Genomic DNA, 43,259 nt, shown 5'->3' with positions numbered 1-43,259 from the left:
GCCCCGAACTGCCGGATTCGGGGCCGCCGCGCCACGTCCGGGCCCGGCGGTGCGCGCAGGGCTCACAGGCCGTTGACCCGGGCCCGCCCCGCGGACCCCAGCGGCTGCACCGCCGCGCCCACCGCCCGTACGGTGCCGTGCGCCCGCGAGCGCAGCAGCCGGGCCCGGGCCATCAGCCGCCGGCTGCGCAGGGCCAGCTCCAGTTCGAAGCGGCTGTGCGGCTCGCGCATCGCGGGCCCGAAGAGCTTCTCGATCTGGCGCAGGCGGTAGCGGACGGTCTGCGGGTGCACGTTGAGCGTGCGGGCGGCCTCCGGTGCCCCGCCGCTCTCCAGCCAGGCCAGCAGCGTCACTTCCAGGCGTTCGCTCTGCCGCGGGGTGAGGTCGTCCAGCGGTCGCAGCCACCGTGCCGACAGGGCCCGGGCCAGGGACTCGTCCTGCAGCACGATCAGGTCGGAGAGGTGGTCGTCGACGAACGTGACGCGGCCGCCCGGGCCGGACACCGTGCCCGCGAGGCCCAGCAGCCGCCGCGCCCAGCGCAGGGACGCCGCGGCTTCGGCGACCGGCACGGAGTGGCCCACGACGGCCGGCCGGCCGCCCAGCGCCGCCTCCAGGGCGGCGTCCAGCGCGGGCCGGGACCGCGGGCCGGGGTCGGGGATCAGCAGGCACAGGTCGGCCTCGACCGTGCCCGGCAGGCCCTGGCCGAGCGCCGCGGCCAGCTGGGAGGTCAGCTGCGGGGACGGCTGCGGTGCGAGCTGGGGCGCGGACGGCACGTCGCCGGGGGCCGCGAGGACGACCGCCCGCACCCGGCGGGGCAGCGGCCAGCCGGCCTGGCCCGCGAGTTCGGCCAGTACGCCGGAGGGGACGGACCGGTCGTCGGCGAGGGCGGCGAAGAGGGCCTGGCGCGCGCGGGTGCCGGGCATGGCGGTGACGACGCGGGCGGGTTTTCGCCTCGGCTGCGGTATGCGCCCCGCGGCGGCCTCGGGCCCCAGCCCCAGCGTCAGCAGCAGCGCCTGCTCGACGGCGGTCCGCGTCGCTTCCGGACCGATGCGCTGCGCGGCCGCCGAGAACGCCGGCGCGCTGCGCTGGAGTTCCTCGGCCAGCCGGGCGGCGACCTCGGGGAGTTCCCTTCTCACGGCCCGGGTCCACTCACCGCGCGGCCGCGACCAGATGCGGTTCAGGATTTCGCACATCGTCTACCTCCGGACTTCCGTTCCGGGCGCGAGGGCCGGGAAACCGGAAAATTCCGGCCGGGGCCCTCTCGCCTGAGTGGGCATCATCAGCAGTCGGCGGCCGTCAGGGGGACAGCCGTACGGGAATTTGTCACAGCGCGATAAACCTTATGAAGATCCTGCGGAGATGGACGATGCTTCTGCACATTCGGCCGCCGGGCTTCCCGTGGCCGGCCGGTCACACCGCGTGAATTCAACAAGGGCCCTCCCGGCGGATATCGCCGATGCGAGGGATTTCCGGATTTCTCAGGAACACGGGCGGTCGCCGGAAGATACGGAGACGGCCCGTCGGAGACCCGTATGCACATGTCGCGAATGCAAACACTTCCCCGACCCCGGGCCACCAGGGCGCGGGCCCGAGCGTCAAGGGCACGGGCCCGGCCGCAGCTGCGGCCCTCGGCGCGCCCCGCCCTCCCCGCGGCGATCCTGCTGCTCCTCGCCGTCGCCGCGCGGGCCGGGGTGGCCGAACGGACGCAGGAGTTCCTCGACTTCGGCGCGGGGGTCCTCGCGCTCGTCTCGCTCACCTCCACCGTGCTGTGGGGGCTGGCCGCAACCGACCGGCGGCTGCTGGGCTCGGCCCACCGACTCCTCGCCCAGGGCGTGCACCGCGGGCTGGCCGTGGCCGGGCTCGGCTTTCTCGCCCTGCACATCTGGGTGAAGGTTGCCGAGGACCGTACCAGTACCGCGGCCGCGGCCGTTCCGTTCGCGGACAACACGCAACCTCTGCTCATCGGCCTGGGCACGATGGCGGGTTACCTGTTCGTCGCCGTCGCGGTCAGCGGGGCGGTCCGCAGCGCGTTCAGCAGCGTCGGCAGCTCGCTGCAGTGGCGGGCCCTGCACATGACGGCCTACCCCGCCTGGGGCGCGGCCCTGGTGCACGGACTGCACTCGGGCCGCCCCGCGGCCGGCTGGGCCACCGCGGCCTACGCCCTGTGCCTGGCGGGAGTGGCGGGCGCCCTGGCCCTGCGCCTGCGCTCGCGGCTGCGCGAGGAACGCGCCGAACGCGCGGACCGCGGAAGCCGTGAGAGCCGGGGAGGGGCAGCGTGAACGGGACCGTGCCCGCGCTGGCCACCGTCGGACCGCCCAGGCTCCTGGCGGGCCTGGACGAGACGGCGTGGATGGACCGCGAGACGCACCTGGCCGTCCACGGCCCGGCCCCCGACCTGGACGTGGAGGAACTCGCCGGGCTCGCCGAGGGGATCGGCCTGCGCGGCCGGGGCGGCGCGGGCTTCCTGTTCGCCCGCAAGCTCCGCGCCGTCGCCGCGGCCCAGCGCCGCAAGGGCTCCTCGGCTTCCGTCGTCGTCAACGGCAGCGAGGGCGAGCCGGGCTGTCTGAAGGACACCGCCCTGCTGCTCTACGCCCCGCACCTGGTCCTCGACGGCGCCGTGCTCGCCGCGAAGGCGCTCGGCGCCCAGCGCGTGGCCGTCGGCGTGACGCGCCCCGACGTCGAGCGGTCGCTGAGGCGCGCCATCGCCGAACGCGGGACCTCCGGCCCGCGGGCCGACGTGACCCTGCTGCCCGAACGCTTCGTCACCGGCGAGAGCTCCGCGCTCGTCCGCGGCATCGACGGCGGCCCCGCACTGCCCTCCGGCCGCAGGATCCGCACCAGCGAGAGCGGGCTCGGCGGCTCCCCCACCCTGCTCTCCAACACCGAGACCTTCGCCCAGCTGGCCACCGCGGCACGGCTCGGGGCCACGGACTACGGCGCGTGCGGGCTGCCCACCGAGCCCGGCACCGTCATGCTGACCGTCGCCGGCACCCACGTCGTCGAGACCCCGACCGGCGTGCCCCTGACGTACATCCTCGACCTGTGCCGGACGGCGCCGGGCCAGGGCGTCCTGGTCGGCGGCTACCACGGCAGCTGGCTGCCGGCACAGGCGGCGCGGTCGGCCACCGTCTCCCGCGACTCGCTCGCCGCGGCCGGCGGCGTCCTGGGCGCCGGAGCCGTGCTGCCGCTGCCGGAGACGACCTGCCCGGTGGGCGAAGTGATCCGCACGGCCCGGTGGCTGGCGTCCCAGTCGGCCGGCCAGTGCGGGCCCTGCGCGCTCGGCCTGCCCTCCCTCGCGGACGCCCTGGCCGACGTGGCCGACGGCGGCGGGCAGCGCGCCCTGGACGCGGCCCGCGCGAGGATGTCCGCCGTGGAGCGGCGCGGCGCGTGCGCCCACCCCGACGGCACCGCCCGCTTCGTGGCGTCCGCGCTGACGGTCTTCCACGACGAGTTCGCCGCCCACGCCCTCGGGCACGGCTGCGCCCGCCCCACCCTCGGGGCCCTGCCGCTGCCCGAGGGGCAGGGCCTGCACACGTCCGTGTCGCCGGCCCGTGCCGACGGCTCCGCGGCGCCGCCCGCCGAGCAGCTGCTCGTGGACTGGACGCTGTGCCGCGGGCACGGGTTGTGCGCGGACCTGCTCCCCGGGCTGCTGCGGCTCGGCGCGGACGGCTACCCCGAACGGGCCGTGATGCCCCTGCCCGCGCGGATGCGCGGCCGGGCCCTGCGGGCGGTGCGGCGCTGCCCCGCCCTCGCCCTGCGCATCGCGACCGCCGGCTGAGCGCTTTTCTGTCACCGGATGACAAATTCCCGGCCCCGCTGAGCGTACGGCTCCCCCGCTCCGTATCCCCCCTGCAACGGCGGTCCTCCGCCGGAACACGAACAAAGGACGGTTCATGAACAAGCTGCGTCACGCCTCTCTCGCGGGAGCGGCGATCACGGTCATGATGCTCACCGCGGCCTGCGGCGGCGGTGGTTCGTCCACGAAGGACGACTACGGCAAGGCCCCCGCCGGGAGCTCCTCCAAGATCGGCGAGGGGTACGGGGCCGGCGGCTACGGCTCCGGCGGCTCCTCGCAAACGCAGGCGAAGAACGCCCCCGCCAAGGAGATGACGGTGCGCGAGGCACCCGGGATCGGCTCCGTCGTCGCCGACAGCGCGGGCATGACCCTCTACCGCTTCGACAAGGACACGGCGAAGCCGCCCGCCTCCATGTGCGACGGCGACTGCGCGAAGGCCTGGCCGCCGGTGCCCGCGGGCGACGCGACCGCCGCGTCCGGGATCGGGGCCACCGTCGGGGAGGTCGAGCGCGCCGACGGCACCAAGCAGCTCACGCTCGCGGGCTGGCCCGTCTACCGCTACGCCAAGGACACCGCGCCCGGCGACACCAAGGGGCAGGGCGTGGGCGGCACGTGGAGCGCCTTCGCCCCCGACGGCAAGAAGGCGGGCGCGAAGCAGGAGGAGAAGCCCGCGGAGAAGCCGGAGGAGAAGCCGGAGGACAAGGGGAAGGGCGAGGGGAAGGGCGAGGCGGACGAGAAGCCCGCCGCCGCGGGCGTGTCCGTCTCCGACAACCCCGCCCTCGGCAAGATCCTCGTGGACGGGCAGGGCCGGACCCTGTACCGGTTCGCCAAGGACAGCGCCTGGCCCATGAAGTTCGCGTGCACCGGCACGTGCCTGGAGACGTGGAAGCCCGCGAAGCCCGTGGAGAAGAGCGCGGTGCGCGGCGTGCCCGAGAAGCTGATCACGACCGTCACCCGGCCGGACGGGACGCAGCAGCTGGCGGTCGACTGCTGGCCGGTCTACTGGTTCACGGGTGACAAGAAACCCGGCGACACCGCGGGACAGGGCAAGCAGGGCCTGTGGTTCGCCGTGAACGACCAGGGCAAGAAGGTCACCTCGGCCCCTGCGGCCTGACGCGGGGACAGGCCGGCCCCGGGGCCGGCCTGTCCGGCCCGCACCCTTACCCACCCTCTCGGCACCATAGTCACCCATTTACTCCTTCCGGGTGTACGGGCCCGGAAGTCGCTCTTCTTCCCGCCTCGCGCGCAGGACGCTCTCCCCGTAACCACTCCCTGAGCACATCCGGAGGAAAGATGTCTGCGTTCCGCGCCCGGGCGTCCCTCGTTCTCGCCGCTGCGGCCGCCCTGTGCCTGCCGTTCGCCTCACCGGCCGGCGCCGCCTCGGCCCCGGCCTGCCCCGGAGGGTCCGTCTGCTTCTACAGCGGCGAGAACTTCCACGGCAAGGCCTGGGAGTGGACCGCCAACAGCGGCTACCGCGACCTGCCCCCGTCCCTGCACGACCACGTCGGTTCCTTCGTCGCCTCCACCGACGCCTGCTTCATCGCCTACCAGCCGACCGAGAAGCGCCTGACCCACAACGGCGACTGGCGCTCCGCCTACGCCAAGGACTTCGGCGGCCGGATGGACGGGGTGGCGCCGGGCCACTGCTGACCGGCCCCGCTCCGGGCGGGGCCGGTCACCCGCCGCCCGTCAGCGCCACAGCCACGGGCCGAGGAACTCGGCCGCGGCCGGCAGGGTGCCGCTCAGCAGGGCGCCGGCGATCTGCAGGCAGTGGGCGCGCGCGAACCGGCGGGCGCCGCTGCGCTTCCGCGGCGCCGGGAACAGGCGTCGCCGGGACCGGCGCGGGCGGAGGAAGCGCGGTGGCCGGGGGATGCGAGGTGGTCGGGGCATGGTGCTCCTTCGGTCCGGGTGATGGCACGGCAGTGCCCTGCGGCCCGCACGGGTCCGCAGGGCACGGGCGGCGGAGTTCAGCAGCGGTGGCAGAGGAGTTCGTCGCGTTCGGCCGGGGAGGCGTCGTCGAGGTAGCCCTCGGGGATGGGCACCTGCCCGTGCCCCGAGCCGGTGTTGACCTCGCGGATGTGCTCGCTGACGGCCGGCGGCCAGGAGGCGGTCGCCGGGGCCCCGGCGTCGGGCCGCTCCCAGTCCTCGTCGCACAGGAAGCCGCCGGCGTTCAGCTCGCGGTAGCAGTGGACGGCCTCACCGGGCCGGTCGCGCAGCAGCCCCTCCAGGAAGAGGCAGTAGGCGCTGGTGGCGTCGTCGGCGCCCGCGGCGTACCGCCACCAGAACCGCGCCCCGGCCTCGCAGCCGTTGAGGTAGAGCAGGCATCCCAGGCCACGGGCGCCCACGGGGTCGGTCGGGCGCTCGGCCTCCGCGAACTCCGCCAGCCGCTCGGCCGCACCGGGCGCCTGGGCGACCTGGCTGCACAGCTCCTTCAGGTCGCGGCGCAGGCGCCGCTTGAGCTTCCACAGCGAGGCGAGGGCCTCGTCGTCGACGGACTGCAGGAGCAGGTCGGCCAGCTCCGGCGAGGTGGGCACCAGCCAGTCGTGGGCCGGGCTGCGGGCGGCGAGGGCGCGGCGGCGCTCCACCTGCTCGATCCGGGCCCGCAGCAGGCGGTCGTCCTCGGCGCGCTGCTCGCTGCTGTAAGCGGGGGTGCGGATCTGCGTCCCGCGCAGGATGTCGTCGATCATCCGTGTTGGCCTTTCTCGTGAGCGGGCGGTTCGTCGGCGGGAGCGTCGAGGAGCGCGGCCAGGGCGCTGCGGCCGGCGGCCAGGTGGGAGCGGACGGTGGAGGCGGCAAGGCCCGTGATGTCGGCGATCTCCTCGGGGGTGTAGCCGAGGAAGTAGTGCAGGGAGATGCAGCGGTTCTGCCGCTCGGAGAGCCGGGCCACGGCCCGGTGCACCTCCATGCGCGCGGTGATCTGGTCGACCTCCTCGCTGGGGATGCCGGCGATGGGCTTGACCGTGGGTTCGAAGGCGAGACCGACCGGAACGCAGGGACGGCGGTCGCGTTTTCGGAGTATGTCGGCCACGACGTCGCGGAGGATCTTGAAGGCGAAGGCGTCGGTGCTGGCGCTGGCCAGCGCGTCGTCCCAGCGCAGGTAGAGCTTGAAGAAGGCCTCGTTCGCCGCCTCACGGGCGTCCTCCATCGAATACAGCTTGACGTAGGACCAGTTCACATAGGCGCCCCGTTTGCGCAGGACGAAGGACTCGTACACCACCGAGTGCTGATCCTTGGCGGCCGTGCCCAGCACGGCGTGCCGGGCGCTCACGCCGGCCCCCGCACGTGGTGCTGTTCTGTGCGCCGTGCGAGGGTCGCCCCCCTGCGGCGTCCTGGCGGCGCCGTGCCGTCGAACATCACGTTTCCCTGTTCTCTTTCCCGAAGTGGTCCAGGCCTGCTGCCCCCCAACGACCCGGGAGAGCATCACGCGCTCTCACTTCTCAATGCCGTCCCGGAGGCCCCGTGCGTCCAGTCCTTCGCATAAAAACCTTGACGGAACGTAACTTCGCCCGTGCGAACGGTGTTCGGTCCGTCATGCGGTCCGGGCGGCGGCGCCCCGGGCCAGCTGGCGCAGGGCGCCGAGGGCGGCGGGCGGGAAGGACTCGTGGTCGAGGGCTTCCTCGGCCTGCTCGCAGCGGGACTGGATGAGCCGCTCGACCGTGGCGTGGGCGCCGGTCTCGGCGAAGACGGCCCGGATCCGGTCGGCGCCCCTCTCGTCCAGGTCGGGGTTGCCGAGCAGGGCGTGCAGGGCCCGCCGCTGGGCCCGGTCGGCCCGTTCCAGGGCCAGGGCGACGAGCGTGGTGTGCTTGCCGTCGCGCAGGTCGTCCAGCCGGGACTTGCCGGTGACGGCCGGGTCCCCGTAGACGCCGAGGAGGTCGTCGCGCAGCTGGAAGGCGTCGCCGAGCGGCAGGGCGTACTCGCTGAGCCGCGCGCGGAACGCCCGGCCCGCACCGGCCAGGGCGGCGCCGATGTGCAGAGGGCGTTCGACCGTGTACTTGGCGGTCTTGCAGCGCACGATGGCCAGGGCGTGCGCGGTGCTCGCGGTGGGGCGGCCGGTGGCCAGCAGGTCCAGGCACTGGCCGTACATCACTTCGGTGCGCATCGTGTCCACGACCCGCAGGACGTCGGCGAGGCGGCCGGCGCGCAGTCCGGCGGTGTGCAGGAGTTCGTCGGACCAGACGAGGGCGACGTCACCGATCAGGAGGGCGGCGCTGCTGCCGAGCCGGTCGGCCGCGGCCTCGGTGCGGCCGGTCCGGTGGCGGTCGGCGAAGGCGCGGTGCACGGTGGGCCGTCCGCGGCGGGTGGCGGAGCTGTCCATGAGGTCGTCGTGGACGAGGGCGAAGGCGTGGAACAGCTCCAGCGAGGCCGCCACCCGCAGCGTCGGGGCGGGGGTCCCGTGCCCGCCCGCCGCGTGCCAGCCGATGACGCACAGCAGGGGGCGCAGCCGTTTGCCGCCGGAGAAGAGGAAGTCCCCGAGGAATTCGGTGACCACGGCCGGGTGGCCCTCCGCCGCGGCGGCACGGGCCTTCCTCTCCAGGAACGCGGACAGGACGACGTCGACCTGACTGCGGACTGCGGGCAGGTCGAGCGGCGCGGTCGCGATATCAAGGGTCGACATGAGGCGGTCCCCTCCGCTGTCGCGTCCCAGCGCAAATGTACAACCGGAAGGGCCCGGTTCATCAGGGCGTCCGGGAGTGCGCGGAGCGCTCTACGGCGCAGGCCGGCGCCGCCGGGCGCGGGCGCGCGACCGGCGCCGGGCAACCCCGGCCGGCCCGGCTCCGCCGCGGCCCGGGGGCCGCGGCGGACCGCCCCTACGTCCAGCGTGCGTTCAGGGTCCACCACTGCGCGGCCTCGTTCAGCCGTTCGCCGGCCTCCTCCGCGGTGTCCGCGGTGACCAGGACGCCCGCGGCGGTCTCGCCCAGGTACGTCATCCCCTCGCTCCTCGTCCCCGCGGCGAGGTGAAGGGTCAGCTCGACGCCCGGCACGGGGCAGGGACCGGCCGGAGGGACGAAGACGCCCTTGCCGGCCGGGAAGATGGCCCAGGCGGCCGCCGGGGCGGGAGCCGCGGGCTGTTCGGTGAGGGTGAGCGGCAGGCCGCACTGGGCGCGCAGGCCCTCCTTGGCCAGGTGGACGCCGAAGGCCCGCTCGTAGGCGTCGGCGACGAGCACTCCCCCGGCGCGGCAGGCGATCTCGCAGAGCACGGGCCGTCCGTCGTCGCCGATCCACGCCTCGAGGTGAAAGGCGGTGGTCTGCTCCGGGTGGGGCAGGGCGTCGATGACGGCGGCCGTGAACTCCATGAGGAGGGGGGTGCGTTCGTCGTCCGGTGCGAGCAGCACGCTGCTGAGGCCGGTCGCGTCCTTCAGGTGCTCCGCGACGCCGCTGCTGTACTGGGACGGCCAGCAGTGCACGATGGCGCCGTCCCGCATGATGCCGTCGACGTGGAAGAAGGGCGCGCGGACGAAGGCCTCCGCCATCCACCGGCCGGGCAGGAACGGTTCCTCGCGGTCCGCCGGACGGCCGGCGGCGTCGAGGAAGGCGGCCAGGTCCTCCTCGGAGTGCAGCATGGCGACGCCCTCGGCGCCCGCGCCGAAGCGCGGTTTGACGACGAGCGGGTAGCCGTGGGCGTCGATGAAGTCCAGCAGGTCCATCGCGTCGTCGACCGGCGCGAAGGCGGGGACCGTCACGCCGGCGTCGCGGGCGAGCCGCTTCATGACGGCCTTGTCCCGGTAGGCGAGCGCGGAGGCGGTGTGCTGGCCGGGCAGGCCCAGCCGCTCGCGCAGCCGGGCGGCCCGGATGACGTCGTCCTCGCTGGTGCTGGCGACGAGGCCGACGCCGAAGGAGCGGGCGGCCGCCTCCGCCGCCCGGTCGGCCGCCCACGAGTCGTAGGAGTCGACGAGTTCGTGGCCCAGGAAGTGCTGCTCGACGACGTCTTCGGCGCCCTCGACGGCGGTGCGCGGGGTCACCAGGACGACGTTGCCGGCCGTGGCGCCGAGCCACTCCTGCAGGGGGCGCTTGCCGAGGGAACGGCGGGAGAAGAGGAGGACTTTGTGCACGGGTCAGATCCTTGCGGGTGTGGTGGAGCCGACGGCGCGCAGGGCGCCGTGCAGGTGGACCAGGCCGTCGGCGGGCTCGCCGTGCTCGGCGTGCTCGACGGCGGCCACGACCAGGTGGTGGTCGCCCACGCGCACCACCTCGCGCCGGGAGCAGACGAGCCGCGCCGGGCAGCCCTCCAGGAGCGGCACGCCGTGGGGGCCGGTGCTCCAGCGCGTGGGCGGCGCGAACCGGTCGGCGCCCTTGGCGGCGAACCGCTGCGCCAGCTCGATCTGGCCGGCCCCGAGGGTCTGGATGCCGAACCAGTGCGCGTCCTTCATGCGCGCCCACGTGGACGAGGTGCCGGCCAGGGCGAAGGAGACCAGGGCGGGTTCGGCGCTGAGGGAGGTGAAGGAGGTGATGGTCACCCCCACGGGCCCGGCGGGGGTGGCCGCCGTGAGGACGGCCACGCCGGAGGCGTGGGCCCGCAGCACCGAGCGCAGGGTGGACGCGTCGACGGTCACGCGCCCGCCCCGGTGGGTGCGAAGGCGGGGCGCTGCAGGCCGAGGTGGTCGCGCAGCGTGGTGCCCTCGTACTCGGTGCGGAACAGCCCGCGGCGCTGCAGCTCGGGGACGACGAGGTCCACGATGTCGTCGAGGCCGTCCGGGAGGTAGCCGGGCATGACGTTGAAGCCGTCGGCTCCGCCCTGGGTGAACCAGGACTCCAGCTCGTCGGCGATGGTCTCCGGCGTGCCGAGGAGGAACCGGTGGCCGCGGCCGCCGGAGACGGAGAGGAACAGCTCCCGGATGGTCAGGCCCTGGCTGCGGGCCTGCTCGTAGACGAGCTGCTGCCGGCTGGTGCTGCCCTCGGTGGGCGGGAGTTCGGGCAGCGGGCCGTCCAGCGGGAGGTGGGAGATGTCGACGTCGCCGAGGAGGCCGGTGAGCAGCCCGAGCCCGACGACGGGGTCGACGAGGTCCTGCAGGACGGCGTACTTGTCCTCGGCCTCGGCCCGCGTGCGGCCGGCCACGACGAAGACGCCGGGGAGGACCTTGACGTCGTCGGGGTTGCGGCCGTGCCCGGCCACCCGGTCCTTGACGTCCTTGTAGAAGAGCTGGGCCTGGTCGAGGGTCTGCTGCGCGGTGAAGACGACCTCGGCCCAGCGGGCCGCGAAGTCCATGCCGTCGCCGGAGGACCCGGCCTGCACGATGACGGGCCGGCCCTGCGGGGAGCGGGCGAGGTTGAGGGGGCCGCGGACCTGGAAGTGCTCGCCCTTGTGACCGAGGATGTGGAGCTTGGCCGGGTCGAAGTAGCGGCCGGACTCCTTGTCGTAGAGGAACGCGTCGTCCTCCCAGGAGTCCCACAGGCCGGTGACGACCTCCATGAACTCCCGTGCCCGGTGGTAGCGCGCGGCGTGCGCGGGCTGCCGGTCCAGGTTGAAGTTCTGCGCTTCGGCGTCGGTCACGGAGGTGACGACGTTCCAGCCGGCGCGCCCGGCGCTGAGGTGGTCGAGGGAGGAGAACTTCCGCGCGATGTTGAAGGGCTCGTTGTACGTGGTCGACGCGGTCGCCGCGAGTCCGATGTGCGTGGTGTGCACGGCGAGGGCCGACAGCAGGGTGAGCGGCTCGAAGTGGACCATGCGGCCCTGGCGGCTGAGCTCGTCGGCGTCCTTGTAGTGCGTGCGCACGCCGGCACCGTCGGAGAGGAAGACCATGTCGAACTTGCCGCGTTCGGCGGTCCGCACCAGGGAACGGTAGTAGGCGAAGTCGAGGCCCCCGTCCGGGCGGGCGTTGGGGTGCCGCCAGGCGGCGACGTGGTGTCCGGGCGCCGGGAGGAAGGCACCGAGTTTCATCGTGCGACGAGTCGTGCTGCTCACAGAAGTGCTCCGGTGGGACAGGTGGGGCGAGGGACAGGTGGGACGGGTGGGCTGCGTCTCCGGACGGGTTCCGTCTGCGGGCGGGTTCCGTCTCCGGGCGGGGCCGCGTCTCAGCCGAGGCGGCGGACCGGCGAACCCGCCAGGAACGCCCGGATGTCCTCGACGGCGTGGCCGTAGTAGGTCGCGTAGTTGCTGCGGGAGACGTAGCCGAGGTGCGGGGTGGCGAGCAAGCGGGGCGCGCTGCGCATCGGGTGGTCCTCCGGCAGCGGCTCGACGTCGAAGACGTCGACGCCGGCGCCCGCGATGGTCCCGGCGTGCAGCGCCGCGACGAGCGCGTCCTGGTCGACGATGGCCGCCCGCGAGGTGTTGACCAGGTAGCCGGTGGGGCGCATCAGACCGAGCTCCGCGGCGCCGAGCAGGCCCCGGGTGCGGTCGCTGAGCGCCAGGTGGACGGAGACGAAGTCGCTGGTCTCCAGCAGCTCCTCCTTGGAGGCCGCGAGGCCGGTGCCGACCTCGTCCGCCCGCTCCTTGGTGAGGTTCTGGCTCCAGGCCACGACGTCCATGCCGAAGGCGAGGCCCACCTGGGCGACCCGGCTGCCGATCTTCCCCAGGCCGAGCAGGCCGAGGCGGCGGCCGTGCAGGTCGGCGCCGACGGTGGACTGCCAGGGGCCGCCGAGGCGCAGCGCGGTGGCCTCGGGGACGATGCCGCGGGCGAGGCCCAGGAGCAGGGCCCAGGTCAGCTCGACGGGCGGGGTGGAGGAGCTGGCGGTGCCGCACACGGTGACGCCGTGCCGCTCGGCGGCGGCGTAGTCGATGACGGAGTTGCGCATGCCGGAGGCGACGAGCAGCTTCAGCCGGGGCAGGCGGGCCAGGAGGGAGGCCGGGAAGGGGACGCGCTCGCGGAGGGTGACGACGATGTCGAAGTCCGCGAGGGCGGCGGCGAGGGCGTCCTCGGTGGCGAAGTGCTCGGGGAAGGAGACGACGTCGACGTCGTCGGTGACGGGCGACCAGTCGGCGACGGTGGTCGCGACGGACTGGAAGTCGTCGAGCACGGCGCAGCGGAGTTTCATGTCAGCTCTCTCCATCGGTGGTGTCTGTTGCGGTCACGCCGAGGCCGGGGCCGTCGGGCATCAGGAGCGTCCCCTCGTCGATCCGCAGGCCGCGGAAGGGGTCGTCGGCGAGGTCGACGTGGCCGTCCAGGTCGAGGTGGTCGGCCAGGGGGGCGAGCTGGGCCATGGCGGTGACGCCGAGGGCGCTCTCGGTCTTGCAGCCGAGCATCACCTTCAGCCCCGCCCTGCGGGCGAGGACGGCGGTTTCGTGGGCGCGCCGCAAGCCGCCGCACTTGGTCAGCTTGATGTTGACGGCGGAGGCGCAGCCGCGCAGCCGCAGGACGTCCTCGGGGCCCGTGCAGTCCTCGTCGGCGACGACGGGCAGGGGGGCGTTCTCGTGGACGTAGCGCAGGAGGTCGGCCGGGCCGGGCGGGACGGGCTGTTCGAGGAGTTCCACGCCGTGCCGGTCGAGTTCGCGGGCGACCTCGACGGCGCGGCCGGGCGTCCAGGAGCCGTTGCCGTCGACCCAGATGCGCCCGTCGTAGACCTCGCGCAGGATCCCGGCCCGGCTGCCGTCGTCCTGGGGGGTGAGCTTGAGCTTGAGGACGGGCCAGTGGGCCAGGGCCCGGCCGCGGCGGATGAGTTCCTCGTCGGAGCCGGCGCCGATGGACAGGGCCGTCGGGGCGAGGGGCCGGCCCGCGAGGCCGAGCAGGGCGTGCAGCGGCAGGCCGGCGCGTTTGCCGAGGAGGTCGTGGAGGGCCATGTCGACGGCGGCGGTGACGGCCGGGCGGATGCCGGCCGCGTGCAGCCGGTCGAGGGTGCGGGCGAGGGCGAGCGGGGAGGCGTCCGCGAGCAGCGGCAGGCAGGCGTCGAGCTCGCCGGGGCGGGTCGCGAGGGCGGTGCCGTATCCGGTCAGCCCCTCCCAGTGCAGGACGAGCACCTCTTGCTGTACGTGGGTGGTCACGCCGGTGTTGCTGGAGAACGGCTCCGCGAGAGCGGCGCGCAGGGTGTGGTGCTCGGCCTTCACGGGCCCGCCCACGGCCCCGCTCACGGGCCGGCTCGTGCTGCGGCTGCGGCTCATGCGTTGATCACCTCCTCGAAGGCCGCCACGACCGCCGAGGCCTGGCGGAAGGTGAGGTCGCGGAAGCCTTCGGGCTCGACGGGGACGGACGGCTCGCGCGGGACGCCGTCGTGCGGGACGCCGCTGCCGTCGCGGAACCGGCCGCGCAGGTACGCGGAGAAGCCCTCGCCGTGCTCCTGCAGCCAGCCGGTCGCGGTGGCGTAGGCGGCGTCGGGCCGGGCGGCGCCGACCGTGCGCAGGAGCATGGCCATCAGGTCGGCGTCGCGCGGGTCCGTGCCGGCCGGGCAGAGCATGAAGACGGGCGCCGGCAGCAGCACCACGCACAGCGGCCGGGCCTCGGGGAAGGAGCGCATCAGGCTGGAGGCGATGGCGCGCATCCCGCGGACGGTGGCCTTGCGGGTGAAGTAGCCGCCTCGCCGGGGCGGGCAGCCGGCCATCGCCCGCGCGCCCCAGTGCAGGTGGGTGACGAACGGGTCCGTGTCGCGGCCCGCGGGCCCGTCGGGCAGGTGGGTGCCGAAGAGTCCGGTCAGGACGCTGGTGAGCAGGTGGGAGACGACAGGCAGGACGGGCGGCAGCGCGCCGAGCCGGTCCTGGAAGTCCTGCGGGCCGGTCAGGGCGCGGAAGGGTTCCAGGGCCGCTTCGGCGAGGGCGCGGGCCGAGCCGTAGCGGTGGCCGGCGAGCACCAGGCCGCGGCCGTCGGGCCGGATCTCGCAGCGGGAGACCTCTCCGTCGAGCCGGACGGCGTGGCTGATGAGCTCCCCGAAGGCGCGCCGCGGACCCGGGCCGGCTGCCGCCTCCTCCAGCAGGAGGGTCAGCATGGCGGTGAACGCCTCGGCGTTCGCGACGATCGAGGAGGCTTCCAGTGCGAAGCGGTACCCGGCGATGGTGTGCATGCGGCGCCAGTGCACGTCCACCAGCGGGACGAGGCCGCCCTCGTGCTCGGTGCTGACGAGCGGGCAGAACAGCGGGCGGCTGCGGTCGCGGCGCACGAGCGCCCGGCCGTCCCAGGTGTACAGCGGCAGGACGCTCCGGCTGCCGCGGTCGACGACGGACCCGGGCAGGTAGACGGCGTCGCCCCCGGCGGGGCCCGTGCCGTCGGGCTCGGTCTCGGTCTGCGTGAAGCCGTAGATGAGCGGGTAGCCGTGGCCCTGCCCGCAGATGGCGGTGTTGAAGTCCATCGGGCCGGAGCGCCCGAGGGCGATGTCCTCCCAGTTGCCGAGGTGCCCGGTGCGCGGGGGCAGCAGGGCGTCGTCCTCGTGGATCAGGTCCAGGAGGGTGCCGACGGGCACGTCGCGCGTGCCGAGGTGGACGGGGGCGAAGGACTGCGTCCGGTCGGCGAGCGCGTCGGCGCGGGCGGCGTCGAGCAGGTCCAGCCCGGCGAGGATGTCCCGGCTCATGCCGCTTCCCCGCCGTCCTCCTGCGCGGCGGCCGCCAGCCGGCCGAGCAGGTGGGGCAGGGTGCCGCCCGCGAGGAGGACGTCCCATTCCCCCGTCGTGTGCACGTCGGCGCGGGCGGTGAACGTGACGCCGCCGGCCACGACGCGCACCGTGCCCCTCTCGCGCATGGTCTCCAGGCCCTCCAGCGTGAACTCCTCGTGGCCGGTGAGGCCGAGCGCGGCCCAGCCGCTGCCGTCCGGCAGGAGCAGCGGGAGGATGCCCATGGCGCAGAGGTTGGCCCGGTGGATGCGTTCGAAGCTCTCGGCGAGGACGGCGCGGACGCCCAGCAGCCAGGGGCCCTTGGCCGCCCAGTCGCGGGAGGAGCCCTTGCCGTAGTTCTTCCCGGCGAGCACGATCAGCGGGGTGCCTTCGGCTTCGTAGCGGCGGGCCGCCTCGTGGACGGGCAGCCGTTCGCCGCCGGGGAGGTGGAGCGTGGTGCCGCCGCTGCCGCCGGGCCCGGTCAGGGCGTTGTGCAGGCGCGGGTTGGAGAAGGTGCCCCGGGCCATGACCTCGTGGTTGCCGCGGCGGGAGCCGTAGGAGTTGAAGTCCGTCACGCCCCGCTCGCGCAGGTGGACACCGGCGGGCGAGTCCTTCGGGATGGCGCCGACCGGGGAGATGTGGTCGGTGCTGACGTCGTCGCCGAGGGCGAGCAGGGCGCGGGCGGCGCGCACCGGTGCGTCGGCGGGCCGGGCCGCCCCGACGAAGGCGGGGGGCCGGATGTAGGTGGAGTCCTCGTCCCAGGGGAAGACCGGGCCCTCGGGTGCGGTGATCGCGTCCCAGCCGGGGTCGTCGCCGTCCGCGGCGGCGAAGAGCGCGGGGGTGAGGAATTCGGCTTCGAGCGCGGCCAGTTCGGCGCCGGTGGGCCAGAGGTCGGCCAGCAGGACGGGCTCGCCGTCGCTGCCGGTGCCCAGCGGTTCGCGCTCCAGGTCGGTGCGGACGGACCCGGCGAGGGCGAGGGCGACGACCAGCGCGGGCGAGGCGAGGTAGCCCGCGCGGACCTGGCCGTGGACGCGTGCCTCGAAGTTGCGGTTGCCGCTGAGGACCGCGGCGACGTTCAGGCCGTGCGCGTCGACGGTCTCGCCGACGCCGTCGGCCAGGGGGCCGCTGCCGCCGTTGCAGGTCATGCACCCGTAGCCCGTGACGTGGAAGCCCAGCTTCTCCAGGTACGGCAGCAGGCCGGCGTCCTCCAGGTAGCGGGTGACGGCGCGGGAGCCGGGCGACAGGCTCGTCTTCACCCGGTCCGGGACGGTCAGGCCGCGCTCGACGGCCCGCCGGGCCAGGAGCCCGGCGGCCAGCATGGCCTTCGGGTTGGACGTGCTGGTGCAGGAGGTGATGGCGGCGATCACGACGTCGCCGTCGCTCAGGCCGTTCGCGGTGCGCACCGGCCCGCCGTGGAACCGGGCGAAGGAAGCGGGGAGTTCGGGGACGGCGATGCGCTGGTCGGGCTGGCTCGGTCCGGCCAGGCTCGGCCGCACGGCGCCGAGGTCGAAGTCGACGACGCGGCCGAAGCGCGGCTCGGGGCTCCCGCCGCCCTCCTCCCGCAGCAGGTGCTGGTGACGGCAGTACGCCTCGGCCAGGCGGACGTCCTCGTCGCGGCGCCCGGTCTGCCGCAGGTAGCGCAGGGTCTCGGCGTCGACGGGGAAGTACGCCGCCATCGCGCCGTACTCCGGGGCCATGTTGGCGACGGTGCACCGGTCGGCGGCGGAGAGCGCGTCGGTGCCGGGGCCGGTGAACTCCACCAGCAGGCCGCGCACGTTCTCCTCGCGCAGCCGCCGGGTGAGGGTCAGCACGACGTCGGTGGGCGAGACGCCGGGGCGGACCGCACCGGTGAGCCGGACCCCCACGATCGCGGGGATGCGGATCGGCTGGGCGAGGCCGAGCATCAGGGCCTCGGCCTCCAGGCCGCCCACGCCCCAGCCCAGCACGCCCAGCCCGTTGACCATGGTGGTGTGGCTGTCGGTGCCGATGACGGTGTCCGGGAAGAGCAGGCCGTCGGGACCGGAGGCGACGACGGTGGCGAGCTGCTCCAGGTTCACCTGGTGGACGATGCCGCGGCCCGGCGGGATCACCCGCACGCCGTCGAAGGCGCTCCGCGCCCACTTCAGGAAGGCGTAGCGCTCGGCGTTGCGTGCGTGTTCGAGCGCTTCGTTACGGGCCCGGGCGTCCGGCCGGCCCGCCCAGTCGGTCTGGACCGAGTGGTCGACGACCACGTCGACGGGCAGCACCGGGTTGACCCGCTCGGGCCGGTCCACGCGGCTGCGCAGCGCCGCCAGGTCGACCAGCAGCGGGATGCCGGTGTAGTCCTGCACGAGGATGCGGGCGGGCGGGAACGCCATCTCCAGGCCGGGCTCCTCGCCCGCGGCCAGCCGTTCCGCGAGGAGGGCCGCCTTCCCGGGCTCGCCCGCGCGCAGCAGCGCCTCCAGCAGGACGCGTCCGGTGTACGGCACGGCCGCGAGGTCCGTGCCGTGTCCGGCGGCGAACCGCGGCAGGCTGTACAGCCGTGCGTCGCGTCCCGCGAGCTGCTCCCGGGTGATCACGTGGCAGTCACTTCCTTCTCGTCTCCCGACGTCTCGTTACGTGTCGTGCCGTCCTGCCGTGCCGCGCCGTCCTCGCCTGGCGTCTGCCGGTCCCCCGCGACGGCCCCCGCCAGCAGCACGTACGCCGCGACGACGACCGCTCCGGCCAGCAGGGCGAAGCCCAGCGACCGCTGTTCCAGGCGGGAGACGAGCGGCACCAGGGCCGCCGAGACCCCCGCCGTGACCAGGTTGCGGGCGGTGCCGATCCGGCCGCGCACGGCCTTGCCCGCCCTGAGCTGCAGAGCGGTGGTCACCGTCGTCCAGGAGACGGTGTTGCAGGCGCCCAGGGCGAGCGCCAAGGCGATCACGGCGGGGCCGCCCGGCCCGGCCGCGAGGGCCGCGAAGCACAGGGCCTGCCCCGCGAGCCCGGCCCTGACCGCGCCCTTGGGCCCCAGCTTCGCTTCGAGGGGGCCGAGGACGGGTGCGGCGCAGATCGCGCCGACGGCGAAGGCGCAGTCCATGGCCGACAGCCAGTAGGCGCTGCCGCCGAAGTGCCGTGCGACGACGGCGAACAGCAGCAGGTTGAACAGCACCACGGCAATGTTGTCCGCGGTGCCCAGCAGGAGGTGGCGGGCGAAGCCCCGCTCCGTGCGCAGCAGGGCGACGACGGGGCCCCAGCCTGCCGAGGCACCCTTTCCCGCCGCGGGGTCCGACTCGGGCCGGGGCATCCGCGCGGCGGCGATGGCCAGGCCCGACAGCAGGAAGCCGGCGCCGGTCACCAGGAAGCACGCCGAGGCGCCCCAGGCCTGGATGATCACCCCGGCGACGGCGGCCCCGAGCAGCGCCCCGCCCTGCTGGGCGATGTTCGAGTAGGCGTTGAAGGTGCCCAGTGCCGCGGCGGGCACGGCGGAGGGCGCCATCGAGAACATCGCGCCGCGGTAGAACGGCTGCCCTGCCTTGATGCACAGCGACATCGCCATGATCCAGCCCAGCGGGCCGGGTCCGGAGAGCATGACACACCCGATGGCGACGAGCGCGGTTCCGCGGGCGAGCTCGATCGCGGTGCAGATGCGCCGCGGGTCGCCGCGGTCCACCCACGGCCCGGCCACCAGGGGGACCGTGAAGGTGAGGATCTGTTCGACGATCAGGACGATGCCGAAGGCGGCGATCGAGCCGGTCTCGTCGTAGAGCAGCTTTCCCGCCGCCAGGGTCTGCATGCCGCCGCCGAGGCTGGTGGCGAGGGTGCCGCCGAGCAGCATGGCGCCGGGCCGGCCGAGCTTCACCCCGCGCATGCCACCACGAACCTCAGCTTCCCGGCCGCCGCCCGGCTGCGCTCGACGGCTTCCTCGCTCGTCGCGCCGGTGGCGATGACGCAGGCGGCCCTGCCCTGGCTGGTGAGCGGTGCCCCGAACGTCGCGCCCGGCTCCCGGAGCTGCTCGACGGTGACGACGCCGGGCATCGCGGCGGCCTCCTCGGTGCCCTCCGTGCGCTCCAGGACGCCGGTGGCGGCGGGCGTGGCGAAGGTGATTGCCGCCGCACGGAAGGCCTCGGTGAACAGCCCGGGCACGACCGGCTCCCCCGCCACCTGGCGGACCCAGGCGGTGTCGAGGTCGAGGCCCAGGGCGAGTTCGACGAGTTCGACGATGTGGTCGCCGCCGAGCCGGAGGTGGGTCTCGACGACGCGCAGCCCGCCCGCCGTGGCGATGACCTCGGTGTGCGTGGGCCCGTCCGTCACGCCCAGGGCGTCCAGGACCCGCGGGACGAACGCGTCGACGGCGGCCCGCATCCCGTCGTCCACGGGCGCGGGCACGCAGTGGCCGGTCTCCACCCGGGTGGCCTCGTCGGTGAACTTCTGGGTCACGCAGACGACGCGGTGCTCCCCCTTCTCGGAGAGCGCCTCGACGCTGTATTCCCGGCCGTCGAGGAAGCCCTCGGCGAGCATCCGGTAGCCCTCGGGCAGCCGGGCGGGGACGTCGGCGGCCGAGCGGACGACGGTGACGGCGGCGCTGCCGCTGCCGTCGACCGGCTTGACCACCAGCGGATAGCCGTGTTCCGCCGCGAAGGCCGTGACGTCGTCGCGCCCGCCGATCTCGCGCGCCGGCGTGGGATCGACCCCGGCCTTCCGGAGCGCGTCGCGCATCAGGTGCTTGTTGCGGGTGGCGCGGACGGTCTCCAGCGCGTGGTACGGCAGGCCGAGCGCGCCGGCGATCACGGCGGCGTACTCCTGCGTCTCCTCGTTGAACCCGCCGATGGCGTCGACCGGGTCGTGCTCGTGCACCATGCGGGCGGCGGCGACCCACTCGGCCACTCCGGCGGTGTCGGGCAGGGCGACGATCCGCTCGTACATGGACAGGTCCCGCTGGGTGCGCACCCGGGACAGCTCGGCGACGACGCTCAGGCGCAGGCCCAGGCGGTGGGCCTTGGCGTGCATCTGCCGGGAGCGGCCGATGCACAGCAGGTGGCGGCTCATGCGGCGCCTCCCTCGTAGCGGCGCGAGCGGGGGCCGTCGTAGCTGAGGAGGGGGCGGATGAGCACGTTGTTGGCGTGCTGTTCGAGCACTTGGGCGACCCAGCCGGCGGTGCGGCCGACGACGAAGAGGGGCACGGCCAGGTCGTCGGGCAGGCCGAGCAGCCGGTAGGCGAGCCCCGCGTACAGGTCGACGTTGGGGGCGACGCCGCGCCGGGCGTAGGGGCCCATCGCGGCGGCGACCGCGTCGAGGACGTCCAGACCGCGGGTGTCGCCGCGCTCCGCGCTGAGCTCGGCGACGGTGGCGCGCAGGTGGCGCACGCGCGGGTCCTCGGTGCGGTAGACGCGGTGGCCGAAGCCCATGACGGGCTCGCCGCGGCCGTGCAGCTCCGCCACGTAGGCCGCGGCGTGCGCGGGGTCGCCGACGTCGTCGATGAGGCGGACGACGCGCTCGGCCGCACCGCCGTGCACCGAGCCGCCGAACGTCGCCACGGCGGCGGTGAGGGCGGCGTTCATCCCGGCCCGGGCCCCGGTGGCCACGCGGGCGGCGAACGCGGAGGCGTTGGAGCTGTGGTCGGCGTGGACGATCAGCCCCTTGTTCATGAAGCGGACCGCCGCCGGGGTGGGCGCCGTGCCCAGGAGCAGCGTCAGGAACGCCTCGACGGCGGGCACGTCCCCGGCCGGGACGACGGGCTCGCGGCCCTCGCGGACGGCGTGGTGGGCCGCGACCAGCATGGGGACGCGGGCCAGCAGCGTGATGCCCGCGTCGAGCGCCTCCTCGTACGTCTCGTCCGCGGCCGCGTCGCGCCGGGGCCCGTAGGCGGCGAGGGCGGGAAGGCAGGCGAGCAGGGCGTCCATGGGGTGGGCGTGGGCGAGCGAGCGGACGAGGGCGAGCACCTCTGGCGGCAGGGCGCGGCGGGCGCACAGCTCCTTCTCGAACGCTTCGCGGGTGTGCGCGTCCGGCAGCTCGCCGTGGACGAGGAGGTGGGCGACCTCCGTGTACGAGGCGTGCTCGGCGAGGTCGTGGATGCTGTAGCCGCGGTACTCGAGGACGCCCTCGGCACCGTCGATGCGGGTGATGGCGGAGTGGTCGAAGCTGACGCCTTCGAGCCCGCGGTGGACGGCCTTTTCGGCCTGCGCCGCGGTTACGGACGGCGCGGCGGGCTTCTCGTCGTCCGCGGCCCCGGCCGCCGGGGCTGCGCTTGCGGCGGGGGCCGGGCCCGCGTGGTCGGCGGCGAAGGCGCGGATCGCGGCCACCGTCCGCAGTTCCAGGGTGAGTTCGTCGTCCACGGGGGTGCCGTACGCGTTCTCCAGGGCCATCATCAGCGTCACGTGCCCCAGGGAGTCCCACTCCCGGACGGACTGGTACTCCAGGTCGTCGGTGATCCTGCCTTCGTCGATCCTGAGGGTGTGCGCGATCAGCTGGTCGACGCTGTTCATCTTCTTCTCCACGGAGCGGTCTTCGAGGCGTGTCGTGGCGTGCCGGGCGGCCGCGCGTGCGGCCGGGCGTGTGACCGGGCGTGCGGCCGGGCGGCTCATACGGCCGCGGCGAGGGTGTCCAGCCAGGAGCGCAGGGCGTTGCGGTCGACCTTGCCGTTGCCGTTGACCGGCATCTCGTCGACGGCGTGCACGGACTTCGGCACCATGTAGGCGGGCAGCAGCGCGGCGACGGCGTCGGCGAGGGCCTCCGGGTCGTCCGCGCCGGAGACGACGGCGGCGACCGCGTCCTCACCGGGCCGGTGGATGCAGACGGCTTCGGCGCAGCCGGCGCGGCGCAACGCCGCTTCGATCTCGCCGAGTTCGACGCGGTAGCCGCCGATCTTGACCTGCTGGTCGTTGCGGCCGAGGTAGACGTAGTCGCCGCCGTCCCCGGCGCGCACCAGGTCGCCGGTGCGGTAGTACGTCCTGCCGTCGCGGTCGAAGAACCGTTCCGCCGTGCGGGCCGGGTCCTGCCAGTAGCCGGGCGTGGTCTGCGCTCCGGCCACGCACAGCTCGCCGGTGGCGCCCTCGGCGACGGGCTCCAGCCCGTCGTCCACGACGAGCGGTGCGAGCCCCGGGAAGGGGCGCCCGATCGGGACGTTGTCGTGGACGCACGCGGCCGGGCTCGCCTGCGGGTCCCAGCGGTAGGCCGTGCAGGCGATGGTCAGTTCGGTGGGGCCGTACAGGTTCTCCACGACGGAGGAGGGGGCCGCGGCCTGCCAGGCCTCCGCGGTGGCGCGCGGCAGCGCCTCGCCGCAGAACAGGCTCCAGCGCAGGCCCGGCATCCGGCCCGGGGTCAGCGCCCCGCGCTTGCGCAGGACGGCCGCCACGGACGGCACCGAGAACCAGACGGTGACCTCGTTGCGCTCCAGGTATCGGAAGGGGGCGAGGATCTCGATGGAGTCCATGGCGCAGACCCGGGCTCCGTGCTCCCAGGCCATGAACAGGTCGAAGACCGACAGGTCGAAGGTCTGGTCGAAGGTCTGGCTGAACCGGTCCTCGGGCGTGATGCCGTAGCGGGCCTGGGCCGCGGCGAGGAACGAGCGCGCGTTGCCGTGGGTGACCGGCACGCCCTTGGGGGCGCCGGTGCTGCCGGAGGTGAAGAGCAGGTAGGCCAGGTCGTGTTCCCCCGCCTGCACGGCGGTGGCGAGCGGCTCGGCGGCGGCGAGGTCCGCCGCGGTGAGCACGGCCGGGGCCCCGGCGGCGGCGAGCTGCTCCCGGTCGCCCGCGTCGCCGTGCGGCAGCAGCACGGCCGGGGGCCGGGCGATTCCCCGTAACACCTCGGCGAGTTGGGGCAGCGAGCCCTGGTCCACGATCAGCGCGTCGAGGCCGGCGCGCTCCACCATCGAGCGGGTGCGCTCGACGGGAAAGCGCCGGTTGAGCGGCACGAAGGCGGCGCCGGAGAAGAGCGCCGCCAGCGTGCCGAGGTAGGAGGTCTCGCTGCGGTGGGCGAAGACGCCCACCCGGCGGGGACTGCCGCCGGTGACGTCGAGGATGCGGGCCGCCCAGCTCAAGGCCGTGCCGGCGGCCTCCGCGTAGGTGACGTCGCGCTTGCCGAGCGCCAGCGCGATCCCGTCGGGCCGGCTCCGGGCGTGATCGAGAACTCCCGCGCCCAAATGGTGATACGCCATGTCAACACTCATGCCCTTCCCCCAAAGGCCTGGTTTTCGATCATCCTCGTCATAGCGGGTGATCGAGGTCAATGGACCTCGGGCGGCAGGCTCAAGTGATCCGGGACACAAGGGATATGGAGGATTTTCATCCGGTTGACCGGGCGACGCCCGCGCCCCTCCGGGGGGTTACGGCTCGGTCCGGTCTCGCGGGTGGGCACGGCCGGTGCGGAGGCGGGTCAGGAGGGGCGCGCCGTAGGTGGCGGCGAGGGGGGCGAGGAACCACATGACGTAGGCGTAGGGGAGCAGCCAGGCGAGGGCGGCGCTGAGGGCGAACCAGAGGCCGACGGACCAGGACGCGTCGGCGTGGTGGCGGATGGCGGCCCGATCATCGGTGGCCGGGTCGTCGGCGGCGGGGTCCTCGGCGGCCGGGTCGGTGAGGCCGGCAGCCACGGAGACTTCCTTGAGGGTCGCCTCGCAGCAGACCATGGCGGCCATCGTGCCGGCGAACAGGGTCTGCGCGGTCGGGTTGGCGATGGAGGCGCCGATGACCGTGGTCGGGAACGGCAGGAAGGCGACCAGGAGGAGGAACGGCGCGTGCCAGAACGCGAACGCCTTGGACAGCCGGCGGACGCGGTCCATCAACTGGTGGTGGCGCCGCCATACCGACCACAGGAGCGCGAACGCCAGCGCGAACGCGAGGTAGGAGCCCCACTGATCGACCAGGAAGTCCCCCAGGGCGCGACCGGAGTGGAGTTGCTCGTCGTCCGGGTGCTCCAGTTCCACCGCCAGCAACGTCATCGCGATCGCGAAGATCGCATCGGTGAAGAAGGCCAGCCTCTCGGGTGAGAGCCCGGGTTCGGGCCGCGCATCGGCACTCATGAGGACCCCCTGTCATCGGGACCTTCGGCCGTTCGCCGGCTTCATGCCGGTCCCGCCGCCGCCCGGAGACGGAACGGCACCGTCTCGCCCTACCCAGCACACCAGGAGGGCAACCGGAACACGTAGAAATGGGGCCGAAGGCGCACAAGGGGCAAGAGACGCAAGGGGCGCAAGGGGCAAGGGCCAAGGGAGTACAGCCGCCGCCGAGTGCCCCGGCCCCTTTCGGGAAGGGCGCGAGACCTGCCGAAGACCGCCTAGTCGCCGACCACGCCTTCCACGCCTTCCACGATCGACAGGACGGTCGGCGTGGGGATGACGCGCGTCAGCCGCAGACCCGCCGCGTCGAACAGCCGGACGAAATCGTCCTCCGTGCGTTCGCGGCCGACCAGGGAGGCCATCATCATCACGTCCAGCGTCTTGCCCTGGTGCGGGGCGTTGCCCGGCGGCAGGACCGCGTCGATGACGAGCACCCGGCCGCCCGGCGCCAGCGCCCGCCGGCAGTTGCGCAGGATGCCCACGCACTGCTCGTCGTCCCAGTCGTGCAGGATGCGCTTGAGCAGGTGTACGTCGCCGGACGGGACGGACGCGAAGAAGTCGCCCTCATGCAGCGACCAGCGGCCCTTCGTCTCCTCGGTGTCGAGCCGGTGGCCCGCCAGCACGTGCGCCCGGTCGTACAGCACGCCCCGCAGGCCGGGCCGGCCGCGGAGCGCCGCCAGCAGCAGGCCGCCGTGGCCGCCGCCGACGTCGACGACCGTGGCGTCCCCCGCGGTCTCCGGGAAGGGGCAGGCGTCGGCGATCGGCCGGTTCTCCGCCTCGGACATGGCGGCCATGCCCTCGTGAAAGACGGCGGCGGTCGCCTCGTCCCGGGCGAAGTGCTCGAAGAACGGCATGCCGAAGATGTGGCCGAATGCGGATCCCCCGTCCTCCAGGCAGCGGGCCAGCTCCCCGGCCGGCCGCCACATCGTGGGGTCCGTGAGCATCATGACCGCCGGCCCGACGGGGACGGGCGCGTCCGAGCGGAGGGCGTCACCGGCCTCGGTGAGACGGAAGCGGCCGCGCCCGTCCTCCTCGAACAGGCCGCGCGTGGCCAGCAGCCGCAGCACGCGCCGCAGGCTCGGCTCGTGGGTGCCGGTGGCCGCCGCCAGCTCCGCAGGGGTGCGCGGGCCGTCCGCCGCGTGGTCGGCCACGCCCACGGCCGCCGCGGCGCGCAGAGCAGCCGGGTAGAGGAATCCGAGGGCCTCCTCGATGACCAGGGCGGCGCTGCGCCGCCCCGCCTCCTCGGCCGTCGTCTCACGAGCACCTTCGCGCACAGAGCACCTCCGTCGTCCCGGCGGGGCCACCGGCGGCCGCGCCGCGCGATCAGCATGGCAGCGGCCCGTTCCGGGGCCGTCCGGTTCTCGCCATCCGGCCGAACGGTGGTATGACCATCCGCCCGCCGCGCCTGCCGCCCGGAGCGGCCCGCCCGACGCATACTGCGATCAGATCCGGGGGGCGGAACCGGTGGCCAGGAGGTCCTGCCCGTCATGACGTACGACTCGCTCCCCGCGCCCGCGACGCGGCGCCGCCTGCTGTCCGGGCTCGCGGCCACGGGCGGTCTCACCGTGAGCGGCGCGCTCGGCGGGGCCGGGCGCGCCGCGGCGAGGGCGCGGGCGGGAGACGCCGCGCGGGCCGCGACCGGGGCTGGGGCCGTGCCCGGGGCGTACGCCGCGCGCACCGGCCGGGCGGTGCCCGGGCGACGGAGAAGGTTCCGCGCCGACCGGGAGAAGGCCGGAGAGATCCGGGCGGAGTTCGTCCACGCGTGGGAGGGCTACAAGCGGTTCGCCTGGGGACACGACGAAGTCCTGCCGGTGTCGGGCCGCCACCGGGAGTTCTTCGCCGGGAACCACCCGGTGGGCCTGTCGATCATCGAGGCCCTCGACACGCTGCACCTGATGGAGCTCGACACCGAGGTCCACCGCTGCGTCGACTGGATCGGCAGCCACCTCGACTTCGACGTCGACGCCGACTTCCAGGTCTTCGAGGCCACCATCCGGCTGGTGGGAGGCCTCCTCTCGGGCTACCTCGCCACGGGGGAGAAGGCTCTGCTCAACCGCTGCACCGACCTGGCCGACCGGCTGCTGCCCGCCTTCACGTCGTCGCCCACCGGCATGCCGTACCGGTTCGTGAACCTGCGGACGGGACGCGCCTCCGGCGCCACCCTGCCCGTGGCCGAGATCGGCACCAACATCCTGGAGTTCGGCGTCCTCTCCCGGATCACCGGCGACACGCGCTACCGGCGGGCCGCCGAGCGCGCCCTGCGCGCGATCGTCGAACGGCGCTCCTCGCTCGACCTGCTGGCCACCCGGCTCAACGTCGAGACCGGCCGGTGGGCGGACCGCGAGAGCGTCGCCGTGAACCCGCCGGCGGACTCCTTCTACGAGTACCTGTGGGGCGCCTGGCTGATGTTCCACGACGAGGAGTGCCGGGACTGGTTCACGATGTTCACCGCCGCCCTGCGCAAGCACCAGGCCGAGCGGGTGGACGGCCTGCTGTGGTTCAAACACGTCGACTTCCGCACCGGGCAACTGATCAACAGGCGGCAGTCCGCGCTCGCCGTCGCCGTCCTGCCGGTCGGCGGGGGCAGCGACCTCGAGCTCGCCGCGGACTACTACCGCTCGTGGACGGCCGTCCTGGACAAGTACGAGGTCATCCCCGAAGAGATCGACTACACCCGCCTGCGGGCCCTGAGCACCCGCAACGACCTGCGCCCCGAATACGCCAACTGTGCCTTCCAGTTGTGGTGGCAGACCGGGGACCCGTACTACCGGACCACGGCCTGGCAGTACTTCCGCAACCTCAAGCGGCACCACCGCGTACCGGGCGGCTACACGGTGCTCACCGACGTCACCCGGCAGCCCAAGGCCAAGGGCGACCACTGCCCCGCCTACTTCTTCGCCGAGAACTTCAAGTGGCTCTACCTCACCTTCGCGAGCGCTGCCCGGTTCGACTACGAGCACGGCTGGCTCAGCACGGAGGGCAAGGTCCTCGACGGCTTCCGGAACGCGCACGGAAAGGCGTGAGCGGCGGAGGCCGTCGGGCTCAGGGCTGCAGCAGCCGCCTGACCTCCCCGGCCTGCGGACCGGTGTCCGTGGCCGGGACCCTCCACCGGTCGGCGCTCTTCGTGCCGTCCGTGTAGACGAGCGTGCCGCCCTTCGCCTGCGCGGGCGTGAGGTCGAAGACCTTCGCGCGCACCTGCGAGGTCCCCGGCGCGATGCCTCCGGAGTTCCCGTACTTCCCCAGCCCCACCTTGGCCGCATTGCCGTTCCCCGCCGGGACGGACCGCCCGTCGGCGGCGACCCAGCGCCAGCCGCCGCCCTTGGCGGGCGACTCCTCGTCGGCCGGGTTGGCGCTCAGCGACTTCTCCAGCAGCGTCACCACGGCGAACGTGCCCTGCTGCGGGGTCGCCCGGCCGGCCTCCTTGACGTACACGACGGTCGTCGGAGTGATCTCCAGAATGCCCACGGTGCCGGCGCCGACGGTCCGCGACGCCTCCCCGAACGCCTGCGCGGCGCCCTTGGCGCTGCCGGGGGCCGACGGCGTGGCTGTGGTGGTGCCCGTGGTGCCGTCGTTGCAGGCGGTGAGGACGAGACACCCGATGACGGTGGCGGCGACGGCAGCGGCGGCTGGCCGGATCTTGCGCATGATTCCCCCCAGGCTTCGGCACGCACCGGGACCGTACTGCGGCCGGGCGGCCCCCGGAGGGCTGTTCACCGAGCCGGCACGAACGGGGCGGTTCCGGGATGAACGCCTCGCCATTCGATCAGTTGATTGATGGTGGAACCGGCGCGTATGTCGCTCTCGTCTAGCACGTCGGTTCGATCACATGTGGTGACGATGTGGAGGAGGCGACGGTGGCAGGCGAGTCCCCCGGCATGGCGGAGCGGAAGACGAAGCCGGAGGAGGCGGCGGAACGGGCCGCGTCGGCGGAACGGTCCGCCTCCGCGGAGCGGACCACTACTGCGGCTGCGGAACAGCTTGCTAGCGCCGACCGCCCTGCGGCTGCGGGACAGCCGAGGCCCGGAGAATGGCCGGCGCCCGCCGAGCAGCCCGCCCCTGCGGGCCGGCCGGCACCTACGCAACCGCCCGCGCAGCCCGCGCTCGCCGAACGGCTTGTGCCCGCCGGACAGCCGGCGACAGCGGAACGGCCCGCGGCCGCCGCGCGGCCCGCGCTCACGGAGCGGCCGTCAGCGGCGACGGAACGGCCAGCTGCCGCAAAGCAGCCCGCCTCGGCGGATCGACCGGCCCCTACCGAACCGTCCGTGCCCGCGGCGAAGCCCACCCACGGCATGCAGCCCATGCCTGCGGAACAGCCCGCACCCTGGGGACGGCCGGCACCCACCGAGCAGCCCGCGTCCGCCGGACAGCCGGCGACGGCGGGGCAGCCCATGGCCGCCGCACAGCCCGCGCTCACGGAGCGGCCGTCGGCGGCGACGGAGCTGCCTGCCGCCGTAGAGCGGCCCGCTTCCGCCGAACGGCCCGCGGTTGCGGAGCAGACCCCCTCCTGGGCGCGGTCGGCGCCCGCCCAGCAGTCCGCGGCCGCCGGACGGCCGGCGACGGCGGAACAGGCTGCCGCCCCGGAGCGGCCCGCGGCTGCGGAAGTGCCGTTGTCCGGAGCGCGGCCCGCGCCCGCGGAACCGCCCGCGGGCGCGGGCGCGATCGGTCTGCTCGCGCAGCTCACCAACCGGCCCGCGCCCCCGCCGTCGGCGGCCCGCACCGTGGCGCGGCGGGTGAGGATCTGGGCGCCGCTCGTCGCGCTGCTCGTCGTGCTCCTCGGCGTCGTCCAGTTGTTCCGGCCGCTGCCGGACCCGCGGTTGGCCGGCGCCGGGGATCCGTACGCGTTCACGGGCGAGGCGTTCGCCATGCCGTGGCCGGAGGAAGGCCAGGCCGCGGCCAGGGTCGTAGGCGTCGGCAGCCTCGGCACGCACGGCGAGCAGAAGCCCGTGCCGACCGCGAGCGTCGCCAAGGTCATGACGGCGTACGTGGTCCTCAAGGAGCACCCGCTCAAGAGCGGGGAGGAGGGCGAGCGGATCACGATCGACGCCACGGCCGCCAAGGAGGCGGGCGCCCAGGAGGAGTCGCGGGTGGAGGTTTCGGCGGGGCAGGCGTACACGCAGTTCCAGATGCTGCAGATGCTGCTGATCCCGTCCGGGAACAACATCGCCCGTCAGCTGGCCCGCTGGGACGCCGGCTCGGAGGACGCCTTCGTCAAGAAGATGAACGAGGCGGCGCGGGACCTCGGCATGGACGACACGACGTACACCGACCCGAGCGGGCTGGACGCGTCCACCGTGAGTACGGCCGCGGACCAGGTGAAGCTCGCCGAGGAGGTCATGAAGAGCGACGTCCTGCGGAAGATCGTCAAGATGCCCAACGCGGACGTCCCCGGGCTGCCGGGGCGGATCTACAACAACAACGACGACCTGCTGGTCACCAACCCCGGCGGGCTCGGCATCAAGACCGGGTCGTCCAGCCCGGCGGGCGGGACGCTGATGTGGGCGGCGAAGCGGACGATCGAGGGCAAGGAGCGCCTGATCGTCGGTGCGACCATGGCCCAGCGGCAGGCGGGCAGCGACGACGCCAACGCCCACCTGAAGGTGGTCAAGGAGCGCAGCTACAAGATGATCAAGGCGGTGCAGGACGCCCTGGTCCCCGCCACGGTGGCCCGGAAGGGTGATGTCGTGGGGTACGTGGATGACGGTCTCGGCGGCCGGACGCCGGTCGTCGCGACGGCGGACCTGCGCGCCGTGGGCTGGGGCGGCCTGAAGGCGCGGCTGGAGCTCACCTCCGGCGGCAAGGGCATCCCGCGCGAGGCGAAGGCCGGCACGGAGGTCGGCGCGCTGGCCGTCGGCACGGGCCCGGGCCGGGCGCAGGTGCCGGTCGCGCTCCGCGAGGACATGGCGGCGCCGGGAGCGGGAGCCAAGCTGACCCGCCTCGGCTGAGGCCCCGGCCGGGCCCGGGCAAGGGCCTGTCCGGGCCCGGGCAAGGGCCCGGCCGGGAGGCCCGTCGACGCCGCGTGAAGTTCTGCTGTTGCCCCGCTTAAGAAAACCTCGATGGACTTCACGGTCACCACTGGGCACATTTGGTGCGCGCAAAAGAATCACGCACCACCTCCTCACCACGCCTGGAGCCGCAGCCATGAAGGCACTCGTCAAGCACAAGGCCGAGCCCGGGCTGTGGCTCATGGACGTCCCGGAGCCGGAGTACGGCCCCGACGAGGTCCTGATCAAGGTGCTGCGCACCGGCATCTGCGGCACCGACCTGCACATCCGCTCCTGGGACGGCTGGGCCCAGGGCGCGGTGAGCACGCCGCTGGTGCTCGGCCACGAGTTCGTCGGCGAGGTCGCCGCGGTCGGCAAGGACGTGCAGGACATCACGGCCGGCGACCTGGTCAGCGGCGAGGGCCACCTCGTGTGCGGCAAGTGCCGCAACTGCCTGGCGGGCCGCCGTCACCTGTGCCGCAGCACGGTCGGCCTCGGCGTGGGCCGCGACGGCGCGTTCGCCGAGTACGTGGTGATGCCCGCCTCCAACGTGTGGGTGCACCGCACGAAGGTCGACCTCGACGTCGCCGCGATCTTCGACCCGTTCGGCAACGCCGTGCACACCGCGCTCTCCTTCCCGCTGGTCGGCGAGGACGTGCTGATCACGGGCGCGGGCCCGATCGGCGTCATGGCCGTGGCCGTCGCCAAGCACGCCGGCGCCCGCAACGTCGTCATCACCGACGTCAGCGAGCCGCGCCTGGAGATCGCCCGCAAGGCCGGCGCGACCCTGGCCCTGAACGTCTCCGACGCCGGCATCGCGGACGCGCAGCGCCTGCTGGGCCTGCGCGAGGGCTTCGACGTCGGCCTGGAGATGTCCGGCCGGCCCGAGGCCATGCGCGACATGATCGCCAACATGACGCACGGCGGAAAGATCGCCATGCTGGGTCTGCCGGCCCAGGAGTTCCCCGTCGACTGGGCGAAGATCGTCACCTCGATGATCACCGTCAAGGGCATCTACGGCCGGGAGATGTACGAGACCTGGTACGCGATGACGGTGCTGCTGGAGGGCGGTCTCGACCTCAGCCCGGTGATCACCGGCCGGTACTCGTACAAGGACTTCGACGCGGCCTTCGACGAGGCCGCCACCGCCCGCAGCGGCAAGATCATCCTCGACTGGACCGCCTGATCCCGCCCGGCCGCCCCTCCCGCCGGGGCGGCCGGACCGGCCGGGCAGTCACCCTTTTTCCTTCCGTAAGGAGTCCCCCGCATGTACGCGTCCGTCCGCGACGACCTCCGCGCCACCCTCGAAGAGATCCGCGAGGCCGGTCTCTTCAAGCCCGAGCGCGTGATCGGCACCCCGCAGAGCGCCTCCGTCCACGTCACCGCGGGCGGTGCCCCCGGCGACGTCCTGAACTTCTGCGCCAACAACTACCTCGGGCTGGCCGACCACCCCGAGGTCGTCGCCGCCGCCAAGGACGCGCTCGACCGCTGGGGCTACGGCATGGCCTCGGTGCGCTTCATCTGCGGCACGCAGGACGTCCACAAGGAGCTGGAGGGGCGGCTGTCCGCGTTCCTCGGCCAGGAGGACACGATCCTCTACTCGTCCTGCTTCGACGCCAACGGCGGCGTCTTCGAGACCCTGCTCGGCGCCGAGGACGCGGTCATCTCCGACGCCCTCAACCACGCGAGCATCATCGACGGCATCCGCCTGTGCAAGGCCCGCCGCTTCCGTTACGCCAACCGCGACCTGGCCGACCTGGAGAAGCAGCTCCAGGCGGCCGTCGAGGGCGGCGCGCGGCGCAAGCTGATCGTCACCGACGGCGTCTTCTCCATGGACGGCTACGTCGCGCCGCTGCGCGAGATCTGCGACCTGGCCGACCGCTACGACGCGATGGTGATGGTCGACGACTCGCACGCCGTCGGCTTCGTCGGCGCGGGCGGCCGCGGCACCCCCGAGCTGCACGGCGTCATGGACCGCGTCGACATCATCACGGGCACCCTGGGCAAGGCCCTCGGCGGCGCCTCCGGCGGCTACGTCGCCGCCCGCGCCGAGATCGTCGCCCTGCTGCGCCAGCGCTCGCGCCCGTACCTCTTCTCCAACTCCCTCGCGCCGGTCATCGCCGCCGCCTCCCTGAAGGTCCTCGACCTGCTGGAGTCCGCGGGCGACCTGCGGGAGAAGCTGAAGGCCAACACCGAGCTGTTCCGCACGAAGATGACCGAGGCGGGCTTCGAGATCCTGCCCGGCGACCACGCCATCGCCCCCGTCATGATCGGTGACGCGGCGGAGGCCGGCCGGATGGCGGAGCTGCTGCTGGAGCGCGGCGTCTACGTGATCGGCTTCTCCTACCCGGTGGTCCCGATGGGCGCCGCCCGCATCCGCGTGCAGCTGTCCGCGGCGCACTCCACCGCCGACGTCGAGCGGGCCGTCGCCGCGTTCGTCGACGCGCGCGACGCGCTGCGGGGCTGATCCCCGGCAGCCCGGCGCGGGCCCCGGACCGGGGCCCGGTCCGGGGCCTGCCCGGCCCCGCGCCGGGTTACCGCCCGTTCCTGGCAAAATGACGGGGTGATCGACCCCCGGCGGCTGCGCGTCCTGCGGGCCGTGGCGGACCACCGTACGGTGACCGCCGCGGCCGCCGCGCTGTACCTGACCCCCTCGGCCGTCTCCCAGCAGCTCGCGGCGCTGGAGCAGGAGACCGGCCACGTGCTGCTGACCCGCAGCGGCCGCGGCGTGCGCCTCACCGCGGCCGGCGAGATCCTGCTGGCCCACGCCCACGAGGTCGTCGCCCAGCTGGAGCGGGCCGAGGCGGAGCTCGCCGCCTACGCGGGCGGCACGGCCGGGGAGCTGACCGTCGCGGCGTTCGCGACGGGCATCGCCGAAGTGCTGGCCCCGGTCATCGGGCTGCTGGCCGTCCGCCACCCCGGCATCCGGCTGCGGGTGCGCGACGCCGAGGGCGACGCGAGCCTGCCGATGGTGCTGAACGGGGAGGCCGACGTGGCCCTCGCCGTCGAGTACCGGGGCGCTCCGCGGGAGGACGACCTGCGGCTCGTCCGCGTGCCGCTCTACGCCGAGCCCTTCGACGCGGTCCTGCACGCCGCGCACCCGCTGGCCGGCGGCCTCCACGTGGGCCTGGACGAGCTGGCCGACAGCGACTGGATCGGCCCCTACCCGGGCAACCCCTGCCACGACGTGATGGTGCTGGCCTGCGAGCTGGCCGGCTTCCAGCCCCGCCTGGTGCACTCCTCGGACGACTTCCGGGCCGTGGTGGCCCTGGCCGGAGCCGGTGCCGGGGTGGCCCTCGTGCCGCGTTCGGCGCTGCGCGGCATGGAGCTGAAGGACGCCGTCGTCCGCCCCGTCGAGGGCCTGACCGCGACCCGGCGCGTCTTCGCGGCCGTCCGCCGCGGCGCCGAGGACCACCCGCTCATCCGGCCGGTCCTCGACGCGCTCACGGAGGTGGCGGGCTCGCTCTCCACGAACTGACGCCGGGCGTCACTTCTTGAGGGTCCACTCGCCCGTCTCGTTGGCGAAGCCGCCGTCCAGCGTGAACTGCACCTTGCTCGGCTTGGAGTTCTCGGGGACGGAGAAGACGACCCAGCCGAGGGCCTTGCCGCCCTGGGCGATGTTCACGGTGACCGGGAACTTCGGGCCCTCGGTGACGCTGCCCATGGACTGGGTGAAGGCCTGGCCCTGCTCGTCGACGACCTTGGCGCCGCTGGAGGGGCTGTCCGAGTACGCGGCCGTCCCCGTGTTGACGAGCTCGAACTGGGCGGCGACCCAGCGCTTGCCGGCGGCGGGCTTCATGTACTTGTTGTCGCTGTGGGCCGGGTCGGCGAAGCCCTTCAGGGTGACGTCGAGCTGCTCGCCCGGCTTCTTGCCCTTGAGGGTGAGCTTGCCTCCGACGGCGTGTGCGCCGCCCTGGCCCTGGCCCTTGTCCTGGCCTCCGCCCTGACCCTTGTCCTGGCCCCCGTTGCCCTTGTCCGCCGCCGGGTTCGACTGCGCGGGCGCGGGGCTCTTGTCGGCCGACGCGCCGGGGTCGGCCGCCGGGTCGGTGCCGTCACCGTTGCAGGCGGTGGCGGTGGCGGCCAGGACGATGACGGCCGCGGCAGTGATGAGCTGACGTCGCATGATGAATCCCCCGTGTGATCGGTTTGACGTGCACATTCTTACTTCGGATCGTGGCGGAATCCGGCCGCAGAGGGCCCCGGCGGGGTCCCTGTGACAGTCGTGTGATCAAACGGTGGCATCGTCACCGGGCCCGTCCCTTTCCCGTCCCGCCTTCGCGGGCCGCCTTCGCGGACCGGGGGGAACCCGTGCGCCCCGGTGCGCGTTGACGGCACGACAGGGACAGGACACAGCAACCGGCGGAGGCGGAGTGGAGCAGCACGCGCGGCGCACTCCGGTGCCGGTCGCCCTGTGGGCCCTGCTCGTCCTCCTCGTCGGCACGGTCTGCGGTACGGGCACGGGCACGGGTACGGGGTCTGCCGGCACGGCGTCCGCCGGTGCGGGACCGGCCGGTGCGGCCGTCACGCCCGCCGCCGTCCCGCTGGTCGCCCCGGTCACCGGCACGGCCGCCCGGGCCCGTCCCGCCTTCGGCGCACCGCACTCGCCGCCCTCGGCGGACGGCACCGGCGCCCAGGGCCTCCACCTCTCCGCGGCCGTGCAGCACACCCGTACGCCCGGGCTGCCGGGCGCAGTGCCCGGCCCGGTGGCCGGACCGCTCGCCGTGCCGCTGCCGGCCGGTGAGGTCGCCGGGCCCCGGCAGGAGCGCGCGCCGCCCGCGGCGGGCCCCTCCTCGCGGCGCACCCGCGGCCCTCCCCCCTCACGGAGCATCTGACGCCCTGAGCGTCGGCCTCGCCCTGCCCTCCTTCGTGCGTGCCCGCAGCGGCTCGTGACGCCCCGTCCCTTCCGACGCCTCGTCATCCGGTCTCGCTGCGCGGCCCGGCCGCGGCTGCCGACGCTCCACTCCGTCTGCCGTGAAGTGGAGAAACCATGTCACCCCGGCCCTCGCGCCGCGCCTCGCTGTGGCGCGCGCTGATCGCCCTCGCCGTCGTCGCGGCCTCCCTGTTCTTCGCCCTGACCACCCCCGCCCGGCTCGGCCTCGACCTGCGCGGCGGCACCCGGATCGTGCTGGAGACGCGGGACTCGCCCACGTCCCGTGCGGACGCCGCCGCCACCGACCGGGCACTGGAGGTCCTGCGGCAGCGGGTCGACGCGCTCGGCGTGTCCGAGCCGTCGCTCGCGCGCTCCGGCGAGCGGCGCATCGTCGTCGAACTGCCCGGCGTCCAGGACCCCCGCAAGGCCGTCGACGTCATCGGCCGCACCGCCCAGCTCACCTTCCACCCCGTGCTCGGCACCGCGCCGGACGGCGACCGCTCCCGCAGGGCCGCGGACGGCGCCGCCGGTGCTGCCGCCGCACGGACGCTGCCCGACCCCGACGCCCCCGGCCACTCCCTGCGCCTGGGCCCGGCGGCCCTCACCGGCAAGGACGTCGAGGACGCCCGGGCCGTCCTCGACACGCAGACCGGCAGCGGCTGGACCGTCGACCTCTCCTTCCGGGGCGGCGGCGACAAGAGCTGGGCGCGCGTCACGGGCGAGGCCGCGTGCGCCGCGCCGGGCGACGCGTCCCGCCGGGTCGCGATCGTCCTCGACGACCGGGTCGTCTCCGCACCGGCGATGCAGCAGAGCGTGCCGTGCCGGGCCGGGATCCAGGGCGGCAGCGCCCGGATCACCGGCGGGTTCGGCGCCGCCGAGGCCCGCGACCTGGCGGCGCTCGTCAAGGGCGGGGCGCTGCCCGTCCCGGTCGAGGTCGTCGAGCAGAGCACCGTCGGCCCGACGCTGGGTGCCGAAGCGATCCGGGCGAGCGCGGCCGCGGCGGTCATCGGCCTCGCCTGCACCGCGTTGTTCGTCGTCGCCGTCTACCGGCTGCTCGGCGTCCTGGCCACAGTGGCGCTCGCGCTCTACGGGCTGATCTCGTACGCCGCGCTCGTCGCGCTCGGGGCCACGCTCACCCTCCCCGGGCTGGCGGGGTTCGTGCTGGCCGTGGGCATGGCCGTCGACGCGAACGTCCTCGTCTTCGAACGGACCCGGGAGGAGTACGAACGGAGCCGGGAGGCGTCCGCCCGGACCCGGGTCGCGGACGCGCGCCGCACCGGCCCGCAGGACCTCCGCGGCCCGTTGCGCAAGGGGTTCGGCAAGGCGTGGAGCGCGGTCATCGACTCGAACGTGACAACCCTCCTCGCCGCCGGCCTGCTCTTTTTCTTCGCCACCGGCCCGGTGAAGGGCTTCGGCGTCACCCTGTCCGTGGGCGTCGTGGCCTCCATGGTCTCCGCCCTCGTCATCACGCGGGTGCTCGCGGACTCGGCGCTGCGGCGCGACTGCGTCCGGCGCCGGCCGCGGCTGGCCGGAGTCGCCTCGGCGGGCCGCCTGCGGAGCCTCCTCGCCCGCCGCGGACCGCGCCTGATGCGTCACCGCCGCACCTGGCTGGGCGTCAGCGCGGCGCTGCTGGTCCTCGCCGTCGCGGGCATCGGGGTGCGCGGGCTGCAGCTGGGCGTCGAGTTCACCGGTGGCCGGCTGGTCGAGTACGGCACGAGCCGTCCCGTGGACGTCGACAAGGCGCGGGCCGCGATCGGTGACGCCGGATTCCCGCGCGCCGTCGTGCAGAAGACGGGCAGCGGGGACGTCGTCGTGCGCACCGGCGCCACCGTCGACCGCGACCAGCAGCGCATCAAGGCAGCCCTGGAGAGGCACGGCGGGACCGTCACCGTCGAGCGCGACGAGCGGATCGGGCCGAGCCTGGGCAGCGAGCTGCGCGACAAGGCGCTGATCGCCCTGGGCGGCGCGGTGGCGGCCCAGCTCGTCTACCTCAGCGTGCGCTTCCGCTGGACCTTCGCGACCGCGGCGGTGGCGGCGATGGTCCAGGACGTGCTGCTGGTGGTCGGCCTGTTCGCCTGGCTGGGCCGGCCTGCCGACAGCGTCTTCCTCGCGGCGCTGCTCACGGTCGTCGGCTACTCCGTCAACGACACGGTGGTCGTCTTCGACCGCATCCGCGAGACGCGACGCCCGGGGCGGGGCGAGAAGCACGCCCCGCCGGCGTCCGCGCTGGCGTCCGCCGTCGACAGCGCGATCCTGCACACCGTGCCGCGCACGGTAAACACGGGCATGGGCGTTCTCTTCGTCCTCACCGCACTGGCGGTGCTGGGCGGCGACTCGCTGGCCGACTTCTCCGTGGCACTGCTCGCCGGGGTGCTGTTCGGCATCGCCTCGACCGTCCTGACGGCCGCCCCGATAGCCGTCATCCTCGAAGAACGCCGCCCCGGCGCCGTACCGCCCGCGACCACCCCGGCGTCTCGCAGGGGCTCAAGGAACGCAAGGAACTCGGGAGCAGTGGTCTGACGTCCGGCCGGGCGCAGACCCCACCGCAGGAGTGGCCCATGTGCACAAAAGAAGCCGCGCGCCCACACCGCGCACCACCGTACGGATCAGTCGGGCAAAGGTTCACCGAAAACCTTATCGAGGCTGCACGCTGCGCTAATCTGACGACATGGATGGCGGGGTGGTCGTCGGCCCGGGCGACGCTAGCAGGACATTACGCTCAATTCTGTTTCTGCGCCGGATGGTGGATCAGCGCCTGTGGCTGCACTATCTACGACATACGGCCATTGTTCGAGCTTTGATGCCCGACGGCGAAACACTTGCCTCCGCACGCGTGATGGAGGCGGCCGACCAGTTATGCGACGTCCTGGACGGAACTCCTTTACCGGTCGGCGACCGGCGAGGAGCCGTTCAGCGAAGCGTGCGCTGGTCCCGCGAAAAGCTGACCCGCGGGCTCCGATTTCCGGAGTACACCGGTGGCGCGCGGGAAACCTTCACCGCCAGGTTCATCGGCTGGGTGTGCCAAGCGGCGAGTTCGGAAGCCGGCCGGCGGGCGCTTGATCACGCCGGCTACTTCATCGGCTCGGACGGCAGGGAAACGCGGTTCGCGATCGCGGTTCGCCACGAGGTGGACGGCCTTCTGGCGGAGCCGCGAAGGCCGGAGGGGCAGAACCGCGTCCGCCGGGCGATGGCCGACGAACTGCAGCGCGGCACGTCGGAGCAGGAGGTGCGGGATCGCCACGAAGCCCTGAGGTTCTGGATCAGGACGATCACCGCAGGCGTCCTTGCCGCCGTCAGCACGGAGTTGATCTGGATCGACAACTGGACCAACTCGATGACGGTCGGCGCCTTGGCCGTCGGCGGTCAGGTGGTTGCCGAATACACGCAGCAACACGTGTACCGGACGCCCGCGCTCATGGCCGTCCGAAGACAGGTGAAGTATTGGCTTGACACCTTGGACCGGGTGGCTCGCCAAGCCGCGTGGACAGCCGACCCGAAGCGGAAGGAGCTTCTCGGCGAAGCGAACGAGAACGGCCGACGAGAGCTCGAAGCGCCGAATCTGCGCCCCTCCCTGATGGCTCTTCTCCGAGAGGTCTCCCGGACGGAAGTGGCCGTCCACGCGCACCCTTCGGCCGCTTCACTGATGGCGCCGATCGAACACCTTCAGTCACTGATCAAGAAAGCCCAAGAAGTGGGCGATCAGGAACTGTGGGGGGCGCTCTACGAATTGGAAAGCGGATTCACTCTCGCGCCCCAGGTGGCCTTGTCGTCATATCTTGCGGTCTCATTGCTCGTTGACGAGGCACCGCCTCCGTGACGGCGTCGCGCGGTCGGGGGTTCAGAGGGTCGGGCCGTCCGACGGTCAGGCCGTCAGCGCTGCGAGCTCCGCGTTGGCGCGCTCGGCGACCAGGGCGAGGACGCGGCCGGCGGCGACGAGGTCCTCGGTGGGGATGCCGCCCCAGATGCGGGCGGTGACGGGGGCGGTCTCCGCACCGACGGTGGCGAGGAGCTCGCGCCCCGCATCCGTGGGGACGAGGTGCGCGCCGTCCGCGACCAGCAACTTCTCGGCCAGCAGCTGGTCGAGCGCGGCGCGGAGGTCGGCCGGATCGGCCTTGAGGGAGCTCCGGACCTCGGCGATGAGCTCATCCGGCGTGCGCGGGGCGTCGGCGGTGACGGCGGCGCGCAGCGTCATCTGCTGCTGGAAGGTGATGCCGTGCCGGGCCAGGAAATGCTCCAGGACACCGCGAGCGGCGTAGTGGGCCAGGCCGAGGGCGCGGGTGTCGGCGACGGGTGCGGTGGTGGTCATGGTGTCGTCCCCTGAGTGCTGTCATCGTTCGGTACGGGTGGCGCGAGAGGTGCGTCGAGCAGGGTCGTCAGCTCGTCGGTGAACGCGCGCGTCCGCGCCGCGTCGGTGCCGCCGAGCGGCTCCAGCAGCTGCTGGTGCAGCTGCTGGACCACCGCGACGGCCTGCCGCGTGACGGCCCGCCCCTGCTCGGTGAGGGCGAGCTGTACGGCGCGCGGGTCGCGGGGGTCGCGGGTGCGCTCGATCAGGCCGGCCGTCTCCAGGGCGCGCGCCAGCTTCGAGACGTACAGCGCCTCCAGGCCGGTGTGGTCGGCGAGCCGGCGCTGACTGGGCCGCTCGCCGGAGCGCTGCATGCCGTGCAGCGAAGCGACCAGCGAGTACTGCGCGTGGGTCAGGCCCAGCGGAGCCACCGCGCGATCGACCGCGACGCGCCACTTGTTGGCGAGCCGCCATACCAGGAAGCCAGGCGTGGGGCCCGGGGGAACCTTGCTCATGGCAGATAGAGTACATGGACACTATGTACATGGCTACTATTCTCTAGAGGGCGCAATGCGCCACCGGACTCCGGCGCCATTGGGGTCGCCAGCAGACGCGTGTACCTTCCGGAGTCGTATGATCACGCGATCGGTCCGGCGCGCACGCCGCTACGACACCGGCCGGCCGCCGCGCCGGTCACTGCGAAGGGGCATGGCATGGAAGGCACACCGACGCCGCGGGATCCCTTACGCTTCGCCGTGCTCGGGCCCCTCCTGGCCCGGCGGGGCCGGGAAGAGCTCGACACCGGCTCGCCTCAGCAGCGCGCCGTGCTCGCCGCCCTCCTGCTGCGCGCAGGGCGCACGGCCACCGTCGGCGAGCTCGTCGACGGCCTCTGGGGCGGCAGTCCGCCGCCCACCGCGCTCAACGCCCTCCGCACGTACGCCTTCCGGCTGCGCCGGGCGCTCGGCACGGACGGGGCGGCCGTCCTGGTCAGCGACTCCGGCGGCTACGCGCTCCGCACCGGCCGGGACGGCTCCGGCCCGGCCGTGGAACTGGACCTCGACCGGGCCTGGTCGCTGGCCGACGAAGCGCGCGCGGCCCGCGGCTCCGGGAACCCGGTGCGCGCCCGGGAACTCGTCGCAGAAGCCCTCGGCCTGTGGCGGGGCGAGCCGCTGACCGGCCTGCCGGGGCCGTACGCGGAGACGCAGCGCACGCGTCTGGAGGAGTGGCGGCTGTCGCTCATCGAGACCCGCCTGGACCTGGACCTGGAGGTCGGCAGCCACGCCGAGGCCGTCTCCGAGCTGACCGCCCTGACCGCCGCCCACCCCCTGCGCGAGCGCCTGCGCGAACTCCTCATGCTCGCCCTCTACCGCAGCGGCCGCCAGGCCGAGGCCCTCGCCGTCTACGCCGACACCCGCCGCCTCCTCGCCGACGAACTCGGCGTCGACCCGTGCCCCGAACTCTCCGCCCTCCAGCAGCGCATCCTCAACGCCGACCCCGCCCTCGCGACCGCCCCGGGCCCCGGCCGGAAGGCGGCCGGGTTCCCCAAGGGCTTCATCCGGCCCGCCCAGCTGCCCGCGGACATCGCGCACTTCACCGGACGCGCGGCACACGTGACGGAGGTGCTCGGCCTGCTGGCTCCCGGCCCCGGCCAGGACCTCGGCTCCGGCCAGGACCTCGGCTCCGGCCAGGACCTCGGCTCCGGCCAGGACCTCGGCTCCGTCCACGGCCCGGTGGTCCCGGCCGTCACCGGTGCGGGCGGCGTCGGAAAGACCACGCTCGCCGTCCACGCGGCCCACTCCGTACGCCACCGCTTCCCGGACGGGCAGCTCTACGCCGACCTGCAGGGCACGGGCCCCGAACCCGCCGAACCCGAGACGGTGCTGGGGTGGTTCCTGCGCGCCCTGGGCGTCTCCGGAGCCGCCGTTCCCGACGGCGTCCAGGAGCGGTCCGCCCTCTTCCGCTCCACCCTCGACGGCCGCCGCGTCCTGGTCCTGCTCGACAACGCCCGCGACGCCGCGCAGATCCGGCCGTTGCTGCCCGGCACGGGCGGCTGCGCCGCACTGGTCACCAGCCGCCACCGCATGACCGGCCTCGCGGGCGCGCGCATCGTCGACCTCGACGTGATGGACCCGGGCGAAGGGCTCGCACTCTTCACCCGGATCGTGGGCACCGAGCGGGTGGAGGCCGAGCGGGACGCCGCGATGGACGTCGTGGCCGCCTGCGGCTTCCTGCCCCTGGCCATCCGCATCGCCGCCTCCCGCCTGGCCGCCCGCCGCACCTGGACCGTCTCCGTCCTCGCCCGCAAACTCGGCGACGAACGCCGCCGCCTGGACGAACTCCGCGCCGGCGACCTCGCCGTCACCGCCACCTTCGAACTCGGCTACGGGCAGCTGGAGCCGGGGCAGGCCCGCGCCTTCCGCCTCCTCGGGCTGGCCGACGGCCCGGACATCTCCCTGGCCGCCGCAGCAGCCGTCCTGGACCTCGGCATCGACGCCACGGAGGAGCTGCTGGAATCACTCGTCGACACCTCCCTCCTGGAGTCCGCCGCACCCGGCCGATACCGCTACCACGACCTCGTACGCCTCTACGCGCGTGCATGCGCCGAACGCGACGAACAACCCCCCGCCGAGCGCGAAGCCGCCCTCTCCCGCCTCCTCGACTTCTACCTCGCCACCGCCGTCCGGGCCTACGCGCTCGAACGGCCGGGCGACCGGCTCGTGGCCCACCTGGCGCCCACCGCGGTGCCGGGCCTCGACCTCAAGGACGGCGGGGAAGCCGTCGACTGGCTGGTCACGGAAGCCGCCTGCATCCTGTCGTGCGTACGCCTGCAGGCGACGGGAAGCTCCCTGCGGCGCGCGGCCGACCTGCTCCTCGTCACCAAGGACCTCGTGGAGGCGGGGATCAGCGGGAGCGGCTACATCCACACGGCCCAGGAGGTGCTGGCCGCGGCGCTGGCGGCCGGGGACGCCCAGGTGGAGGGCCGGACCCGTGTCGCCCTCGCCCACGCGCACAGATTCGCCGGGCAACTGGAGGAGTCCGCCGAGCACGCGCACCGGTCCCTGCTCCTCGGCGACGCCACCGAGGACTCGACGCTGATCCGGTGCTACGCCGCGAACCTGCTCGGCATCATCGCCATCTATCAGCAGCGCCACGAGGAGGCCCTAGTACATCTCGGCAGGGCCCTCGGCCACTTCCGTGCCGACGGCAACCGGCTCGGGGAAGCCAGTGCCCTGTCCAACCTCTCGCGGGCCTGTACGGGCCTGGGCGACGCCGCCCGGGCGGTGGAGCTGGCGGAAGAGGCCCTCGCCATCTACCGGGGCGTCGGGTCCTGGCGCCTGGGCAACGGCCTGTACGCGCTCGGACTGGCCCTGGCGGAGGCCGGCCGGCCGGACGAGGGCATGCGTCGGCTGACGGAAGCACTCGGCATCTTCCGGGACAACCGCCAGCGGTGGTGGGAGGGCATGACGCTCTACCGGATAGCCGAGGCCCACGTCGCCGCCCGACGCCGCGAGGAGGCCGTACGGTCGGCCGAACTGGCCCTGTCCATGCTCCGCGACCTCGGATCCTGGTGGCAGCTCGCCGACGCCCTGACCGTGTTCGCCCGCGCGCTGGACCTCATCGGCCAGGCCGAGCGGGCCCGCGCCTGCCTCCTGGAGGCCCGGGCGATCCGGGAGCGCCGGGGGGCCGCCGAGCGCCTGCGCGAGGAGGAGGGCCCCGGCGGCCGGCCGGAGTTCACGTCCGGGTGACGGTCCCGCACGGCTCCTTGTCGCCCGCCTTGCCGGGCTTGGGGGACGGTCCGGAGGCGCCCGCGCCGGTGTCCGGTTCGCGGCTGCGGTCGTAGGGGTCGACGGCGGGGCCGTTCGGGGGCGGGGTGTGGT

Annotated in this window: 35 protein-coding genes; 13 read left to right on the top strand and 22 right to left on the bottom strand. The window is 74.0% G+C overall.

What is annotated here, in order from left to right; genetic code table 11:
- Positions 1-62: 62 nt before the first annotated feature.
- The gene (locus tag ACSNOG_RS12995) at positions 63-1,190 is read right to left on the bottom strand and encodes a PucR family transcriptional regulator (protein WP_436752775.1); all 1,128 of its coding nucleotides are present in this window, start codon (positions 1,188-1,190) and stop codon (positions 63-65) included.
- 354 nt (positions 1,191-1,544) lie between these two features.
- Between ACSNOG_RS12995 and ACSNOG_RS12990 the strand changes: the two genes are divergently transcribed.
- From ACSNOG_RS12990 to ACSNOG_RS12975, 4 genes are all read left to right on the top strand, one after another.
- Positions 1,545-2,276 carry a hypothetical protein gene (locus ACSNOG_RS12990; RefSeq protein WP_436752774.1) on the top strand — a complete coding sequence of 244 codons (732 nt, stop codon included), beginning with the start codon at positions 1,545-1,547 and terminating at the stop codon, positions 2,274-2,276.
- On the top strand, positions 2,273-3,775 hold the full coding sequence (locus tag ACSNOG_RS12985) for an NADH-ubiquinone oxidoreductase-F iron-sulfur binding region domain-containing protein (protein WP_436752773.1): 1,503 nt from the start codon (positions 2,273-2,275) through the stop codon (positions 3,773-3,775). Before ACSNOG_RS12990 ends, ACSNOG_RS12985 begins: the two co-directional genes overlap by 4 nt.
- 115 nt (positions 3,776-3,890) lie before the next feature.
- Positions 3,891-4,907: an SCO0930 family lipoprotein gene (locus tag ACSNOG_RS12980; RefSeq protein ID WP_436752772.1), complete on the top strand. Its 1,017-nt coding sequence runs from the start codon at positions 3,891-3,893 to the stop codon at positions 4,905-4,907.
- A gap of 179 nt (positions 4,908-5,086) precedes the next feature.
- The gene (locus ACSNOG_RS12975) at positions 5,087-5,443 is read left to right on the top strand and encodes a peptidase inhibitor family I36 protein (RefSeq protein WP_436752771.1); all 357 of its coding nucleotides are present in this window, start codon (positions 5,087-5,089) and stop codon (positions 5,441-5,443) included.
- A gap of 39 nt (positions 5,444-5,482) precedes the next feature.
- On the opposite strand, the gene ACSNOG_RS12970 is transcribed toward ACSNOG_RS12975, so the two are convergent.
- From ACSNOG_RS12970 to ACSNOG_RS12890, 17 genes are all read right to left on the bottom strand, one after another.
- Positions 5,483-5,683 (bottom strand): hypothetical protein, encoded by a 201-nt coding sequence (locus tag ACSNOG_RS12970; RefSeq protein WP_436752770.1) that lies wholly within the window; start codon positions 5,681-5,683, stop codon positions 5,483-5,485.
- A 77-nt stretch (positions 5,684-5,760) separates the two neighbouring features.
- Positions 5,761-6,480, bottom strand: a complete 720-nt coding sequence (locus ACSNOG_RS12965; protein WP_436752769.1) for a hypothetical protein — start codon at positions 6,478-6,480, stop codon at positions 5,761-5,763.
- The gene (locus ACSNOG_RS12960) at positions 6,477-7,061 is read right to left on the bottom strand and encodes an RNA polymerase sigma factor (RefSeq protein ID WP_436752768.1); all 585 of its coding nucleotides are present in this window, start codon (positions 7,059-7,061) and stop codon (positions 6,477-6,479) included. Before ACSNOG_RS12960 ends, ACSNOG_RS12965 begins: the two co-directional genes overlap by 4 nt.
- A 261-nt stretch (positions 7,062-7,322) precedes the next feature.
- Positions 7,323-8,408 carry a polyprenyl synthetase family protein gene (locus ACSNOG_RS12955; protein WP_436752767.1) on the bottom strand — a complete coding sequence of 362 codons (1,086 nt, stop codon included), beginning with the start codon at positions 8,406-8,408 and terminating at the stop codon, positions 7,323-7,325.
- A 193-nt stretch (positions 8,409-8,601) separates the two neighbouring features.
- Entirely contained in the window at positions 8,602-9,843 is a 1,242-nt protein-coding gene (locus ACSNOG_RS12950; protein ID WP_436752766.1) for an ATP-grasp domain-containing protein, read from the bottom strand.
- 3 nt (positions 9,844-9,846) lie between these two features.
- Positions 9,847-10,344, bottom strand: coding sequence for a flavin reductase family protein (locus ACSNOG_RS12945; protein ID WP_436752765.1), 498 nt, complete (start codon positions 10,342-10,344; stop codon positions 9,847-9,849).
- The gene (locus ACSNOG_RS12940) at positions 10,341-11,693 is read right to left on the bottom strand and encodes an LLM class flavin-dependent oxidoreductase (RefSeq protein WP_436752764.1); all 1,353 of its coding nucleotides are present in this window, start codon (positions 11,691-11,693) and stop codon (positions 10,341-10,343) included. The genes ACSNOG_RS12945 and ACSNOG_RS12940 overlap by 4 nt, the downstream gene beginning before the upstream one ends.
- Before the next feature lie 110 nt (positions 11,694-11,803).
- Positions 11,804-12,763, bottom strand: coding sequence for a D-2-hydroxyacid dehydrogenase family protein (locus tag ACSNOG_RS12935; RefSeq protein ID WP_436752763.1), 960 nt, complete (start codon positions 12,761-12,763; stop codon positions 11,804-11,806).
- Between the two features lies 1 nt (position 12,764).
- Entirely contained in the window at positions 12,765-13,823 is a 1,059-nt protein-coding gene (locus ACSNOG_RS12930; protein WP_436752762.1) for a mandelate racemase/muconate lactonizing enzyme family protein, read from the bottom strand.
- Positions 13,820-15,220 (bottom strand): DUF6025 family protein, encoded by a 1,401-nt coding sequence (locus ACSNOG_RS12925; protein ID WP_436752761.1) that lies wholly within the window; start codon positions 15,218-15,220, stop codon positions 13,820-13,822. The genes ACSNOG_RS12930 and ACSNOG_RS12925 overlap by 4 nt, the downstream gene beginning before the upstream one ends.
- Positions 15,217-17,796, bottom strand: coding sequence for an aconitate hydratase AcnA (gene acnA, locus ACSNOG_RS12920; protein ID WP_436752760.1), 2,580 nt, complete (start codon positions 17,794-17,796; stop codon positions 15,217-15,219). The genes ACSNOG_RS12925 and acnA overlap by 4 nt, the downstream gene beginning before the upstream one ends.
- Positions 17,793-19,067 carry an MFS transporter gene (locus ACSNOG_RS12915; protein ID WP_436752759.1) on the bottom strand — a complete coding sequence of 425 codons (1,275 nt, stop codon included), beginning with the start codon at positions 19,065-19,067 and terminating at the stop codon, positions 17,793-17,795. Before ACSNOG_RS12915 ends, acnA begins: the two co-directional genes overlap by 4 nt.
- Positions 19,055-20,245 (bottom strand): ATP-grasp domain-containing protein, encoded by a 1,191-nt coding sequence (locus ACSNOG_RS12910; RefSeq protein WP_436752758.1) that lies wholly within the window; start codon positions 20,243-20,245, stop codon positions 19,055-19,057. Before ACSNOG_RS12910 ends, ACSNOG_RS12915 begins: the two co-directional genes overlap by 13 nt.
- Positions 20,242-21,681, bottom strand: coding sequence for a citrate/2-methylcitrate synthase (locus tag ACSNOG_RS12905; protein WP_436752757.1), 1,440 nt, complete (start codon positions 21,679-21,681; stop codon positions 20,242-20,244). Before ACSNOG_RS12905 ends, ACSNOG_RS12910 begins: the two co-directional genes overlap by 4 nt.
- 95 nt (positions 21,682-21,776) lie before the next feature.
- The gene (locus tag ACSNOG_RS12900; protein WP_436752756.1) at positions 21,777-23,363 is read right to left on the bottom strand and encodes an amino acid adenylation domain-containing protein; all 1,587 of its coding nucleotides are present in this window, start codon (positions 23,361-23,363) and stop codon (positions 21,777-21,779) included.
- Between the two features lie 156 nt (positions 23,364-23,519).
- Positions 23,520-24,212, bottom strand: a complete 693-nt coding sequence (locus ACSNOG_RS12895; RefSeq protein ID WP_436752755.1) for a TMEM175 family protein — start codon at positions 24,210-24,212, stop codon at positions 23,520-23,522.
- Between the two features lie 254 nt (positions 24,213-24,466).
- Positions 24,467-25,522: a methyltransferase gene (locus tag ACSNOG_RS12890; RefSeq protein WP_436752754.1), complete on the bottom strand. Its 1,056-nt coding sequence runs from the start codon at positions 25,520-25,522 to the stop codon at positions 24,467-24,469.
- Between the two features lie 213 nt (positions 25,523-25,735).
- On the opposite strand from ACSNOG_RS12890, the gene ACSNOG_RS12885 reads away from it, so the two are divergent.
- On the top strand, positions 25,736-27,271 hold the full coding sequence (locus ACSNOG_RS12885) for a glycoside hydrolase family 47 protein (protein WP_436752753.1): 1,536 nt from the start codon (positions 25,736-25,738) through the stop codon (positions 27,269-27,271).
- Positions 27,272-27,290: 19 nt separating this feature from the next.
- Here ACSNOG_RS12885 and ACSNOG_RS12880 read toward each other — a convergent pair whose 3' ends face one another.
- Complete coding sequence (locus ACSNOG_RS12880) at positions 27,291-27,893, bottom strand: hypothetical protein (RefSeq protein WP_436752752.1); 603 nt, start codon at positions 27,891-27,893, stop codon at positions 27,291-27,293.
- Positions 27,894-28,510: 617 nt separating this feature from the next.
- On the opposite strand from ACSNOG_RS12880, the gene ACSNOG_RS12875 reads away from it, so the two are divergent.
- The 4 genes from ACSNOG_RS12875 to ACSNOG_RS12860 all read left to right on the top strand — a co-directional run bounded on the left by ACSNOG_RS12875 (position 28,511) and on the right by ACSNOG_RS12860 (position 33,707).
- A complete protein-coding gene (locus ACSNOG_RS12875; RefSeq protein ID WP_436752751.1) occupies positions 28,511-30,190 on the top strand; it encodes a serine hydrolase in 1,680 nt (559 codons plus the stop codon).
- 196 nt (positions 30,191-30,386) lie between these two features.
- Positions 30,387-31,415: an L-threonine 3-dehydrogenase gene (gene tdh, locus ACSNOG_RS12870; protein ID WP_436752750.1), complete on the top strand. Its 1,029-nt coding sequence runs from the start codon at positions 30,387-30,389 to the stop codon at positions 31,413-31,415.
- An 81-nt stretch (positions 31,416-31,496) separates the two neighbouring features.
- The gene (locus ACSNOG_RS12865) at positions 31,497-32,696 is read left to right on the top strand and encodes a glycine C-acetyltransferase (protein ID WP_436752749.1); all 1,200 of its coding nucleotides are present in this window, start codon (positions 31,497-31,499) and stop codon (positions 32,694-32,696) included.
- Positions 32,697-32,792: 96 nt separating this feature from the next.
- Positions 32,793-33,707 (top strand): LysR substrate-binding domain-containing protein, encoded by a 915-nt coding sequence (locus ACSNOG_RS12860; protein WP_436752748.1) that lies wholly within the window; start codon positions 32,793-32,795, stop codon positions 33,705-33,707.
- Positions 33,708-33,716: 9 nt separating this feature from the next.
- Here the strand turns inward: ACSNOG_RS12860 and ACSNOG_RS12855 are convergent, their stop codons facing one another.
- The gene (locus tag ACSNOG_RS12855; RefSeq protein WP_436752747.1) at positions 33,717-34,352 is read right to left on the bottom strand and encodes a DUF4352 domain-containing protein; all 636 of its coding nucleotides are present in this window, start codon (positions 34,350-34,352) and stop codon (positions 33,717-33,719) included.
- A gap of 247 nt (positions 34,353-34,599) precedes the next feature.
- Here ACSNOG_RS12855 and ACSNOG_RS12850 point away from each other — a divergent pair, with 247 nt between their 5' ends.
- The 3 genes from ACSNOG_RS12850 to ACSNOG_RS12840 all read left to right on the top strand — a co-directional run bounded on the left by ACSNOG_RS12850 (position 34,600) and on the right by ACSNOG_RS12840 (position 38,916).
- Positions 34,600-35,061 (top strand): hypothetical protein, encoded by a 462-nt coding sequence (locus ACSNOG_RS12850; protein WP_436752746.1) that lies wholly within the window; start codon positions 34,600-34,602, stop codon positions 35,059-35,061.
- A gap of 155 nt (positions 35,062-35,216) precedes the next feature.
- Positions 35,217-37,619: a protein translocase subunit SecD gene (gene secD, locus ACSNOG_RS12845; RefSeq protein WP_436752745.1), complete on the top strand. Its 2,403-nt coding sequence runs from the start codon at positions 35,217-35,219 to the stop codon at positions 37,617-37,619.
- Positions 37,620-37,767: 148 nt separating this feature from the next.
- The gene (locus tag ACSNOG_RS12840) at positions 37,768-38,916 is read left to right on the top strand and encodes a hypothetical protein (protein WP_436752744.1); all 1,149 of its coding nucleotides are present in this window, start codon (positions 37,768-37,770) and stop codon (positions 38,914-38,916) included.
- A gap of 45 nt (positions 38,917-38,961) precedes the next feature.
- Here the strand turns inward: ACSNOG_RS12840 and ACSNOG_RS12835 are convergent, their stop codons facing one another.
- Both ACSNOG_RS12835 and ACSNOG_RS12830 read right to left on the bottom strand, forming a co-directional pair.
- Positions 38,962-39,405, bottom strand: a complete 444-nt coding sequence (locus tag ACSNOG_RS12835; RefSeq protein ID WP_436752743.1) for a MarR family transcriptional regulator — start codon at positions 39,403-39,405, stop codon at positions 38,962-38,964.
- On the bottom strand, positions 39,402-39,896 hold the full coding sequence (locus tag ACSNOG_RS12830; protein ID WP_436752742.1) for a MarR family winged helix-turn-helix transcriptional regulator: 495 nt from the start codon (positions 39,894-39,896) through the stop codon (positions 39,402-39,404). Before ACSNOG_RS12830 ends, ACSNOG_RS12835 begins: the two co-directional genes overlap by 4 nt.
- A 198-nt stretch (positions 39,897-40,094) precedes the next feature.
- Between ACSNOG_RS12830 and ACSNOG_RS12825 the strand changes: the two genes are divergently transcribed.
- Complete coding sequence (locus tag ACSNOG_RS12825; RefSeq protein ID WP_436752741.1) at positions 40,095-43,127, top strand: AfsR/SARP family transcriptional regulator; 3,033 nt, start codon at positions 40,095-40,097, stop codon at positions 43,125-43,127.
- Positions 43,128-43,259 lie beyond the last annotated feature (132 nt).

This window comes from Streptomyces sp. URMC 124 (assembly GCF_051386455.1).
Lineage (GTDB): Bacteria > Actinomycetota > Actinomycetes > Streptomycetales > Streptomycetaceae > Streptomyces.
The sequence above is the reverse complement of the archived record's forward strand: the minus strand, read 5'-3'. Positions and strand labels throughout refer to the sequence as shown.

Bases quoted from the DNA above. Each gene is read 5' to 3' on its own strand.
- ACSNOG_RS12995 (WP_436752775.1), bottom strand. From the start codon at position 1,190: ATGTGCGAAATCCTGAACCGCATCTGGTCGCGGCCGCGCGGTGAGTGG.
- ACSNOG_RS12990 (WP_436752774.1), top strand. From the start codon at position 1,545: ATGCAAACACTTCCCCGACCCCGGGCCACCAGGGCGCGGGCCCGAGCG.
- ACSNOG_RS12980 (WP_436752772.1), top strand. From the start codon at position 3,891: ATGAACAAGCTGCGTCACGCCTCTCTCGCGGGAGCGGCGATCACGGTC.
- ACSNOG_RS12975 (WP_436752771.1), top strand. From the start codon at position 5,087: ATGTCTGCGTTCCGCGCCCGGGCGTCCCTCGTTCTCGCCGCTGCGGCC.
- ACSNOG_RS12970 (WP_436752770.1), bottom strand. From the start codon at position 5,683: ATGCCCCGACCACCTCGCATCCCCCGGCCACCGCGCTTCCTCCGCCCG.
- ACSNOG_RS12965 (WP_436752769.1), bottom strand. From the start codon at position 6,480: ATGATCGACGACATCCTGCGCGGGACGCAGATCCGCACCCCCGCTTAC.
- ACSNOG_RS12955 (WP_436752767.1), bottom strand. From the start codon at position 8,408: ATGTCGACCCTTGATATCGCGACCGCGCCGCTCGACCTGCCCGCAGTC.
- ACSNOG_RS12935 (WP_436752763.1), bottom strand. From the start codon at position 12,763: ATGAAACTCCGCTGCGCCGTGCTCGACGACTTCCAGTCCGTCGCGACC.
- ACSNOG_RS12930 (WP_436752762.1), bottom strand. From the start codon at position 13,823: ATGAGCCGCAGCCGCAGCACGAGCCGGCCCGTGAGCGGGGCCGTGGGC.
- ACSNOG_RS12925 (WP_436752761.1), bottom strand. From the start codon at position 15,220: ATGAGCCGGGACATCCTCGCCGGGCTGGACCTGCTCGACGCCGCCCGC.
- ACSNOG_RS12915 (WP_436752759.1), bottom strand. From the start codon at position 19,067: ATGCGCGGGGTGAAGCTCGGCCGGCCCGGCGCCATGCTGCTCGGCGGC.
- ACSNOG_RS12910 (WP_436752758.1), bottom strand. From the start codon at position 20,245: ATGAGCCGCCACCTGCTGTGCATCGGCCGCTCCCGGCAGATGCACGCC.
- ACSNOG_RS12905 (WP_436752757.1), bottom strand. From the start codon at position 21,681: ATGAACAGCGTCGACCAGCTGATCGCGCACACCCTCAGGATCGACGAA.
- ACSNOG_RS12900 (WP_436752756.1), bottom strand. From the start codon at position 23,363: ATGAGTGTTGACATGGCGTATCACCATTTGGGCGCGGGAGTTCTCGAT.
- ACSNOG_RS12895 (WP_436752755.1), bottom strand. From the start codon at position 24,212: ATGAGTGCCGATGCGCGGCCCGAACCCGGGCTCTCACCCGAGAGGCTG.
- ACSNOG_RS12885 (WP_436752753.1), top strand. From the start codon at position 25,736: ATGACGTACGACTCGCTCCCCGCGCCCGCGACGCGGCGCCGCCTGCTG.
- ACSNOG_RS12880 (WP_436752752.1), bottom strand. From the start codon at position 27,893: ATGCGCAAGATCCGGCCAGCCGCCGCTGCCGTCGCCGCCACCGTCATC.
- tdh (WP_436752750.1), top strand. From the start codon at position 30,387: ATGAAGGCACTCGTCAAGCACAAGGCCGAGCCCGGGCTGTGGCTCATG.
- ACSNOG_RS12865 (WP_436752749.1), top strand. From the start codon at position 31,497: ATGTACGCGTCCGTCCGCGACGACCTCCGCGCCACCCTCGAAGAGATC.
- ACSNOG_RS12855 (WP_436752747.1), bottom strand. From the start codon at position 34,352: ATGCGACGTCAGCTCATCACTGCCGCGGCCGTCATCGTCCTGGCCGCC.
- secD (WP_436752745.1), top strand. From the start codon at position 35,217: ATGTCACCCCGGCCCTCGCGCCGCGCCTCGCTGTGGCGCGCGCTGATC.
- ACSNOG_RS12840 (WP_436752744.1), top strand. From the start codon at position 37,768: ATGGATGGCGGGGTGGTCGTCGGCCCGGGCGACGCTAGCAGGACATTA.
- ACSNOG_RS12835 (WP_436752743.1), bottom strand. From the start codon at position 39,405: ATGACCACCACCGCACCCGTCGCCGACACCCGCGCCCTCGGCCTGGCC.
- ACSNOG_RS12830 (WP_436752742.1), bottom strand. From the start codon at position 39,896: ATGAGCAAGGTTCCCCCGGGCCCCACGCCTGGCTTCCTGGTATGGCGG.
- ACSNOG_RS12825 (WP_436752741.1), top strand. From the start codon at position 40,095: ATGGAAGGCACACCGACGCCGCGGGATCCCTTACGCTTCGCCGTGCTC.